At 65.8% G+C, this 57671-nt stretch carries 29 protein-coding genes and 2 pseudogenes (2 of these 31 cut by a window edge); 12 read left to right on the plus strand and 19 right to left on the minus strand.

Annotated elements, in window-relative coordinates; all coding sequences use genetic code 11:
• Nucleotides 1–362, minus strand: partial view of a LysR family transcriptional regulator gene (locus tag ACL58G_RS16990; RefSeq protein WP_413385597.1) — the 5' end (the start) only. The gene continues 526 nt to the left of window position 1, outside the view; 362 of the gene's 888 nt are visible here — the first part of the coding sequence; it begins with the start codon at nucleotides 360–362; its stop codon lies off the left edge, out of view.
• Nucleotides 363–590: 228 nt separating this feature from the next.
• Between ACL58G_RS16990 and ACL58G_RS16995 the strand changes: the two genes are divergently transcribed.
• The 6 genes from ACL58G_RS16995 (at nucleotide 591) to ACL58G_RS17020 (ending at nucleotide 5843) form a co-directional block, all read left to right on the plus strand.
• Nucleotides 591–2003 carry a KamA family radical SAM protein gene (locus ACL58G_RS16995; RefSeq protein ID WP_440962537.1) on the plus strand — a complete coding sequence of 471 codons (1413 nt, stop codon included), beginning with the start codon at nucleotides 591–593 and terminating at the stop codon, nucleotides 2001–2003.
• Between the two features lies 1 nt (nucleotide 2004).
• A complete protein-coding gene (locus ACL58G_RS17000; RefSeq protein ID WP_440962538.1) occupies nucleotides 2005–3348 on the plus strand; it encodes an aspartate aminotransferase family protein in 1344 nt (447 codons plus the stop codon).
• 34 nt (nucleotides 3349–3382) lie between these two features.
• The gene (locus ACL58G_RS17005; protein ID WP_440962539.1) at nucleotides 3383–3937 is read left to right on the plus strand and encodes a carboxymuconolactone decarboxylase family protein; all 555 of its coding nucleotides are present in this window, start codon (nucleotides 3383–3385) and stop codon (nucleotides 3935–3937) included.
• An 18-nt stretch (nucleotides 3938–3955) separates the two neighbouring features.
• Nucleotides 3956–4294 (plus strand): ferredoxin FdxA, encoded by a 339-nt coding sequence (fdxA, locus tag ACL58G_RS17010; protein ID WP_413338179.1) that lies wholly within the window; start codon nucleotides 3956–3958, stop codon nucleotides 4292–4294.
• A 131-nt stretch (nucleotides 4295–4425) separates the two neighbouring features.
• Nucleotides 4426–4716: a hypothetical protein gene (locus ACL58G_RS17015; protein ID WP_413385602.1), complete on the plus strand. Its 291-nt coding sequence runs from the start codon at nucleotides 4426–4428 to the stop codon at nucleotides 4714–4716.
• 440 nt (nucleotides 4717–5156) lie between these two features.
• Complete coding sequence (locus tag ACL58G_RS17020) at nucleotides 5157–5843, plus strand: alpha/beta hydrolase family esterase (RefSeq protein ID WP_413385603.1); 687 nt, start codon at nucleotides 5157–5159, stop codon at nucleotides 5841–5843.
• Between the two features lie 78 nt (nucleotides 5844–5921).
• On the opposite strand, the gene ACL58G_RS17025 is transcribed toward ACL58G_RS17020, so the two are convergent.
• Nucleotides 5922–7355, minus strand: a complete 1434-nt coding sequence (locus tag ACL58G_RS17025; protein ID WP_413385604.1) for a sugar porter family MFS transporter — start codon at nucleotides 7353–7355, stop codon at nucleotides 5922–5924.
• Between the two features lie 236 nt (nucleotides 7356–7591).
• Here ACL58G_RS17025 and ACL58G_RS17030 point away from each other — a divergent pair, with 236 nt between their 5' ends.
• The 4 genes and pseudogenes from ACL58G_RS17030 to ACL58G_RS17045 all read left to right on the plus strand — a co-directional run.
• The gene (locus ACL58G_RS17030; RefSeq protein ID WP_413385605.1) at nucleotides 7592–9784 is read left to right on the plus strand and encodes an OsmC domain/YcaO domain-containing protein; all 2193 of its coding nucleotides are present in this window, start codon (nucleotides 7592–7594) and stop codon (nucleotides 9782–9784) included.
• A gap of 313 nt (nucleotides 9785–10097) precedes the next feature.
• Nucleotides 10098–12812 (plus strand): TonB-dependent receptor, encoded by a 2715-nt coding sequence (locus ACL58G_RS17035; protein ID WP_440962540.1) that lies wholly within the window; start codon nucleotides 10098–10100, stop codon nucleotides 12810–12812.
• A 10-nt stretch (nucleotides 12813–12822) separates the two neighbouring features.
• Nucleotides 12823–13059, plus strand: coding sequence for a hypothetical protein (locus tag ACL58G_RS17040; RefSeq protein ID WP_440962541.1), 237 nt, complete (start codon nucleotides 12823–12825; stop codon nucleotides 13057–13059).
• 157 nt (nucleotides 13060–13216) lie between these two features.
• Nucleotides 13217–13552 (plus strand): annotated as a pseudogene (locus ACL58G_RS17045) (cellulase family glycosylhydrolase); the annotation flags it as partial.
• Nucleotides 13553–13618: 66 nt separating this feature from the next.
• Here the strand turns inward: ACL58G_RS17045 and ACL58G_RS17050 are convergent.
• The 11 genes and pseudogenes from ACL58G_RS17050 to ACL58G_RS17100 form a co-directional block, all read right to left on the minus strand.
• The gene (locus ACL58G_RS17050; protein ID WP_440962542.1) at nucleotides 13619–14983 is read right to left on the minus strand and encodes a glycosyltransferase family 4 protein; all 1365 of its coding nucleotides are present in this window, start codon (nucleotides 14981–14983) and stop codon (nucleotides 13619–13621) included.
• A gap of 25 nt (nucleotides 14984–15008) precedes the next feature.
• Nucleotides 15009–16193 carry a hypothetical protein gene (locus ACL58G_RS17055; protein WP_440962543.1) on the minus strand — a complete coding sequence of 395 codons (1185 nt, stop codon included), beginning with the start codon at nucleotides 16191–16193 and terminating at the stop codon, nucleotides 15009–15011.
• An 8-nt stretch (nucleotides 16194–16201) separates the two neighbouring features.
• Entirely contained in the window at nucleotides 16202–16963 is a 762-nt protein-coding gene (locus ACL58G_RS17060) for an outer membrane lipoprotein-sorting protein (protein WP_440962544.1), read from the minus strand.
• A 17-nt stretch (nucleotides 16964–16980) separates the two neighbouring features.
• A complete protein-coding gene (locus ACL58G_RS17065) occupies nucleotides 16981–18231 on the minus strand; it encodes an ABC transporter permease (protein WP_413340222.1) in 1251 nt (416 codons plus the stop codon).
• A 2-nt stretch (nucleotides 18232–18233) separates the two neighbouring features.
• Nucleotides 18234–18962 carry an ABC transporter ATP-binding protein gene (locus ACL58G_RS17070; protein ID WP_413385612.1) on the minus strand — a complete coding sequence of 243 codons (729 nt, stop codon included), beginning with the start codon at nucleotides 18960–18962 and terminating at the stop codon, nucleotides 18234–18236.
• Nucleotides 18959–20743 (minus strand): 4'-phosphopantetheinyl transferase superfamily protein, encoded by a 1785-nt coding sequence (locus tag ACL58G_RS17075; RefSeq protein WP_440962545.1) that lies wholly within the window; start codon nucleotides 20741–20743, stop codon nucleotides 18959–18961. Before ACL58G_RS17075 ends, ACL58G_RS17070 begins: the two co-directional genes overlap by 4 nt.
• Nucleotides 20743–21963 (minus strand): 3-oxoacyl-[acyl-carrier-protein] synthase III C-terminal domain-containing protein, encoded by a 1221-nt coding sequence (locus ACL58G_RS17080; RefSeq protein WP_440962546.1) that lies wholly within the window; start codon nucleotides 21961–21963, stop codon nucleotides 20743–20745. The genes ACL58G_RS17075 and ACL58G_RS17080 overlap by 1 nt, the downstream gene beginning before the upstream one ends.
• A gap of 11 nt (nucleotides 21964–21974) precedes the next feature.
• Nucleotides 21975–29438 (minus strand): SDR family NAD(P)-dependent oxidoreductase, encoded by a 7464-nt coding sequence (locus ACL58G_RS17085; protein WP_440962547.1) that lies wholly within the window; start codon nucleotides 29436–29438, stop codon nucleotides 21975–21977.
• A 324-nt stretch (nucleotides 29439–29762) separates the two neighbouring features.
• Nucleotides 29763–30284, minus strand: a pseudogene (locus ACL58G_RS17090) (AMP-binding protein); the annotation flags it as partial.
• 57 nt (nucleotides 30285–30341) lie between these two features.
• Nucleotides 30342–31130 carry a GAF domain-containing protein gene (locus ACL58G_RS17095; RefSeq protein WP_440962548.1) on the minus strand — a complete coding sequence of 263 codons (789 nt, stop codon included), beginning with the start codon at nucleotides 31128–31130 and terminating at the stop codon, nucleotides 30342–30344.
• A gap of 1010 nt (nucleotides 31131–32140) precedes the next feature.
• Nucleotides 32141–33364 carry a 3-oxoacyl-[acyl-carrier-protein] synthase III C-terminal domain-containing protein gene (locus ACL58G_RS17100; protein WP_413385619.1) on the minus strand — a complete coding sequence of 408 codons (1224 nt, stop codon included), beginning with the start codon at nucleotides 33362–33364 and terminating at the stop codon, nucleotides 32141–32143.
• Between the two features lie 470 nt (nucleotides 33365–33834).
• Between ACL58G_RS17100 and ACL58G_RS17105 the strand changes: the two genes are divergently transcribed.
• On the plus strand, nucleotides 33835–35313 hold the full coding sequence (locus tag ACL58G_RS17105; protein WP_440962549.1) for an SGNH/GDSL hydrolase family protein: 1479 nt from the start codon (nucleotides 33835–33837) through the stop codon (nucleotides 35311–35313).
• 146 nt (nucleotides 35314–35459) lie between these two features.
• Entirely contained in the window at nucleotides 35460–37070 is a 1611-nt protein-coding gene (locus ACL58G_RS17110) for a histidine kinase N-terminal 7TM domain-containing diguanylate cyclase (protein WP_440962550.1), read from the plus strand.
• A 35-nt stretch (nucleotides 37071–37105) separates the two neighbouring features.
• On the opposite strand, the gene ACL58G_RS17115 is transcribed toward ACL58G_RS17110, so the two are convergent.
• From ACL58G_RS17115 to ACL58G_RS17140, 6 genes are all read right to left on the minus strand, one after another.
• Entirely contained in the window at nucleotides 37106–39031 is a 1926-nt protein-coding gene (locus ACL58G_RS17115; protein ID WP_440962551.1) for an outer membrane protein assembly factor BamB family protein, read from the minus strand.
• A gap of 83 nt (nucleotides 39032–39114) precedes the next feature.
• Complete coding sequence (locus ACL58G_RS17120) at nucleotides 39115–42276, minus strand: hypothetical protein (protein ID WP_440962552.1); 3162 nt, start codon at nucleotides 42274–42276, stop codon at nucleotides 39115–39117.
• Between the two features lie 30 nt (nucleotides 42277–42306).
• On the minus strand, nucleotides 42307–46116 hold the full coding sequence (locus ACL58G_RS17125) for a hypothetical protein (RefSeq protein WP_440962553.1): 3810 nt from the start codon (nucleotides 46114–46116) through the stop codon (nucleotides 42307–42309).
• A complete protein-coding gene (locus ACL58G_RS17130; RefSeq protein ID WP_440962554.1) occupies nucleotides 46113–53222 on the minus strand; it encodes a hypothetical protein in 7110 nt (2369 codons plus the stop codon). Before ACL58G_RS17130 ends, ACL58G_RS17125 begins: the two co-directional genes overlap by 4 nt.
• A gap of 339 nt (nucleotides 53223–53561) precedes the next feature.
• Entirely contained in the window at nucleotides 53562–54164 is a 603-nt protein-coding gene (locus ACL58G_RS17135) for an NF038129 family PEP-CTERM protein (protein WP_440962555.1), read from the minus strand.
• A gap of 11 nt (nucleotides 54165–54175) precedes the next feature.
• Nucleotides 54176–57671, minus strand: the 3' portion of a protein-coding gene (locus ACL58G_RS17140) for a discoidin domain-containing protein (RefSeq protein ID WP_413385628.1). 1232 nt of this gene lie beyond the right edge of the window; the window shows 3496 of its 4728 coding nt (coding positions 1233–4728); its start codon lies beyond the right edge, outside the window; it ends in the stop codon at nucleotides 54176–54178.

A 57671-nucleotide genomic window follows, 5' to 3' on the forward strand; every position in this document is an offset into this window, starting at 1 on the left:
AGGTTGAGCGTGATATGCCCGTGTTGCGCGTAAAACTGCGGCAAGCGCGGGATCAGCCAGCGTGTCGCGAACGTTGGAATCACCGCGAGCTCGAGGATGCCCTCGGCGCCGCTCCGGGTCGCGACCGCGAGGGTGTCGCGTTCGATCCTGTCCAGGTTGTCGCGCACCTGTTTCGCATACGTCTCGCCGACCTCGGTCAGGCTGACACGCCGCCTGACGCGGTTGAACAGGGGCAGTCCCACGTAGTCTTCCAGCGTTGCGATCTGGCGCCCGATCGCGCTGGGCGTCAGCGCCAGTTCGTCCGCACTGCGGGTAAAGCTCTGGTGCCGCGCCGCCGACTCGAACGCGATCAGGGCTTCCATGCTCGGGAGTTTTCTTCTCAACGTTGTTTCCTCAAACGCACAATGTCGCGCATTTTTATCGTTTGTGCCACAGGGTCTTTGAACGAATACTAAGCACTGCTGCAAGCCAATCTTACGTACTTCGAATTTTTGCATTGCGAAGCTGCTTTGATGTTTGCGTTCAATCAAAGCATTGCACTGCCAGTACGCAGTGCCATCGCAAATTATCAATGGGACATGGAGGAAGACATGCTAGTCGAAGTTGCCGCACCCCGATTCAAGCCCTACACCCGACTCACGATCCAGCAGGCGCCGCAATGGGCGGCGATGCCCGCGCATTTGCAGGAAGCCGTGCTGGTGGTATCCCGCGTCCTGCCGTTCCGCACGAACCAGTATGTGATGGATGAACTGATCAACTGGGACAACGTGCCGGACGATCCGATTTATCGACTGACGTTCCCGCACGAAGACATGCTGGCGCCCGAGGACTATGCGCTGCTGCGCGACCTGGTGCTGGTCAAGCAGGACGAAGTCGCCATCGAACGCGAGGTGCGCCGTCTGCGGCTTGGCATGAATCCGCACCCGGCGGGCCAGATGACGCACAACGTGCCGTCCATCGACGGCGTGCCGCTGCGCGGCCTGCAGCACAAGTACAAGGAAACGGTGCTGTTCTTCCCCAGCGCCGGCCAGACCTGCCATGCGTATTGCACGTTCTGCTTCCGCTGGCCGCAATTCGTCGGCATGGACGATCTCAAGTTCGATGCGAAGGAATCGAACGAACTGGTCAGCTACCTGAAGCTGCACCCCGAAGTGACGGACGTGCTCATCACCGGCGGCGACCCGTTGATCATGAGTACCCGCGCGCTCGCCGGCTACCTCGAGCCGCTGCTGGCGCCCGAGCTGGCGCACATCCAGAATATCCGTATCGGCACGAAGTCGGTCTCGTACTGGCCGCACCGCTTCGTCACGGACAAGGATGCCGATGAACTGCTCCAGCTGTTCCGCAAGGTGGTCGACGCCGGCAAGAACCTGTCCGTCATGGGGCATTACAACCACCCGGCCGAACTACGTCCGGCGATCGCGCAACGCGCCGTCAAGCGGATCGTCGGATCGGGCGCAACGCTGCGCATGCAGGCGCCGCTGATCCGCCATATCAACGAGGATCCGGCCGGCTGGGCGGAATTGTGGACCACGGGCGTGCGGCTGGGCGCCATCCCGTACTACATGTTCGTGGAGCGCGATACGGGTCCGAGCCACTACTTCCGCCTGCCGCTGGCCAAGGCGTACGAGACCTTCCAGGCCGCTTACCAGCGGGTGTCGGGGCTGGCGCGCACGGTGCGCGGGCCGTCGATGAGCGCCTTCCCCGGCAAGGTGGCGATCGACGGCATCGTCACGATCGGCGGCGAAAAGGTCTTCGCCCTTCAATTCCTCCAGGCGCGCAATCCGGACTGGGCGCGGCGACCGTTCTACGCGAAGTTCGATCCCGAAGCCACCTGGCTGGACGACCTGGTGCCGGCCTTCGGCGAGGAGCGGTTCTTCTTCCAGACCGAGGAAGACGAGCCCCACCGCGTGATCCCGATTGCCGCGCCGCGGGCGCAGGCCCACGCCGCGACCGCCGGCGATGGCGCAGGGGATATCGGCACCTTGAGCACGGGAACCTGACATGACGCGCTTACTGCATCGGCAAATTCATCACGCGTATCCGCGCGCCGTCGGCGGCGAGGGCATCCATCTGATCGACGCGGCGGGCAGGCGCTATATCGACGCCAGCGGCGGGGCGGCCGTGTCCTGCCTCGGCCACCAGCATCCGGCGGTGCTGGCCGCGCTGCACGCGCAGCTGGACCAGGTGGCCTACGCCCACACGAGCTTCTTCACGACCGACGTCGCCGAGGCGCTGGGCGAGGAATTGCTGGCCCAGGCGCCGTCCGGGATGTCGCATGTGTATCTGGTGTCGGGCGGCTCCGAGGCCGTCGAGGCGGCGCTGAAGATGGCGCGCCAGTATTTCGTGGAGCGCGGCGAGCACCAGCGCCGCTACTTCATCTCGCGGCGCCAGAGCTACCACGGCAATACGCTCGGGGCGCTCGGGGTCGGGGGCAATGCCTGGCGGCGTGCCCAGTTCGCGCCCATCCTCGTCGAGAATCACTACATCGATCCCTGCTACGAATACCGCTACCGGCACCCGCATGAGACCGGCGAGGCATATGGCGTGCGCGCCGCCGCCGAGCTGGAGGCGAAGATCCACGAACTGGGTGCCGCCAACGTCATCGCATTCGTCGCCGAAACCGTCGTCGGCGCCACCCTCGGCGCCGTCCCGCCGGCGCCAGGCTACCTGGCGCGGGTCCGCGACATCTGCACCGAGCACGGCATCCTGCTGATCCTCGACGAAGTCATGTGCGGAATGGGACGTACCGGCACGCTGCATGCTTGCGCGCAGGACGGCGTGGCTCCCGACCTGATGACGGTGGCGAAGGGCCTGGGCGGGGGATATGCGCCGATCGGCGCGACGTTCGTGGCCAGGCATGTCTACGACGCGTTCGCCAAGGGTTCGGGGATGTTCCAGCACGGTCACACGTATGTAGGCCATCCGCTGGCTTGTGCCGCCGCGCTGGCCGTGCAGCGCACGGTCCGCGAGGAGCGCCTGCTCGACAACGTGCAGGCCCGCGGGACGCAGCTGGAGCAGGCCTTGCACGCGCGTTTCCGCGATCATCCCCATGTCGGCGACATCCGTGGCCGCGGCTTGTTCTGGGGCGTCGAACTGGTGGCGGACCGCGGCTCGAAGCTGCCCTTCGATCCGGGACGGCGCCTCCACGCCGACATCAAGTCGGCGGCCATGCAGCGCGGCCTGATGGTGTACCCGATGGGCGGAACGATCGACGGCCGCGCCGGCGACCATGTACTGCTGGCGCCCCCGTTCATCTGCGACGCCGCGGCCATCGACGCCATCGTCCTGCGGCTGGGCGAGGCTATCGACGCGGCCATCGCCGACCGGCGCGCAGGCGACCATTGACCACCGCATCACTGAAATGCAAAGGAACGACACCATGTCCCGTATTCCCTATGCGGTGCCCGGCCCGGATGCGCCACAGGATCTCGTCGACGCCATCCTCGCCCGCCGCGGCGGACGCCTGCTGAACCTCGACCGCATGCTGCTGCGAAGCCCGGCGTTCGCGAGGGGCTGGAACGCCTTCCTGGGCGAGGTCAGGACCGGCCTCGGCTTGTCGCCCAGGCTGCGCGAACTGGCCATCTGCCTGGTGGCCGTCCTGAACGGCGCCGATTACGAGTTCCACCATCACGCCCCCGAGTTCATGAAGGCCGGCGGCACCGCCCAGCAACTGGCCGCGTTGCAGCGGCTCGAATACGGTATGCCGGACCCGGCCCTGTTCGATGCGAGCGAACGCGCCGTCGTCCGGCTGACGTTCGAGATGACGCGCGACGTGCGCACTGCGGACGCCACGTTCGCGGCGGCGATCGCCGCGCTGGGCAACCACCAGCACGTGGTGGAACTCGTCGGCGTGATCGCCACCTACAACATGGTGTCGCGCTTCCTGCTCGCGCTGCATATCGAGCCCGAAGCGGTGGCGTCCCGACCATCCTGACCTTGAAGAGGCAACGCAATGACGTACGTGGTCACCGAAAGCTGCATCAACTGCAAACATGCCGATTGCGTGGAAGTCTGCCCCGCGGAAGCCTTCCACGAAGGAGCGAACTTCCTCGTCATTCATCCCGAAAAATGCATCGACTGCGAGATGTGCGTGAGCGCCTGTCCGGTCGACGCGATTTTTTTCGAAGCGAACGTGCCGCTGGAACAGAAGGAGTTCGTCGCACTCAACGCCCACTATGCGGCAGTTTGGCCCGTCATCCTGGACAAGAAGCCGGCCATGCCGGACGCGGGATACTGGCACGGCCGGCCGGGCCGGCGCCAGCTGCTCGATCCGGCGCCGGCGCCGGCCTAGTATCACGACCCGGCAAAGTATCGAACATGGCATGACTTCGGCTGTGCGATTGACATTTTTAGTGGGATCAGCACGTTACCCCAGCTGTTGAAAATCGAAGGGGGAGTGAGTTTCCTTTCGAAAGCCTAATTTTGCAGTTCATTAAAATCCCGCTGCGTCTTGGCGGGCTTTTTTCCAGAAGAATGCATGCCAGTGGCGGCGCGGCGCGCGAGCGTCATGCCCAGCCCCACGCCGGCGCCGAGACGCAACGGCGCTTCGGCGACCCGAACATCCATTACCTTGACGGGCGCGTCCTGTACGGCGACGAGGACCATGCCCGCCTGCCGCTGCCCGACGGCCTGCATCCGGATGGTGCGACGCACGCGCTGATGGGTGAGCGGTTTGCCGCCGCAGCCTTCGGCGAGGGGCGGCCATTTGCTTGAGACCGGCTTGCTGGCTAACTTGAAGTCCTCTAACTTGAAGTCCTGTTTTTACAAGGCTTGTTTATTTCCCTTCTTGCTCTCCAAACACCAGCTTTCGCTTTCCAGACAGTTCGAAAACATGTCGGCTATTGGCGAAAAACGTAAAACACCCCCACGATCACGGCCATTAGAATCAGGCGAAAAAACGAGGCGACGAGTGGCTTCGCACTGATCGGGCGTGTGCTCGTTCGCATCTCCGAACCGTACGGGTTTTGCTTAAACAAGGAGAACAGATGAGACATGGTTGGCCCGCGTTACTCTTCACCACGCTTGTTGCTTGCGGAGGCACAGGCGCCACGAGCACGTCAACACCGACACCAGCCTCGCCATCCGCACCTCCCGTCGCCGTGCCGCCTGTGAGCACCGCGGGCTGCGGCAGCGGTTCCAAGTTGACCACCGGCATGCATTCGCTCACCAGCGACGGTACCGAGCGCAGCTACTGGATCGAACTACCGGCCACCTATGACCGCAACAAGGCCTATCCCGTGATCATCGGGCTGCACTGGCGCGATGGCAGCGCTGCCGATGTCTACGGTTGGAGCGGCTTTTTTGGTCTGAAGAATTTGTACGGCGACAATGCGATCTTTATTGCCCCGCAGGGCCTGGACAAGGGGTGGGCCAACACTGGCGACCGCGACATTCGCTTCCTGCGCGCCATGATCGGCGACGTCCAGCAGGGCACGTGCACCGACCCTCGGCGTGTCTTTGCTACCGGCTTCAGCTTTGGCGGCATGATGTCCAACGCCATCGGATGCCAGATGGGCGACGTGGTGCGGGCGATCGTGCCCATGGCCGGTTCGCTCTGGAGCGGCTGTGCCGGTTCTTCCTACAAGGTGGCGGCGCTGTTCATCCACGCCAAGGACGATAACACCGTGCCGTACTCGGCGGGGATGGAGGCGCGCGATGTTTTCCTCAAGCGCAATAGCTGCAGTGCCGCCACAGTGCCCGTCGGGAGTAACGGCTGCGTGGAGTACCAGGGCTGCGACAGCGGCAAGCCCGTGGTCTGGTGCGGCACCGAGACGGGTGGCCACTGGTACCCCGGTTTTTCGGCGCAGGAGTCCAAGGCCTTCTTCGATCGCTTCAAGTAGTCCCGGAAAAAACGAAAGGTCGTTGATGATGCGGATGCGCTCATCAACGACCTTTTGGTTGGGGGCTACCGCGCGCGATCAGCCTTCCATCTGCTCCAGTTCCTTGCCGCGCGTTTCATGCACGTAGCGCAGCACGAAATAGACCGAGATCACTGCGGCCACGGTGTACAGGCCGTAAGCGCCCGCCAGGCCGATGCTCGCGAGCAGCATCGGGAAGGTCACCGTGATCAGGAAGTTGGACGTCCATTGGGCCGCGCCGGCGACCGCCAGGCCCGAGCCGCGGATCTGGTTCGGGAACATCTCGCCCAGCATGACCCACATCACCGGACCCCAGGAAATGTTGAAGAAGATCACGTAGATATTCGCCGCGGCCAGGGCGACCACGCCCATCGTGCCGGACAGGGCCAGCTTGCCGTTCGCGTCGAGCGAGGCGCTGGCAAAGGCGAACGTCACGATGCCGAGCGTCACCGCCATGCCGGCCGAGCCGATCCACAGCAGGGGTTTGCGGCCGATGCGGTCGATCAGGAATACCGTGACGATGCAGGCGCCGATGCTCAGGCCGCCCGACAGGACGTTGATCAGCAGGGCATCGCTTTCGGAAAAGCCCACGGCCTGCCACAGCACCGCGCCGTAATAGAACACCACGTTGATGCCGACCAGCTGCTGGAACGTCGCCAGGCCGATGCCGACCCACACGATCGGGCGCAGCTTGCCGGTCGTCTTGTTGACCAGGTCCGACAGGCGCGGACGGTGGTGGTCTTCGGCCAGCGACACGTCGATTGCGGCGAACTTCGCGCGGGCCGAGGCTGCGCCGTACAGGCGTTGCAGCACGGCCAGTGCTTCGTCCTTGCGCTTCTTGGCGACGAGGAAGCGCGGGCTTTCCGGGATCGTCAGCAGCAGCAGCAGGAACAGCACGGACGGAATCGCCATCATCCAGAACATCCAGCGCCATGCCTCCTGGCCCAGCCACAGCACGCCGGTCGAGGCGCCGGCCGCGTGTGCCAAGAAATAGTTGCTCAGGAAGGCGCAGAACAGGCCGCTGATGATGGCGATCTGCTGGACCGTCGCCAGCCGGCCGCGGTAGCGGGCCGATGCCACTTCGGCGATGTACGCCGGCGACATCACGCTGGCCGCGCCGACCGCGAAGCCGCCCAGCACGCGCGCGGCGACGAAGATGACCGAGCTCGTTGCAAAGCCCGCGCCCAGTGCCGACAACAGGAACATCACGGACGAGATCAGCAGCACGGTCCGGCGGCCCCAGAGGTCGCCCAGGCGGCCGGCGGTGAAGGCGCCGAGCGCGCAGCCCAGCAGCATCGACGCGACTTCGAAGCCGAGTTCGGCGTCGGTCGAATGGAAAGCCTGCTTCAGGCCGTCGACGGTGCCGTTGATGACGCCGCTGTCAAATCCGAACAGGAAGCCGCCGATCGTGGCGACGCAGCTGATCAGGACGATGAGGCGGGTGTTTTCCGCCTCCTGGATGGTACTCGTGCTCTCGACGGCACTGGTGTTCATACAAGTCTCCTTGGATAGTCTTGGTGTGTCATCGCCGTCGGTGCAGGTCTATAACATTCTGTACCATCAAACCAATAGCGCTAACATCTTGTCGAGTCTGTACGATTTCCGTGCTCGTGTCAATGCATTCCGAGGCCCTGCATTCGCCCGCGGGCAATGGATCGGGTAAGATGCGTGCCTTACCCTGCAAAGCCCTGTATTCACGGGGCTTTGTGTTGAAATACTAGGAATCTCCGATGGAAATCAAGGTCAACTTTCTCGACAAGCTGCGTCTGGAAGCCAAGTTCGATGACTTCACGGTCATCGCGGATCAGCCGATCCGTTACAAGGGCGATGGCTCGGCGCCGGGCCCGTTCGATTATTTTCTGGCCTCGTCGGCCCTGTGCGCGGCGTACTTCGTGAAGTTGTACTGCAACACCCGCGCTATCCCCACCGACAATATTCGCCTGTCGCAGAATAACATCGTCGACCCGGAGAACCGTTACAAGCAGATCTTCAAGATCCAGGTCGAGCTGCCGCCGGACATGTCGGAGAAGGACCGCCAGGGGATCCTGCGTTCGATCGATCGCTGTACCGTGAAAAAAGTGGTGCAGACCGGGCCCGAGTTCGTGATCGAAGAAGTCGAGAACCTGGATGCCGACGCGCAGGCGTTGCTGACGTTGCAGCCTGCCGCCGACGCGGCCACCTATATTCCCGGCAAGGACCTGCCGCTGGAACAGACCATCGCCAATATGTCCGGGCTGCTGGCCGGCCTCGGCATCAAGATCGAAATCGCATCCTGGCGCAACATCGTGCCGAACGTGTGGTCGCTGCATATCCGCGACGCGCACTCGCCGATGTGTTTTACCAACGGGAAGGGCGCGACCAAGGAAAGCGCACTGGCGTCCGCGCTGGGCGAGTATATCGAGCGCATCAGCAATAACCATTTCTATGCCGGCAGCTACTGGGGCGAGGAAATCGCCAACGCGGCCTTCGTCCATTATCCGGACGAGCGCTGGTTCCAGCCCGGCCCCGACGATGCGGTGCCCGACGAGATCCTCGATGCGTACTGCCGCGCCATCTACGACCCGGAAGGCGAACTGCGCGGCTCGCATCTGGTCGACACCAATTCGGGCAACGTCGCGCGCGGGATCGTGTCGCTGCCTTACGTGCGGCAATCCGACGGCGAGACGGTCTATTTCCCGTCCAACCTGATCGAGAACCTCTACGCCAGCAATGGCATGAGCGCCGGGAATACCCTCGCCGAAGCGCAGGTGCAATGCCTGTCGGAGATTTTCGAGCGTGCGGTGAAACGCGAGATCCTGGAAGGCGAGATCGCGCTGCCGGACGTGCCGCAGGAAGTGCTGGCGAAATACCCGGGCATCGTGGCCGGGATCCAGGAACTGGAAGCGCAGGGCTTTCCCGTGCTGGTCAAGGATGCGTCGCTGGGCGGCGCCTATCCCGTCATGTGCGTGACCCTGATGAACCCGCGGACGGGCGGCGTATTTGCCTCGTTCGGCGCGCACCCGAGCTTCGAGGTGGCGCTGGAGCGGAGCCTGACCGAACTGCTGCAGGGCCGCAGTTTCGAGGGCCTGAACGATCTGCCGCAGCCGACCTTCGCCAGCGAAGCCGTGACCGAGCCGTACAATTTCGTCGAGCACTTCATCGATTCCAGCGGCGTGGTGTCGTGGCGCTTTTTCAGTGCCAAAGCGGACCACGATTTCGTCGAATGGGATTTCACCGCGCAGGGCGACAACGCCAATGCCGAGGAAGCCGCGACGCTGCTCGGGATTCTCGAGGAGATGGGCAAGGAAGTGTACATGGCGGTGTACGACGAGCTGGGCGCCACGGCGTGCCGGATCCTCGTGCCCGGCTTTTCGGAAATCTATCCCGTCGAGGATCTCGTCTGGGACAACACCAACAAGGCGCTGCTGTTCCGCGCAGATATCCTGAACCTGCACCGCCTGGACGACGACGCCCTGGCCGCGCTGCTGGATCGCCTGGAAAACAATGAGCTGGACGAGTATTCGGACATCGCCACGCTGATCGGCATCGAGTTCGACGAGAACACGGAGTGGGGCCAGTTGACGGTCCTCGAGCTGAAGCTGCTGATCCATCTCGCGCTGCAGCAGTTCGAGGAGGCGCACGAACTGGTGGGCGCCTTCCTGCAATATAACGACAACACCGTCGAGCGGCGTCTGTTCTACCAAGCGCTGAACGTGGTGCTGGAGGTGGTGCTGGACGACGAGCTGGAGCTGGACGACTACGTGACCAATTTCCGCCGGATGTACGGCAATCCGCGCATGGACGCGGTGCTGGGTTCGGTCGACGGCAGCGTGCGCTTTCACGGCTTGACCCCGACGAGCATGAAGCTGGAAGGGCTCGACCGGCATCATCGCCTGATGGACAGTTACCGCAAGCTGCATGCGGCGCGGGCCAGGTCGAGGTAAATGCGTGGAGAAGAGCCCCTGATTGCAGGGGCTTTTTCTTTGCTCGCTTGCTGTTGTTATCCGATCACACACAAGTATTGACATTGGATTCATTCTCAGCAGACAATGCCCCTGAATTTGGCAACGTTTCCAAATTTTTTTCATCGCATTTGGCAACGTTTCCAATTTGGCAGTCGCACACGGCTGATCGTACGCGTCGCAAGAGGAAGACGACCGAATCGCGTCCAGCGTGCGTCATGAAGTGGCAACGTTTCCATTCGCGCGGATGGAGGCGCTTCCAGGATCACATTAGTTCAAACAACGAGGAGACACCATGCACCGACCCGGCAAAGTCCGCCCCCAGCAACGCATCCTGACCATCACCCCGATCGCCGCCGCCTGCGCCGCGCTGCTGTGGGGTGGCGCAGCCGCCGCGCAAACCATGGAAGACGCCACCGCGAACACCGTGGTCGTCACCGGCATCCGCGGCAGCATCGAGAGTTCGATGGCCATCAAGCGCGAATCCGATTCCATCGTCGAAGCGATCACGGCCGAGGACATCGGCAAGCTGCCGGACGTGTCGATCGCCGAATCGATCGCGCGCCTGCCGGGTCTCACGGCCCAGCGCGTGGCGGGCCGCGCCCAGGTGATCTCGTTGCGCGGCCTGTCGCCGGACTTCGCCGGCACCTTGATGAACGGGCGCGAACTGGTCAGCACGAGCAATAACCGCGGCGCCGAATACGACCAGTATCCGTCCGAGCTGATCAACGGCGTCACCGTGTACAAGACGCCGGATGCGTCGCTCGTGGGGCAGGGGCTGTCGGGCACGGTGGACCTGCAGACCGTGCGTCCGCTCGACCGCCGCGAGCGCGCCCTGGCGTTCAACGTGCGCGGCGAACGCAACGGCAACGGCAAGCTGAACGACGAATCGTCGGCCTGGGGCCAGCGCGTCAGCTTCGCCTACATCGACCAGTTCATGAACAACACGCTGGGTGTCGCCGTCGGCTTCGCGCACCTGAATTCGCCGGGCCAGCAGAAGGAATACAAGGCCTGGTGGTGGGGCGACCAGAACAACCTGCCGCCCGGGAATGCCGACGTAGTGGCCCTGAAAGGCGCGGAAGTCACGGCGACCTCGCGCAAGCAGGTGCGCGACGGCCTGATGGCCGTGCTGGACTACAAGCCTTCGCGTGCATTCCGCAGCACGCTCGACCTGTACTATTCGCAATTCGACCAGACGGAAATCATGCGCGGCATGATGTGGAACTCGCACCAGTGGAGCGCGGTGACCTACCGCGATACGCAGATCGAGACGATCGGCAACGTGAAGCTCCTCACGGGCGGGACGCTGGTGAACCTGGAACCGATCGCCCGCAACGACTACAACACCCGCAAGGACACGTTGAGCGCGCTCGGCTGGAACAACAAGTACCGGACGGGTGAATGGGAATTCATCGGCGACCTGTCGTACTCGCAGGCCAGGCGCCACGAGCAGGTGCTGGAAACCTACGCCGGCCTCGGCCCGGCCGGGTCGGGCATCACGGACAACAATTTCCAGTTCAGGATCCCGGTCGAAGACGGCATCCCCAGATTCACGCCGAGCGTGGATTTCACGAACCCGGCCCTCGTCAAGCTGACCGACGTCGGCGGCTGGGGCAAGGATGCGGACATGCACCGTCCGAAGGTCGACGACACGCTGGGCTCCCTGAAAGTCTCGGCGAAGCGCAGCCTGGCCGGCATGTTCAGCTATGTCGAGGGCGGCCTGAATTACTCGAAGCGCGACAAGAAGCACTCGGACATCAACAACTACTACTTCCTGAAGAATAACCACGCGCCGGTGTCGGTGTCGCCGGACCTGGTCAAGCCTTCCACGTCGCTGTCGTTCGCGGGCATCCCGGCCGTGCTCACGTACGACACGCTGGGCGTGCTGGCCAGGTACTACGACCAGCAGGCCGCGCGCAGCGCCGACCTCGCGATCCAGAACTGGAGCGTGGAAGAGAAGGTCACCACCGGCTACGCCAAGCTGGGCATCGACACCGACCTCGGTCCCGTCCCCGTGCGCGGCAACCTGGGTGTGCAGGTGATCGGCGTGAAGCAGGGATCGGACGGCCTCGCGGTGGACGGCGACAAGATCACGCGGCTGCACGGCGGCAGCGACTACCGGGACGTGCTGCCCAGCCTGAACCTGAACTTCGACCTGAGCCACTTCGTCGACCGCACCGCGCTGCGCTTCGGCGCCGCGAAGACGGTGGCGCGTCCGCAAATGCAGGACATGCGCGCCGGCGCGTCGGGCGGCATCAGCGACACCACGCGCGACTGGAGCGGCAGCGGCGGCAATCCGACGCTGGAACCGTGGCGCGCCCGCGCGTTCGACCTGTCGCTCGAAAACTACTTCGCCAGGAGCAGCTACGTCGCCGTCGCCGCGTTCTATAAAAACCTGACCAACTACATCTACAACCAGCAGACGGCGTACGATTTCACGGGCTTCCCGACGCAATCGAAGACGGTCCCGATCAGCAATATCGGCACGATGAACCGTCCCGCCAACGGCCAGGGTGGCATGGTCAAGGGCCTCGAACTGTCCGGCTCCCTCGAAGGCGGGCTGCTGTGGCGTGCGCTGGACGGCTTCGGCATCCTCGGCAGCTATTCGCTCACGGCGTCGTCGATCCACCCGAACGGTCCGGGCACGAGCGAGAAGCTGCCGGGCCTGTCGGGCAGCGTGTCGAACGTGACGCTGTTCTATGAAAAGAACGGCTTCTCGGCGCGCGTCAGCCAGCGCTACCGCTCCGCGTTCCGCGGCGAAGTCACGGGCCTGTTCGCGCTGCGCTCCTTCAGCGAGATCCTGGCGGAGAAGCAGATCGACTTCCAGGCCGGCTACGCGTTCGAGCAGGGCAGCCTGAAAGGCCTGTCGATCCTGCTGCAGGTGAATAACCTGAACAACTCGCCGTACCAGACGAAGCAGGGCAGCCCGTTCGCGAGCGGCGCCTATGCGCCCGAGCGCTACACGACCTATGGCCGCCAGGTGCTGCTGGGCCTGAACTACCGCCTGTGAGGACATGACCATGCGACTCACGACAGCGGCACTCGGCGCACTCGTCCTGTTCTCCGGTTGCGGAAGCGCCGGCGGGGGCGCGGCCGTGCCGCCGGCCGCGGCCCCGGTCCCACCGGCCGCCACGACGCCGCCGCCCACGGCGCACCCGGTCGAGCCGGGACCCGCGGTGCCGATCACGCAAGCGGCGCAGATGATCCGCGCGCAGGCGCGAAATGGGTCACGGCCGGCGGCACCGAGATCCACCTGAAGGGCGCCAACATCGGCAACTGGCTGATCAACGAATTCTGGATGATGGGGCAGGGGTCGAACGGCGTCGACACGCAATGCAGGCTGGAGGGGTGCTGGACAAGCGCTTCGGCTACGCGGAGCGCGACCGCCTGTTCAAGCTGTTTCGCGACAACTGGATGCAGCCGGCCGACTGGGACCAGCTCGCGCAGTTCGGCGTAAACGTGGTGCGCCTGCCGTTCATCCACACGCTCGTGGAAGACGAGCGGCATCCGGGGAGTCTGCGCGCCGATGCGTGGCACTACCTGGACGAAGCGATTGCCCAGGCGGAGCGGCGCGGCATCTACGTGATCCTCGACCTGCACGGCGCGGCCGGCGGCCAGGCCGGGGAGAAGGAGCAGCACGACGGCTGCACCGGTCCGGCCGAACTGTGGACGACGCCGGCCTACCAGGACCGCACCGTGTGGGTGTGGCCGAACACGGGCGGCTGGCAGACCTGGACAACCGTCAGCGCGACCGTGAACCTGACCGCAGGGCAGCAGGACCTGACGATCTTTTCCAAGGTCGGCGGGTCGCCCACCTCAGGGTTCGGTCACCGCATCACGTGCGGCCGCGGAGGCGCCCGTTTTCCTGGTCGCGGTCTCGAGCAAATTCAGCACGGCGTCGACCATATTGTCGACCGTGAAGCGCTTGGCGATGGCCCTGGTATTGCCTGCAAGGCGGCGGTGCAACGGGCGGTCCAGCAGCAGGCGTTCGAGCTGGGTGGCGAGATCGCCGCTGTCCCACGCCTTGAACAGGAGGCCGCCCATTTTCTCGCCGTCGCGGATGACTTCGCCGATGCCGCCATAGTCGGGCACCAGTACGGGGGCACCATGGCTCATTGCTTCGGCAACGACGAGGCCGAACGGCTCGCGATTGACGGATGGACAGACCACGCAATGGCTGTGCGCGTACAACGCGTCGCGTGTTTCGATTGAAATCGAACCCGCGTGAAAGACCTTCAGATCGAGATGGGTGGACAGATCGTCCAACACCTTGCGGTAGGTGCCGCCTTTCGCCGTCGAGCCGCAGATGACGAGTTGCATCGCCGTGTTCCGCCTGGCCAGCAGCCGGGCTGCGTAGAGCAGCAGATCGATGCCTTTCTCGGCGTCCTGGCGTCCGACATAGGCGACGATCGGATAATGCGGCGACAAGCCTGGAAAGGCCGACTTCAGGCTCGCGAACGAATGTTTGACCTTGCGCTCGGTTTGCACGATGCCGTTGTACACGACCGCGAGCGAGTCTCGCGGCACGTCCATCTCCGCGACGATCCGGTCCGCGTAGTCGGCACTGACGACGACGGATGGCCAGGCGGAAGCACGGATGGCCTCGTTGAGCAGGCGGTGGAACTCGTCGAGCAGCCCCAACTGTTTAGCATGCGCGGCGAACTGCTCGTCCCCCTGGAATGTCAGCAGGTAGTCGAACTCGTGCGTGCTCATCCGTTGCGCCGCAAGGGCCAGGGGGCCGAGCGCCGCGAAACTCATCAACACATGGCTGGCCCCATCGCGTGCGAGAAGGCGTTGCAGACGCCGTGCAAGGCCCCGGTCTCCTCCGGGGCGGCCGTAGAGCGCATGGATCAGGTTGCGCAGCAGTCGGTCAACATAACCGCTGCGCGCCTGAATCGTGCGTACGCGCAGGCGTCGCGGCAACAGGAACAACAGACGGCCCACGCACTGGTCGAGGAATCCGGACGGCGTCGCGAAATGGTAGCGCGTGCCATGACACAGCATGCGGTGCGCGATGCCGGGGTCGGCGAGTTCGGCGTTCACTTCCATCATCCAGTAGATCACGACCTTGTGGCCGCGCCGCCATAGCGCATTGGCCAGTGCCAGGTCCCGTACGGTCGAGCCGAGGTAATCTCCGCTGCCCATCGTGACGATGGCAAACGTGCGTGTCGATTCCATCATGGTCTCCCTATGGTTCTGCAAGACGCTAATACGTGTAGGACGCGCCCACGAATACCGATCTGTGCAGCAGGCTGCCGAATTCGCTGTTCGCCGCCCCGCGGTAATGCGCCGGCACGACCAATAACTGCAAATGGTCGCCCAGTTCGTATTCCGCGTTGACGATGAACTGGGATGAAACGTCATCGAGATTGCGGATATAGCGCGCAGTCAGATTGAGTTTGCCGGCGATTTTCGTGTCGAGGAATTGCAGCATCGCGTAGCGGCGCCGCGCCAGCGGAAGGACGGGATCGAGCAATGCGCCCCGGCGCTGCAGGCACGTCTGGATCGGCGCGTCGGGGCAGCCATCCTTGTTGAAGAAATACTCGGCTGTCAGTGTCGGGCCGCTTTCCAGGGTGTACGAAGCGCCGGTAAGCAACTGCCGGTTGCGCGGCGCGACCCCTGGGCCGTTCGACTTGCGCCCGGCACTGGCTTCCGCATGCAGCAACAGCGCGTCCGACACGTTCCATCCGGCGAAACCGCCAATGCGACTCCCTTCGCCGCTCGCTTTCGATCCGATCAACGAAAAGTAGGTCTTGTCGCCAGTGAAGTCCAGCTTGACGGCGCGTGCCTTGCGATAGCGATTGATCGGATCGAGACGGCCCTTGCCGGTGTTGTCGATGAGCGAAACGGTAACGGCGGAACTCGCGACGTAGACGGCGCGGGCATAGTCCAGCCCCGGCTGTTCGAGGTTCGGGTTGTTCTTGCCGTTGTTGGCATTGAACGGATTCGATGGCGACACGAGCGAGGAGGGCCCCCACTGCAGGTTTTCCCGGCCATAGCTCAGCGTCAATCGGTCGTGCGGACGGAAGCGGATCGATCCCTCGTTCAGGAACACCTTGTGCTCGATCTTCCGGTCAGGGGACATGCCGGGATAGTCGATACGCGAGCGCGTCCAGTAAAAGCGCGGCCGCAGGTCGAATTCGAATGCGCGCAGCTTCAGGTTGAAATCGGGGCGGAACTGGAACGCGGCCTGGTTGCTTGCAATGCCCAGGCTGTTGTTCGGGTTTAGCGGCGAGGAGAGCGTATCCTGATAGAGCCCGTAAGCAAGGCCGTTGATGCGCGAATAAAATCCATCACTGATTTCCTGGGCCAGAGTCGAAGACTCCGGCGCGGCATATGCCGACCAGGACAAACCCAGGCCCACTACACATAGGGAAAGCCGTTTTCGCATCGTTAGCCTCATCGCATGAAGAGATTCAGGTTGAAGACGTAGTCAGGTATTGCTTCGATGTGTGGATTGGCGAGTTTCAGGTAAGTCACCTCCGTGTTCATCAATTCCCCCCGCAAGGTGATCCGGGACAGGAACGGACGGGTGTTGCCGTTGACCTTGACGGTATTGGCGTAATCCATCCAGGCGGATTTGAATTTCTTGCCCGATACGGTGAAGTATTCGGCCTTGATCCCGAGCAGGCGTTTTTTCGAAACCCAATAGGTGATGCGGTCGTACGTCACCTTGTCGATATTGGCTTTCAGGTCGAAGACGTAGCACTCCTCGCCGTTGACAAGTTCGTCGGGGAGCCGCGTGGCCGAGTAGTTGTCGGCATAGTTGGTGGCCGCGATATCGCCATACGCCGCGTCGCCCATCAGCTTCTGGCGCTGCGAGATCGGTACGGGCCTGCTGAGGCCCGGCTTGTAGAACCACATGTTCGTGTTGAGCATGAGGATCTTGTTGCCCCTGTACTTGGGCGGCTCCAGGCTGACACCGGCGAAATCGAAGGCACGGACCTTGATGTCGTAGACCAGCCGGTCCTTGACCCTGTCGTTCTCGGACGATTCGATGGCGACCCGCCAGGCGAGGCCATCCACATTGCCGCGCGCTTCGTCCGCCGCCCTCAGGATGTCGGTGGAAGAGGGCTCGGCGCGACCGGGATACGGCAGCGACAGGAAGATCGCCAGTGCCATGGCCGGCCGAGTCCATCGGGTCAGGTACGGTGCAGTCATCGCAATCTCCTCGTTCTTCAGGCATAGCCCAGCGCATTCGGGATGGGCATGCGCGCGGCCTTGCGGGCCGGCAGGATCGCAGCAACGGTGGACAACAGCATCAGCATGAGCGTGCTGAATACCCAGTACGTGGGGACCAGGTAGATTTGCAGCGGCACGCGGCGCGCCATCTGGGGCGGTATCCACGTCGGCTCCAGCCAGCTCACCGACGTGACGACGAGCAGCGTCAGCGCGATGCCCAGCAGCGATCCGAAGCCGCCCAGCACGACGCTTTCCATCGAGAACAGCCCGACGATCCGGCGGCGCTTGACGCCCAGTGCGCGCAGCGTGCCGATCTCGCGGGTGCGCTCCATGACCGCCATGGTGAACGTGTTCACCACGCTCATCACGACGATCATGAAGACGATGACGAAGCTGACGACGAAGATCACGTCGAACATCTTTTTCGTCTTGGTGTAGAAGGGCGACAGCTCGGCCCACGTCCGGATGTCGACGTCGAGGCCGGATCGCCGCAACTCCTGCGCCAGGATCGTCCGGAACGCTTCGACATCGGTGTCCCGGTCGAGCAGCAGCGTGACCCGATCGACGCTGTGCGTGTCGTACAGGCTCTGGGCGAACCCGAGCGGTACGATGGTGAGCTTGTCATCGAGCACCTCGACAGGCGAATCGATGAGTTGCACGAGCCTGGCGTCGAGGGCATTGATCTGGCCGCTCACAGTCGGCGACATCGCCACCGCGGTGGCGCCGAGCGGCAGATTCAGGGCCTTGGCAAGGCCATGGCTGACGCCGATGCCATTGACGTCATCGTCCGCCAGCGGTTGGCCGTCGTACTGCCGGATGCGCTTTTGGGTCGCGTTGGCGTATTTCCTGATTTTCTCGACATCGGACGGTACGCGGCCCGTGCCGATGAAGATCGTCGAGACTTCGCCGTTGCTCAACAGGCCGGACACGCCCAGCTGCGCCGTGTTGACGAGGACTTCGGGGTGGCGTGCAGTCACGCCCTCGACGGTCCTCAACTGGTCCGCGGTGAGCAGGTAGCGCGTCGGGTCCAGCTTCCCCTTGTCGAGGAATCCGGTCTTGAAGATGGTGAGGTGTCCGTTTGCCTCGCCGTAGATGTAATTTTCCTGCAGGTTGTTGAAGATGTAGACCATGAATCCGCCCAGCACGTTCACGGCCACGAAGCCAAGTGCAATCGCCAGGATCGTGAAGAGGGAGCGGCGCGCGTTGCGGAAGAGATTCCGGACAGCCAGTTTGATCCAGGTGAGCATGATTAACCTCGGTTGGCAAAGGAGGTAATGTGGTTCCTGCGGTCGTCCTGCACCATGCCGTCATGCAGGACGATCTGCCGGTCGACCCGCTCCAGCAGGCGCTGGTCGTGGGTCGAGAACACGAACGCCGTTCCCTCGGTATGGCTGATCGAGCGCATCAATGCGATGACCTTGAGCGCATTGTCGGAGTCGAGGTTGGCGGTCGGCTCGTCGGCAACCACGAGCATCGGCGCGCCGACCAGTGCCCGGGCGATGGCGACCCGTTGCTGCTGGCCGCCTGAGAGCTTGGCCGGGCGATGGGCCAGATGGTGCTCCAGGCCCATGTCGGTGAGCCGTTTCAGCGCGATATTCCGCGCTTCGCGTGCTGTCGCCTGTCCGACCTGAAGCGGCAGCATGACGTTCTCCAGGGCCGAGAGTACCGGGATCAGATTGAAGCTCTGGAACACGAAGCCGATGGCGCGGTTGCGCAACGCGCTGCAATGATCGTCCGACAATGCTGCCGCGTCCTGGCCCTGGAACAGCACGCTCCCCGAACTGGGCGTATCCAGCAGGCCGCACAGATTGCAGAACGTGGATTTTCCCGATCCGGAGGGACCCCAGACGGCCACGAATTCCCCGGGGACGATCGAGACGTTGATCGCCTTGAGTGCGTCGATGCGGTTCTCTCCAAGCTCGTACTGCTTGTGTACATTCCGCATCTCGATGAGTGCCGGAACAGCGCTGACGGTCATGATTGCTCCTTGTTGTCGTGCGTGTGCACGGGACTGTCGATCGCCACGATGAAGTCGCCGTCACGCAGCGTCCTGACATCGGCGCACGCGCCGTCTGGTACGTGGCGCATGCGCAGGCCGTGGTCGTCCGCCCATGCGCACGCTTCGACATCCCGGGCCGGACGATGGAGGCCGAGGCCAAGGCGCTTGCCGAACGCCTCCTTGGCACACCACAGGCGGGTGATCCAGGCGGCTCGCTCCGGGGCGCCGTATGCCGCCAGTTGCCGCCGCTCGCCTTCGGTCGTGAAACTCGCCAGCCAGTGCGCATCGTGCTCGGCGACGCGCTCGATATCGATGCCGACCGGTGCGCCGGCGGCGATGGCAACCGCGACCCCATGGCTGTGCGCGATACTGATGCGCGGGACGGGCGTCGGGGCCGGCCAGGAGGCGACGACGGGCTGGCCATGCGGATCGTTGCGGATGGCGAACGCCGCGGGATGCAGGTCCAGGTCCGCGTTGGCCGTGCGTGCGCGCCAGGCGCGCGCCGCGTCCTTGGCCGCGACGCGCCCAAGGAGCCATTCGAGCTGACGCTGCGGGTAGTGGGCCTTCGCGTCGAACTCGATCATTTCCTCGGCCCGCAGGTAGTGACGTGCCAGCAGGGCGAGGTCGAAACCGGCGATGGTCTGCGCCGCCAGCCATTGGTAACCGATGTCGCGATCGGGGCCGGCCAGCGACCGGGTCTCGCTGAGCAGGCACCGGCTCGGGTGGCGTTGCAGGGCCACGAGTTCCGGCGCCCATTTGAATTGCCAGGACCGCCAGCCGGCGACGCGGAGCCAGGCGCCGCCCGCGCCGTCGCCGATCTCGACGTCCGCGCTGATCATCTTCAGCTGGCGTCCCGTGATCCTGATCGTGACGGGCAGGATGCTGCCTGCGGCCGGCGTCGGGCCATGGAAGTCGAGCCGCCCCAGACCGACAGGGAAGGCGGAGCTGCCGTCCTGCATGCTCCAGACGGCAATGAGCTGGCCGATGGTGTCCAGCAGTCCCGGGTCGCACAGCAGTTGCGGTTGGTCCGAGAAGGTGAACCAGTCCTGCGTGGGCCTGACCCGCAATTGCCCATGCAACCCGTCGGGGCCGATGTGCAGCGGTCCGTGCAGGCACTGGAACCGCGGTCCATGGAACAGGTGGCGGTCCGCATACAGTTGACCGGCGTCGACCGTGGTGCCGGTCGGCGGGAGGATCGATTGCGCCGGCGGCGGGGCCGAATAACGCGTGCCGAGCAATACCGTGGAAGCGATCATGCTCTCGTGCGCGGGCCCGGCCAGCACTTCCACCGCAATGCGTTTGTAATCGGCGTGCTCGTGCCCATGCTCGACCTGGCCCTTGACCGTCAACTCGAGTTCGCCGTTGTCCGACACCGCGATCCAGCGCCGGGCCGTGACGTTTTCGAAGCCGAGCAGGCCATAGCCGGGGGTAAGGCATGCGGCCGCCTCGGCCATCAGTTCCAGGCTGCCCGTCATGGGCACTACGGGATAGCATTCGCGGAGTGGCTTGACCCCCGGGGCATGGACGAAGTTATGGTCCGCCAGGAACAGGTCCGTGTCGAGCGCCAGCCGGCGCGCTACCGTGATGCTGGCGCCGGCCTGGTAGTCGAGGATCCGGTCGACGAACGGCAGCACCGGCGCCGGTTGCCGGGGCGCCGCAGTCCCGGTATCGTCGGCGCGCGCCTGGTGTGCCGCTGCCTCGAACGCCCGGCCCACGAGCGGCGCGCTGCCCGAGACCAGGTAATGATTGGTGGGTGCCATCAGATCTTCTCCAGTACCAGTCCGCCGAGGGTGAGTCCCGGGCCGTAACCGAGGCAGACGACGCGCGTGCCGGGCGCAATGCCGGGTTCGTCAACGATGCCTTTCAGGATGTGGGGAATCGTGGCCGACGACATGTTTCCGTTCTCGCGCAGGACCGCCTTGCCGACGGCGACCTGGTCGTCCAGTAGCCCGAGTTCATCCTGGATGCGTTCGATGATCGTCGGTCCGCCCGGGTGGATCGCGAATACCAGGGCTGGCTTGGCCTGCTCGAAATCGATGCCGATCCGGCCCAGCAGGTCGTCGACGAACGCGTACACGTGGCGCCTGATGACGACCTCCACCATGTCCGACGTCGTTGTCCGGAACCGGTACGGGCCCGGGACCAGGGTCATGGCGTCCGCGGAATCGGGCAGCAGGCGTTCGTTGAACGCTATGACGCGCAGCCCCGGCAATGCGTAGTCGCGTGCATGCGATGGGGTGCACAGCGAATAGTTGATGAAACCGTCGGCGTACAGCGACATCGCGGCAATGTTCGCGGCGCTGAACTCCTCGATGTCGTGGTGGCCGGACAGCAGTTCGGTATGCACGATATCCACGCGCTGCCTGGGCGACGCCGTGCCATTCTGCCCCGATGCGAGGAAGCCATGCGCCATCTTTATCGCGGAGAAAGCGCCATGGCTGTCCACGTGATAGCAATGCGATACGCACGTGGAAAACCATTTTTTTTCCACGACCAGGCGCTCCAGCGGGCTCGGCGCAAGATAGCCCGTGGAGGTCACGTGAATCAGGTCATCCGGCGCAACCGCGGCGTCGCCATACATCTCGCCGAGGCAGTCGCCGACGATCTTCCCGTAATACTGGTGCCGGGTTTTCAGGTCCGCGCCTTTGGTATCCTCCGGGCCGGCGAAGAGTCGCAGGTGCGCGTGCTCGGGATCGGCCAGGAACATGTCGCCATCCATGATGCGGATGTCGGCCAGTTTCGGGAAAAAGACGAGTTGCCGCTGCCTGATCACGGCAGGCGGCACCGCATACTGTTCGAACTTGCCCTGCATGTCGGCCACGGCCTGTTGCTTGCCCTGCCGGGTGGTGATGCCATGCAGCTTGCAATAGCTGCGTGCCATGGCATATGCGGACACCTCCAGGGCAAGCCGTTGAGGCACCGGCGTGGCGACCCTGACCGGGGTGAAATTAACCAGAACTGGATAGTCGTAGTTGTCCATTGCATGCTCCGCTAGTTCGTCAGCCGCAGGGTCGCGATCTGGCCGATGCTGGACGTAATCACGATTTCGGGCTGGCGACGGGGGCCGTGCTCGAGCTCATCCAGGAAATGGCGCTGCCCGGTTGCAGGGGCGATCGGCTGGATCGAACGCGATGCATACAGCCGGCGCAGATCGTCGTTGACCATGCCCGCATCCCACGGCCCCCAGTTGATGGAAAGCGCGTGCAGGTGGGGCCAGGCATGGCTGAGCTGGTCCGCCAGCTTGTTCAATACCTCGTTCGCGGCACTGTAGTCGGCCTGGCCGATGTTCCCGAACCGACCGGCGACCGAGGACAGGAAGACGATGAAGCGCAGGGCGGCAAGGTCCAGCCGTGCCGCAAGCGTCAGCGCGGGCACGACTTTCGTATCGAACACCGAGTCGAAGGTGTCCACGGACTTGTTGAGTATCAGTTTGTCGCTGATCACACCCGCACCGTGGATGACGCCGTCGATCCTGCCCAGGCGCCGGTAGATCTCGTCGAGCAACGCGTTGAACGCCTCGTTGTCCCGCACATCCAGGCAGTGGTATTCCACCGTGCAGCCGCTGTTGCGGAAGGCCGCGAGGTTGGCCGCCATCTCGCGTTCCTTCAGGAGCTGCTTGAGTTCGGCTTCGACCGCCGCCGGCCTGACCTTTTGATGCCGTGACTGGAACCGTTCCGTCAGCAGGTGCCGCAACGCCTGCAGATCCGTCACGTCGCGTGTCAGCTCGTCCTCGTCGCCCGGCAACGGACTGCGGCCGACAAGGACGAGGTGCGGGTGATATTTATCCGCCAGCATGCGCGCAAGGTTCGCGGTAATCCCGTAGGCGCCGCCGGTCACGAGGACCACGGAACCGGGTTCGAGGGCGAATTCCCCGAGATTGTCATGCTCGCGTGCGCGCGGAACGAGATCGATGCGGTAGCGCCCGTCCTCGTCGAACCCCACCTCGATGTCGGGATTCGAACTGAACATCTCGCGCGTGATCCGGGCGGCGAGCTCCGCCGGATCGAGCGCCGGTGCGGCATCGATGCATTTCACCCGGACGTTGGCCCATTCCCGGGCGGCCGACTTCACGACGCCCAGCGTCCCGGCGCTGCCGACCGCGGTATGCGCGCCGCCAGCGAGGCCGAAGCGGCCGTCGAACGATGTCACGTTGATCAATCGGCCGGCGCCGGCGTCGGCACTGCGCCGCAGGGCGGGGCCCAGCACTTTCAGGAGCATGAACAGTGCCAGCGCATCGTTCCTGTGGTCCCACGTCGAGCCACCCTCGTCGGCGCCCATCAGGTTGATCAGGGCCCCGGGCGGCGTCTCGTCCACCCGCAGCAGTTCGGCAAGCGGCGTCACGGCGTCGAGCGAGGAAAGGTCGACCTCGAGGCGCGACGCGTCGACGGCCCGCGTGAATGCGCCGGGCACGACGTGACGAACCTGGCAGCCTTGTTCCTCGAGCCGCTCGCGCAACGCGATCGCGAGGGGCGAGACCTTGCTGACCAGGACAATGGGGACGCCGCCCGGCCAGGCGATCGTCGCGTCCGCGTCCAGCGGTGCGTCGCATGCCTGGACGACATAGCTGAGCACGGGGTCGGACTCTGCCGGTGCATCACGCGACTCCACTTCCTCATCCGGCGACGAAAGTGGAGCCGGCGCTTTTTTTGCCGGGCTCTCCGCTACTGTGGATTCCGCTTCGGGCGCAAGCAGGCGCTCGTACCACGCCACGACTTCACGCAAGGTCTTGAAACCCGACAGCTCCTCGATCAGCTTTTCTTCGTCGCGATCGCCGACGAGGCTGTGGCGTTGCGACAGATTGCTGAAGATCTCGATGCGCTTGATCGAATCGATGCCGAGGTCCGCCTCCATGTGCGCGTCCATGTCGAGCATGTCGACGGGGTAGCCGGTCCGTTCCGACACCGCTTTCAACAGCTCCGCCGAGAATTCGGCGGTCGATGCCGGCCTGGCTTCCCGAGGACTGCCGTGGGGCGCCGCCGACCGCGCTGTCATGGGAGCGGAAGAAGCGGCCAGCGGGACCGCGGCTGGCAGTTCGGGCAGGATGGGCGCCTGCGCGGGCTTGCCGATATGAATGGGGGACGGCGCGGCGCTCGCTGGCGCTGTCGCAAGGCTGGCCACGGTGGCCTGGGGGCGCGGTTCAGGCACGGGATTGACTGGCCGCGTCGACCCGACCGGCAGCACCAGCGGCGGCGCCACGAGGCGCGGACCGATGCCGGCCAGCTGTGCCTGCAGGTCGAGGAACTGGCGGAGGACGTGCTGCTGCTCGGTCTGGAATGCGAGCAGAGATTTCAACGTGTCGTGAAAGTCACCCATGTGCGATGAGGACCCGGGAAATGCTGGCACTGGCATGGCTGCGTCGCCCGATAAATCGGTGGGCAGGGGTTCTCTGCTGGTCATTGTCGTTCTCCGATGAGTAGTTGTGGCGGTGTCTTGCGATACCTGCACCGGGCGCGTGCCCGCCTGCATGTGGGCGGCGGGTACGGACGCAGGCGGTGCCGGGGGCGACGGCTGCGGAGGGGGCGTGCCGGGGCGCGGCGGCGCGGACCAGGGGACGGCCCGGCCGCCGTTCACGCGCCAGACCAACGGGCCGTGCTCGTGGCGCCGGCGCGCTTGCGCCAATGTCTCGTCGAGACCCTGCTCGGCCAGTCCTCGTCCTGAGAACCATTGCCCGAGGTTGATGGGCAATCCCCTGGCTTCCGCCTGCGCCAGCAGCTGTGCGAGTTGTTCCCAACCGTTCCTTCCCGGGGCGTCGAGCGCAAGCACGCAGTGCGGACGCGTGCCAAGGATGCGACCGACCAGGCCGGTCAGCGTCAGGCCCGGCCCGCACTCGACGAACACATGTGCGCCTGCCGCGTACACTGCCTCGATCTGATCCGTGAAGCGGACCGGTTCGGAGATATGTCGCGCCAGCAGCGAGCGCATCTGATCGGGTTCGGGCGGATAGGGGGCCGCGGTCAGGTTGGCATAGACTGGCACGCGGGGCGGCGCGAAGGCGACCGAGTTCAATTCATCGGCCAGGGCAGCTCCGGCCACCGCCATCTGTGGGCAATGGAATGCCGTGCTCACGGCGATCCGCCTGGTGCGCATGCCCTGCTGGACCAGGACCGGCAGCGCCGCCTCGATCGACTCCGGCGTACCGGCGATGATGGTCTGGTCGGGCGCATTCAGGTTGGCCACCGTGACTTGCAGACCGTAGCGGGCGATGGCCTCGTTCGCCCGGTCGCCATCCACGTCGAGGGCCGCCATGGCGCCGGCCGGGGCGCTCGTCGCGAGGCGACCGCGGGCGAGCGACAGGTGCAGCAAGGCCTCACGCGTGATCACGCCGGCCGCGCAGAGCGCGACATATTCGCCGTAGCTGTGCCCGGCAACGAAATCGGGACGCAAGCCATAACTGGTAAGAACGTCGTACGCGGCCATGTTGACCATCCCGAGTGCCGGCTGCGCGACGTCGGTGGCGTTCAGGGCTTGTTGCTGGGCATTGCGGTCGGCGTCGTTGAACGCCGGTCGCGGATAGATATAGTCGGCGATGGCGGGCTGGCCGGGATCGTTCGTTGCCGGCTGGGCGAAACAGGCGTGCAGCGCGGGCAAGTCCGTGACGAGATCGCGCAACATGTTGATGCGCTGCGCCCCCTGGCCTGGAAACAGGAAGCAAACGCCGCCGGGTGCCTCGGTGCTCTCGCGGTAATGCAGGCCGCTCGCCGGATGGATGGGTGTCCGCGAATCGAACTGCGCCAGCGCGTGCGCCAGCCTGCGGCGCAGATCGTCGACGGAGCTGGCCACGACGACCAGGCGGCACGGCTGGCCGCCGTTCGCGCGGCGCAGCACGTGCTGCTCGCGGTACAGCGAGAAGGCCAGTTGCGCCAGGTCGACTTGAGGCGCGCGCTGCAGTTGCTCCAGCAGGTCCTTGATCGCTTGTTCGATGTCGGCGCGGCTGGCGCCGGTAAACGCGAACAGCTCGACGTTGCGGGGCTGCAGGCTGGTCCTGTCGGCCGGCCGGTACGCATTGGCGTACTCGGATAACACCGCGTGGAAATTCGTGCCGCCAAACCCGAAGGCGCTGACGCCGCAGTAGCGCGGGTGGGCGCGGCCGGCATGAAGCCAGGGGCGCGGTTCGCTGTTGACATAAAGGAAGGAGCCCGGTGCAGCGAGCGCCGCCACTGGCCGCTCTACGCCAAGCGTGGGCGGCAGGACGCGGTGATGGAGCGCGAGGGAGGCCTTGATCAGGCCCGCGATGCCGGCCGTGACCTTGGTGTGTCCGATCATGGACTTGACGGAGCCGATCGCACACGCGGGCGCCGGCGCCGAACCCATCACGGTCGTGAGCGCGGCGACTTCCGACTTGTCGCCGAGCGCGGTACCCGTGCCGTGCGCTTCGATCAGCGTAACGAGGTGCGGGTCGACGCCGGCGTCCCGGTAGGCGCGCTCGAGTGCTGCAACCTGGCCTGGCGGATGCGGGGCGGTCAGGCTGCGGTGGCGGCCGTCGCTCGCGCTGCCGACGCCGTTGATGAGCGCATAGATGCGGTCGCCGTCACGCTCGGCATCGCTGAGGCGCTTGAGCACGATCGCCCCCACGCCTTCGCTGATTGCGATCCCGTCGGCGCTTTCGTCGAATGGGCGCGAACGTCCGCGCGGCGACAATGCGTGCGTCTGGGCGAAGCACATGAACCCCAGTGCGCTATTCGTGCAATCGACGCCGGCCACGAGCGCCACGTCGGCCTGGCCGTCGCGCAGCTGCCTGAAACCGACTTCGAGCGCGGCGAGCGAGGATGCGCAGGCCGCGTCGACCGTGAAGTTGCTGCCGCCGAGATCGAGCCGGTTGGCCACCCGTCCTGCGATGACGTTGCCGAGAATGCCGGGAAAACTGTCCTCGGTCCACTTCGGCAACTCCTTGTCGAACAGCGTATCGATGATGTGATCGCGGGTTTCCTGGGACAGCGACTCCACCCGCGCGAGATACAGCGGCAGTACGGTGCGCAGGTTGTAGAGCGTGCCCAGGTCGTTCATGCCGCCGACGGCCACGATGCATGCCGTGCGGTCGCGTGCGAAGGGCCGCTGGTCCAGGCGTGCATCCTCGAGCGCCTGGCGGGCGACTTCGAGCGTAAGCAGCTGGGCCGGCTCGATCGAACCGAGCGTTGCCGGTGCGATACCGTAGCGCTGGGGGTCGAATGGCATGTCGTCCAGGAATCCCCCCCATTTCGAATACACTTTGTCGGCGACGCCGCGGCGCGCCTCGAACAACTGGGCGGCCGGCCAGCGGTCGTCACTCACTTCCCGCATGGCGTCAAGTGCGCGCATGATGTTGTGCCAATAGGCCTGCAGCCCCTGTGCCTTGGGAAAATGCGCTGCCATGCCGATGATGGCGATCGGTTCGCTGGCTGCCGCGGGCTCGGCGTCTTCGCTGCGCGGCACGTGTTCCTGCAGGAGCCGCATGCTCGCACCGGATACGGCGTCGTGCAGCTCCGCCAGGCTGCAGGTCTCGGCACGCAGCCGCGCGACATCGCCCAGCATGTACAGTCCGTCGCGTCGTTGTGCGTCTTCGTCGAGGGTAATGTAGCGCTGGCTTGCAGGCACATCCGGATCGCCGTTGCGCGCGACGCCTTTCGAGGCGATGCGCAGACGGCCGATGTTCATGAGCTCGAGCGCCATCAGCGTGTCTTCGTCTGACTTGCTTTCCAGGACGAGCTGGCGCCGCAGCGCCTCGAATTCGTCGCAGAATGCGGTCCTGGCGCAGCGGGTGTAGATACCGACGCCCGACTGCAGCAACGCGGTCTCCTTGCACTGCATGGCCTGGCGCTGGAATTCCCCGACGATCGCACCGCTTGCAACGATCTCGTGGGTGAACAGGTACGCGGTACCCATCAGCACACCGACCTTCATGCCCCGCGCGCTCAGTGGTGCGGCAATGAGCGCGACCATTGCCGCCGATAACGCGTCATGGACGCCGCCGGCAAACAGGACGTGCACGGCCTCCGGATCCTTGATGTCCGCGCTGGCCAGGATGCCGACCGCTTGTTCCCACAGCACGAAGCTGCTGCGCGGGCCCGTGTGCCCGCCGCATTCGCTGCCTTCGAACACGAAGCGCCGCATGCCGCTCCCGAGAAAACTGCGCAACAAGCCGGGTGACGGGACGTGCAGATAGGTGACCGTGCCGAGTTCTTCGAGCTCGCGGGCCTGGCCCGGACGGCCGCCGGCGATGATCGCGAACGGCGGCCTGATCTCGCGCAGCACCGCCAGCTGTTCCTCGCGTAGCTCGCGCGGTACGAATCCCAGGATGCCCACGCCCCAGGGCATCGTGCCCATCAGTTCGCGGGTCGTGCGCAGGAGGGCGGCGACCTCGGGACCGCGCAGCACCGCGAGAGCGACGAATGGCAAAGCGCCCGCCGCGGCGACATCCCTCGCGAACGGCGCGACGTCGCTCACGCGCGTCATCGGGCCCTGGGCGATCGGAAAGCGCGTGCCGTGGGATCGTGCGAGCGGGCCGTCGGGCTGCAGTGCCTGCAGGGTGTTCGCCTGCCGCAGCCGGTTTTCGATGGCGTCCCGGATCGCGGTGACGATGCGACCGACCGTACCGAAGCGCGTTCCGAGGGGCTCAGCGAGACCGATGTCGGCCCCCGCCGGGATGATCGGGTCCCCGGCGTCGAGCAAGCCGTTCAACAGGGCGTCCTGCCATTCCTCGCCCTGTGCAACCATGCGTTCGATCTCGCGCTGGCGGACACGTCCACTCCGGCTGAAGCAGCGATAAGGCGTGTCTTCGCTGCCGACCAGCGCAGTCTCGCTGCCGTCGATCCCCGACCATGCGATATTCGCGGGCGGGCAGGGTGCTTCGGCCGTCTGCCAGAGCTGTTCGCCGATGACGACACCGCGCGCGCCAGCCAGCATGACGGCCGCCGCCGTGTGCGGACCGATACCGCCCTGGATCCAGTAAGGAATTGCCAGCTTTCCCGCGCACTCCTGCGTCAGCATGAACGCCGAGCGGCGGCACACGTGGCCTCCCGCCTCATTGCCTTTGAGGACCACCCCGTCGAAGCCCGCGTCCTGTGCCGCCTGGGCCTCGGCAAGATCGCATGCTTCCAGCAGGACGGCGCGGGCGATTTTGCGCCCGGTCCTGGCTGCGGCACGAAGGTCCCCGGAACGCACGCCAGCCAACTGCAGCACGGGCGCGCGTGTTTCGAGGCCGCTATCTCCCGCCAGGTGGTTGAGGACGTCATGCCTGGCCTGGAGCAGGTCGAATCGGAGCCCCCAATTCGCCGCCTGACTCGACCAGCGTGCGACTTCGGCGACGGCCGCCGCCATGTCGGCAGGTGGCGTCCTGATGCCGAGGTCGAGGATACCAAGCGCGCCCGCGCGGCTCGCTGCGATGGCAATCTGCGGCGCCAGCCGGAATTGCGGGCTGAGCGCGATAATCGTTGGTAGTTCAGTCTTTACCGCGTTTGACGCATTCATGAGGATCTCCACGGTGTCTCTTCAAATAGGCGGTTGACCGCCCGCTCAGGCATGAGGGATGACCATCAACGCCCCTTTGGAAAATACCTGCCAGAAATTCGTTGGATCATGGCGGACGCGTGAAGACCGGCCGCCCGTGGAACGGCGGGATCTGGCAGGTACGCGGACCGGAAATGCCAACGATTGATGGGTGCGCATTGATATGCAGACGCCGCCGCCGGGCTCGCGATACACCAGCGCGCACGCCGGCGTGCGCGCGTCGACCTTGGCCTCGTCCGGCCAGCCATGGGGCAAATCCATCGGTCCGTCGTCGCAACCCACCACCTGCAGCCTGCCGGCCTCCGGGCGCAGTGCTTGGGTGACGGGCACGAACAGGAACGGCGGCTCGAGGACATCGAACACCGCTGCTTCGAGCTGTGGACCGAGGCCGGGATCGAACTTCACGTAAGCTGCCCCGGCTTTCAGGATCGCCAGGATTGCGCGCACCTCGGCAATCGAAGGTTCGAGTCTGACGATACAGAAGCACCCCGCGTGCAGGCCACGACGCTGCAAATACAGTGCGAGTTCGTCGGCCTGATGGTCGAGCTCACCATAGGTCAGCAGCTGGTTGCCTGCCTTGACTGCAGGCGCACCAGGGAATGTCTGCGCATTCACTTCGAAGCGGCGCTGCAAGGGAAGTGAATGCAGATTATTTATCGTCACGCATCCGTAATCCGATGGATGCAGTGTCCTGCATAATTTTCTGAGGATGTGTAATTCACTTCTATATTGCGGTGCAGTATACAAAGTGTCGTCATCGAGGAATAATGAAATATTACCCCGGGCCGGTATTCTTGCGAGTTCCAGTCCAACGTGCATTTCTCTCTCCCGGTCATTCCATGGGCGCTTGGTTCACGGCTCTACAGGACGGCTCTTTCATTGCTTGACGGTATGTTCTGGCATGAGTTGTTCTGGTGCGACTTGCGCTGGCATGGGGGCGGCGAGCGGCAATTCTCCTGTTTGTTTTTTGTGCTTGACGCTGCGTTTCTTCAGGCTGTTGCTGAGTTCCGAAATCAGTTCCGTGGCCACGAAAATGATCTGATTGACACTGAGGCCGGTATGCAGCATCTCGCGATAGAAAGCGCGGGCCAGCATGCGCGCGAACTGGTTCGGATTTTGCATGATCCCATTCATTAACTGCTTGACTGCCGAGTCATTGGATTGGGCGATCGCCAATTGGGCAAATCTCGAGTTGAGAATATTCTGCAGTTGGATCACCTGAATGGACTTCGTCACCAGCGGTGTGAGCACACTGAAAAGTTGCAGGTCTTCTTCTTTGAATCCGCCCGGCTGCAATGAGAGTGATGCATGGATGACTCCAACGATTTTTCCTTGTAAAACAATCGCGGATACCATGCTTTCGGTCGTGCCGTGGACATCATAGGCGCGCTCCGGAGCGGCGGAGGTCTCGCTGACGGTCGCTGCATAGATCACGGGTTTCTGATTCGCCAGCAGCTCGGGCAGCGGACCGAATTGAGGCCCGCTATCGAGTGGCGTCTGCGAAAGATCGCACTCGGCCAGGATCAGGATGCTGCAGCCTTTCGCGGAGAGTATTCGGGCAATGACCTCCGACAGGGCATCGAGACACTCCTTCATGCTCCCTTCGGGAGAGAATCGGGAGAATTCTTCCCTTAACCGGGAAGCGGTCTTATCACTCAGCATCATGGCATCCTCATAAGATTATTCAGCATCCGACTTATACATCCTGATGATTATTATGTTTTCGATGGTGAATGACGTGGGGCGTGATTACTGTCGTTAATTGAATTCGTGCCGACTGGCAATAGTTATTCTGGTGCTTCTTGCTAACCACAGTCACATGTCGTGCGTATGATTGTTGAATCCAGTGCGTGCGCTTGTAATCATTGCCATAAACCTTAATTAGACATTATCACCTGTTGAATGTGGCTGTTTGATTGCAGTCAAACCGGCGGATAAGCTCGGCCGCGCATAAAGAGACGGCGGCGCGATATTCCAGGACATGTCGTGAAAGCACAACTTTGGTGCGTCGTGTTGGTGATAAAACGGAAGAATATATCTATTTTTGCTGCGGCGCACCATGAATTCAGAGATGACTTGATGGGGGCCGGTCGATGACTGGTTTCAGGTAATGCAGAGCTTGCCAAAAAGCGAAAATCCGGATATGCCATTCCATCCAGGCCGTTTAATGATTCAAGGAATCTAAGTTTAAAGAATTGAAATTATCCGAATGAACCGGCCGACCTTGTGAATTGCGCTTTGCCGGATGAAGCATGGGATCGTTGAATTCGGCCTTGCGGGCAGTGTTTCGGGAAATTGCTCATTCGTGGACGCGAAGGTGGAAGCGGGTTGTGGCTTGATGAACGATCGCTTTCGCTCGTCAATGCCGGGCCGCCGCGGCAAGGACATCGGCGGGGCAGGGATCGGGCACGTTCATCGTTACGGGAAGCTGCGCACCTGGACAAGCGAACGGGAGGATGGTCCGTGCGACCCGCCACAGATGCGCGCTGGTGGCGCCCGGTCGGCACGGCACCATGGTGTGAAGCAGCTGGCGGCGTAGTGTGGTTCTCGCGGCCTTCGACCGCCGCGCGTAGCGGTTGAAGTGGCGCGGTGATCGCCGATACCGTGGAGGTGCGCTTGGCTTTTTTACCGGAATAAGAAGACAGGATAGGTGACGTCTCCTTATTCCTCCGGAATCAGACTTTCTCCAGTATCAGGCCGGACACCGTCAACCCAGGTCCAAAACCCAGGCACAGCACGCGCGTTCCTGGCCGGATGGCTTTTTCGTCCAGAATCGCTTTCATTATGTGCGGAATGGTCGCAGAGGACATGTTGCCGTTTTCATGAAAGACCGACTTGCTGAACGAGACCTGATCTTCGCGCAGGCGCAGTTCGTTCTGGACATGCTCGACGATTTTCGGCCCACCCGGGTGGATCGCGAACATCATCGAGTCCTTGTCGCGCTCGAAGTCCATGCCGATCCTGCGCATCAGGTCGGTGGCAAAAGCGTAGACATGCCGCTTGATCACCACCGGCACCATGACAGACAGGGTCACCTGGAACTGGTGGTCGGTCGGCATCATTGTGATCGCATCGGCGGCGTCGGGCAGGAGTTGCTCGTTCAAGGCGAGGATGCGCAAGCCCCGCAGGCCGTGCTCGCGCGCGTAACTCTCGGAGCACGCCGAATACTTGATGAAGCCGTCAGCAAACAATGTCATGGCGATGATGTTTTCGATACCGCTGTCCTCGATGTTGTGATGACCGGACAGGAGCTCGGTATGGACGATATCGATCCGCCGTTTGGGGGGAGCGGCACCGGTAAGCGACGAGGACAGGAAGCCGTGCGCCATTTTGATCGCGGGAAACGCTCCATAGCAGTGTTTATGGTAGCAATGCGTTACAGCGGTATCGAACCATTCCTTGTGTGCGACCACCCGTTCCACCGGGCTGGGTGCCAGGTAGCCGGAACTGGTCACATGGATCAGGTCGTCCGGACCGGTCATCGTATCGGAGTACATGTCCGTGACGCAGTCGTTCACGATTCTTTCATAGCTGAGGTGGCGGGTTTTCAGGTCGGCCCCCTTCGTATCGTCGGGGCCGGCGAACAGCCGCAGATGCTCCTGCGTGGGTTCTGCCAGCACCACGTCGCCATCGGAAATGCGGATATCGGTCACTTTTGGAAAGAAGACCAGCTGCCGCTGCCTGATCTGGTCGGACGAGACCGCGTATTTCGCGAATCGACTTCTCATGTCGGCCAACGCCTGGCGCTTGCCGTCCTTGCTCTCGATACCGTGCACCTTGCAATAGCCACGGGCAAGGCCGAATGCCGATAGCTCCAGCGCGAAACGTTGCGACACCGGTTTGGAGACCTGTATGGGTTTGAAATCGACCAACACCGGATTGACATCTGTATTCATCATGGCCTCCTTCTGCTCTCGGGGGATAACGCATTGATCAGGTCCAGGCCTCAGCTTATCGCCAAGTCCGCTGCATAAGGACGCGTATGCGATTTCGTTGATCCGACTCAAAGCTCAGCCATGGGATGTTTTGAAAAGAAATAACCCAGGATCAAAAAATGTTGCTTGCAAAAGTAACGGGTCAGCCGACGCCAGGACGGTTTTGTGTTGTGCGACGCAAAATGTGGGGCTTGAACAACGGTTTTCCGGACTCGGCGGAGGCGCCGCGCTTCGGTTCATGCGCGTGCCGTTCAGAGGGGAAAACGTGGGGGCCGGGCCGGGCGACGACGCGGTAGGCGTTGTGGTGCGATCGCAGCAATCTCAGCCAATCATTGATCAAACCAAAACCTTGGCAAGATTGAACGTGCAAGAGTGAGCGTTGTAAATTTTTCTTTTGAAAATTCTTATTATCAACTTCTGTTGGGGAAAAAATAATGCGACAAATCAATCTTTCACTTGCACTGTTCGTCATGGCAGTCGTTTCCGGCTGCGGCGGCGGCGATTCCAGCAATACGACCACGGATGCCGGCTCGGTGGGCTCCACCCCGGGCGGAAGCGGCACCGCGAAACCGACATTCGCTGCCCAGGTGACGTTCGGCGACAGCCTGGTCGACGTCGGCAGCTATGCGGTCGGGGGCATTCAGGCATTGGGCGGCGGTAAATACACGATCAATGGAAACAATACGACGGTGAGCCCGGCCCTGGACGGGAAGAACTGGACCGAAGTCCTGGCGAGCCAGTTGAAACTGCCGGCACCGTGCGCGGCCCAGACCGGGCTGGAAGGCGACGCCGCCAAGGGTTTCTCCATACCGGTTACCAACCACGGCGGTTGTTTCGCCTATGCCCAGGGCGGCGCCCGCGTGAGCAACCCGGTGGGGCCCGGCAACAAGCAGACCGGATCCGCGCTGGGACTGCTGACGCTCCCCGTCGCGGCCCAGGTCGCGAACCATCTCGCCGCCAACGGTGGGAAGTTCAAGGGCGACGAAATCGTCGTCGTCATGGCCGGCAGCGCGGATGCGCTTGCTGAACTGGACAAGTTGAAGGCGGATGCGACTGCAGCCGGCGAAGCTGCCGGCAAGGAGGCCGGCGACAGGGTGGCAAGGAGCGTGTTTGCGCTCTCGCTCACTGGCCAGTTGCTCAAGGCCGGCCTGAATTCCGTGAATGCATTGCGAGCGTCCGATGCATTGATTGCCGAGCTCGCGAACCCGAACCACACGCCCGACAGCCTGGCGCTGGTCCTGGTGGCAGCCTCGCTGCCGCATCCGGGCGATCCCCAGCCCCAACCGGGCGGCACGACGCCCGACTGGCCGTTCCTCATACCCCAGATGATCGCCACGGCGACGGCTGACGCCAAGGCCGCCGCGGCCCCGATTGCTGCCAGTGCCGCGGCGAAGGCCGGCGCCGACTATGCCGATGCAAATGGCCCGCGCGTCGTGGCCGCCATGACAAGCGCCGCGGCCGACCTCGCTGCACTGGTCAAGACCAGCATCGTCGGGAAGGGCGCGAAATATGTCGTGGTCAATAACCTTCCGGACCTGACAATCAGCCCATTCGCGCTAGCGCAGCCTGCGTCGTCCCAGGCACTGATCAAGACGATGGTCACCGCTTTCAACGACAGGCTCAAGGCTGACCTGGCCGGTCAGGCCGGCATCCTGTTGATCGACGTGGCGAGCGTCAGCCGTGCCCACGCGGCCGACTCGAAATCCTTCGGCCTGACCAGCGTCACCACGCCGGCTTGCGGCGCCAACGCGCTTGGCGCCGTCCTGAATTCGCTTGCGTGCAATGCCAGCAATACGATCGGTGGCGACGTCAGTCATTTCATGTTTGCCGATGGCATTTATCCGACGCCATTCGAGCATTCGTTGATCGCCAAGTATGTAGCCGACCAGATGACCCTCAAAGGTTGGCTGTAGATCCTGCGGGAGCGACGCTGGCCGCTACCGCGGCCGCGTCGCTGCATGACCGCTTGTGATGTTGTTCACGCGTGACAAAGTCTAGTTCCTGCAGGAAACAACCGGTGAGCCGATGCTAATATATGCACCTGCTCATCCGCGCGATCATGCAAATCTTTAACTTCCTCCTGCTGGCCGGTGCCGTGACGGCGCTGTTCCTGGCCTCCGTCGCCTGGACCCGCCGTCACGCCCCCGGGGCGCCAGCGCTGCTGGCCATGCAGCTGAGCGCGGCCTGGTGGCTGACCTGCTACGCGCTGCCGTTCGCGCGCCTGTGGCCGGACGACGGGATGTTCCTGCGGATGCGCGTCATCTTCCCGGCCGTCGTCGCGATCGCGCCGCTCACGCTGATCTTCGTGCTGAGCTACACGCGCGGCACGAACAAATGGCCCCGGTCGCGGCTCCTGGCGCTGGCCATCGTGCCTGCCGTCGTGGTCGCGGCCGCGCTGTCGCCCCTGCACGACCTGTGCTTCGGCACCTGGCGCGGCGAGTCCACGGACAGCATTTTCCGGATGGGCCCCCTGTTCTGGGTCCATTCGTTGTACAGCTACGTAGTGGTCGCGAAGTCGGTGCTTGCCCTCGTGGCCGCGTACGACCGGGGATCGCGGCACGTGCGGCGGCAGACGCGCATCCTGCTGGGCGCACTGCTCGTCCCGATCATCTGCAACGTGACCTTCATCGCCGGCGTGTCCCCGCCGGATCTCGATCCCACCCCGATCGGCCTGGTCGCGAGCGGCATCCTGGTATCGCTGGCGATCTTCCGCCGCGGCCTGTTCGATCTCGTCGCCGTGGCGCGTGAAAAGATCGGCTCGGCCATCACCGACGGCTTCATCGTGATCGACGCCCAGCGGCGTGTCGTCGAAAGCAATGCGGCGCTTCGGCGCATGTTCGACATCGGCCAGCCGGTCAAGCCGGGCCGCCTGCTCGGCGACCAGCTGGCCGAGCTGGATGAACACGTGGCCCGCCTCGGCAATGCCCCGACGACGACGGAATTCGTGCATGGCGGTGCGCGGCATCTCGAACTGCGCACGTTCGCCATCGGCGACGACGACGGCAACGCGATCGGCGCCGTCCTGATCGTCCGCGACGTCACCGAAGCGCGGACGACGTCGCTCGCCCTCGAGCAGGCGAACGCGCAGCTCAAGGCCCAGCTGGACACCATCCAGTCGATGCAGGCGCAGTTGCAGGAGCAGGTCATCCGCGATCCTCTGACGGGGCTGTACAACCGCCTCTATCTGACGGACGCGCTGGCGCGCGAATTGACGTGCAGCGCGCGGACCCGGGGCTCGTTCGCGGTCGTCATGATCGATGTCGATCACTTCAAGACGGTCAACGACGTGCACGGCCATGCGCTCGGCGACGCGATGCTGCGCGCGCTTGGGAGCCTGCTCCGGCAACAGGTCAGGCCGACCGATTCCCCATGCCGGTACGGCGGCGAAGAGTTCGTCGTCATCATGCGCGACGTGACGCTCGACCTGGCCATCGAACGCATCAACGAATTGCGGGTCGCGTTTTCCGCCCTGCGTTTCGCGTCCAACGGTGCCGATGTCGGCAGGTCGTTCTCGGCGGGCGTCGCGCTGTTTCCGCTGCATGGCCGCGACGAGGCGACCCTGCTGGCCGCAGCCGACGCGGCGTTGTATGCGGCCAAGGCCGCGGGCAGGAACCAGGTCTGCGCGGCGGCTGGGCGCGTTTCGAATCCTCGGCCCTTGTCGCTCGGCTGACGTTGCCCGCGGCTGCGCGGCTGCGCGTCAGCGCGTCAGCGCAGGTTGACCGCCGCCAGCTTGCCGGCGCTCGTCAGGATATACAAGACCCCGCGCTGCGAGATCGCCAGGTTGCCGCCCTGCGGATACGTCCACACCACCTTGCGCGTGTTCAGGTCGACCGCCTGCGTCGCGGTGGACGAACTCACGAAGGCAAGGTTGCGCGTCACGATGACGTTCGAGAAGTCATTGTTGCCCAGGTCGACAGTCCACAACAGGTTTCCGTTCGCCGGTGCGTGTGCCTCGAGTGTGCGGCCGTTCGCGCCGAATGCGTACACGGTGCCGTTACCGTAGGCGGCCATGCCGAATGTGTAGCCGTCCAGCACCCACGCGCGCGCGTGGGTGGCCAGGTCGAACGCCATCAACTGTCCGGACGCGACGATCGCCTGTCCCGTACCGGTCAGGACCACCGGGGCGGCCGTGAAATAGGTGCTGTACGGGTAGGGCGCGCCGATGGCATAGGCGCTGCCGCCGTCGGCGGCGTCGAACACCTTCAGGATGTTGTCGGGCGTACTGTACGTGTAGACGAATCGGCCATCGGTGGCTGGGCTCCAGCCTTCCTCGACCGTCGAGGGGACCGTCCAGGCGAACTTGCCGTCCTGGTCGGCATATTTGGCGAGGCCGCCGTAGTAACCGTCGATCGAGTACACGTCGGTGCCGACTACGGTAGGGGCCGAGTAATTACTCCATTGCGAGCTCATCGCGGTTTGCTTGAGCAGCGCGCCCGTCGCCTGGGAATAGACCCACAGATAGGTGTCCTCGTGCCCGGTGGACGTGACGTAGACACGGCCGTTCGCCGCTGCCGGCGGATTTACGTGGTTCAGGTTGGTGAGCTCGACTTTCCATGCGATCGTGCCCGAATCCTCGGAGATCGCCAGCAGTTCCCATTGCGTGTTCGCGCCCTGGCGGACGATGAATACCCGTCCGTTGTCGATGGCCGTCGATGCGTATCTGTTCTCGGAATTGACCGCACTGGACAGCTGCCAGCGGCGCGTGAACGTGGCGGGATCGAAGCTGGCGTCGACAAATCCCGTATGGGCCGCGTTGCCCTGGTACGTCGTCCAGCTGCCCAGCCCGTTCACCGGGGCGAGCGCGGACAGATTGGTTGGCGACTTCACGTTCACGGTGAGCGGCAGCGTCCACGGCGAGCCGGCCACGGGACGTTGGCAGGTGCGTACGTCGTCATCGCACATGCGCAACTGCAGGTTACTGTTGTACGTGCCCACCGCGAGGGCGTTGCTGGTGGCGGTCGAGAGCGTGAACACGTAATGGCCGTCCGGCGCGAGCGTCATCTGGTCGGGCGGGGTCACGGTGAGGCTGGCGGGATCGAATACGCCGATACTGGCGACGCGCCTCGCGAGTTCCTTGTCCAGTTGTGCTTCGAACGTGACGGTGGTCGCCGCGCCGGGATAGGTCGTCACGCTTAGGCTAGGCACCGACAGGGTCAGGCGCGCCGCCGCATCGGTCCTGGATTTGACCTGCACCGTCAGGGGCACGTGCCAGGGCGACCCGGGGAACGGTTTGGCGCAGGTGAGCGGTGCATCCTCGCACACGCGCACCTCCAGCGAGGTGGTATGGGTGCCGGCGCTGAGGTTCGGGGAGGTACGGAGCGTGGCGACATAGGACATCGCCGAGGCGCCCGACACCGATACGTCGGTCGTGACCACGCCTTTCGTGTCGATGATGCCGATGTTGAAGGACTGGGCAAAGGTGCGGCTCGACGTCGCCGTCACCGATACGGGCATGCTTTCTCCTTCGTACTGGCTAACGGTCGGTGCCGCCGGATCGAACGTAAGCCAGGCCCCGTCCGGATTGCTGGCCCCGGAACCGGACCCGCCGCCACCTCCCGAGCCGCCGCCGCCGCATGCGGCCAGCGTGAACGCGAGCGCGCACGCGAGCAAACCTCGCACATTTACCTTCATCACATTTCCTTGACTAAAATGATTGCAAAAACGACATTTTAATCGGGAAACGTTTTCGGGTGTAAATATATGTAACTACGCCATCACGCCTTGGCCAAAAAACTTCCCAGCGTCGCCAATAGCGTCGCCCCATCTACACCGTCCGGGTCGGCTTCGTCCACGGTAGCTGGAATCACATCCGGGTTATAGCCCTCCCACAGCGGCTTGATCAACCCCGCGCCTTCACCCAGCAGATTGCGCACGACGCCGAACGCGGTGCGCGGCAGCTCCAGCGTGGCCCATTCCGCGGTCGCATTGGCCGGCCCCGTCCCGACGGGCACGCCCAGCCGCGTGGCCATCAGCGCCCGCCGGAACTGGCGCAGCCTCTTCGAATAGCCGTCCTCGATCACGCGGTCGAACGAGCCCAGGTCGGCGGCGCCGTCGAACGTCATGCCGCGCCGCCGGAAGTGGCTCGTGCCGACGAGGGAATACACGTCGTCGACGATCACCACCGCACTGCGGATGGCGGTCGCGCGGCCGGGAAAGCCGAGCGGGTGGAACACGGCCAGCCGGTCGCTGATGATGCCCGGGAATGTCGAGACGAGCGCCTTGCGCGCCCCGATCGCCTGCTGCACGAAGGTGTCGAAGTTCATCGGCGGGCCGCTGTGCGCGAAATCGGTGTCCCACGGCAGCGCCACCACCACGCGCAGGTCGCGGTGATCCGTCATGCGGTCGATGATCACCTGGGCCAGGTCGAGCATGTGGGGCGGCATGCCGCCGTTGTCGGCGGCCGTGGGGGCGAACTGGGCGCTTTCGATGTAGACGAGCTCACGCGCTTCGCCCAGCGCGCGCCGCAGCGACCACAGGGCGTCGCGCCGGCCGTGCTTCGCCACCCAGTATTCGCGTCGGATCTCGCGCAGCAGCCGGTCGCCGTTGGGCGAGTTCACGGTCGGCGGCGGGCCGGCCGGATTGACGGCGTTCGAGACCGCGTCGACGATGTCCTGCACCGTCGTCGCATCCTCGAAAGCCGATTCCGGCGCCAGCGACAGCTCGGGCGTGTCGCACACGGCCGCGATGGACTGCAGCGCCGCGCCCATGCGCGTGCCGGCGTTCGGCGCCGCATCGTTCGGCGGCGTGGCCGGTTCGTTCATGTTGTTGCCGGCGCCGTACAGGATCCAGCCGTCCAGCAACGTGGGCGCGCCGGGGAAGGGCAGCGGCGGCTTGGCGCGGCGCAGCGCGTGCCACGCGAAGTCGTAGGCCAGCGCACCCGTCACGCGCGCGCCCGCCGCGTGGATGTCCGGACCGGCCGGGTTGCCGGGGTTGCCCTGCGTGTGCTGGGCGGAGCGCGACTCCGGCATCCAGCGCGCGCCCGTCACCACGGCCTGCCACGACAGCGCGCCGTTGCTCGCGGCAGCATCCGGGATGCCCGCCGCGACGATCGTCTCGAAGCGCGCCATCAGCGGCAGGCGCGGACCCACGCGCGGGATGCTTTCGGAGGCGAGGCTGCGCGACAGCGCGGCCAGGGTGCCGCCGTTTGCGGCCGGCGTCGTGCGGGGGAGGCCGAACAGCGGGACCGGGCACCAGCCCCGCATCTCGGGCGGCACCAGCGGCAGGCGGTCGGTGCCGCCGAACGTGTTCACGGGCGGCGCGACGGGCGGGTCGACGGGCACGCGGATCCCGCTCCACAGCTTGCGCTGGCCGCCGCGCACCGTCACGACGATGTCCACGTCGATCCGGATGCCGGGGCTGTGCGGATCGCCCGGGCCCAGGCCGAACGGGTTGGCCAGCAGGATCCTCACGTCGTTCGTGCCGTCCGCCAGGGCCGCGCCGCCGTCGCCGCGCACGAACGAGGGCTGCTTGCCGATGCTCGCGATCTCGGCGAAGCGGCGCGCGTACACGCGGATATGCGCATCCTTCGGTGCGGCCGCAGCCTTCACGGTGAAGAGGACGTCGGGTGACGCGGGACCGGCCCACGCGGCGCTCGCGCCCTGGCCCGGCGACACGTTCGTGGCCGCACCCGGTCCGGGCGACGGTGGCGGCGGGAAGGCGGGCCACGCGACCGTCGTGCCGGGCGCCGGCGCGGGCGGCAGGCCGAACGCGGCGAACGCGGGCGAGCAGGCGTAGACGAGGCCCGTGCCTGCCGCCTGGAAGCGCGCCAGCACGCCGTCGGCGAGCGCCCACGTGTTGACGCCGTCGACCGCGTAGTCGATCGCGACGCGGTCGCGCACCTTCGGCACCAGGTCGGCCGGCGTCGTGCCGTCGTCGCCGGGAATGGTGTTGCGCGGTGCGGCGTCGCGGTTGCCCAGCAGATGCCACTCGGGGTCGACCACGACCACGCGCAGGAACTGGCGTGCCAGCGTCGGCCCGGTCGTGGCGGGGAACGGCGGCGAGGGCAACGTCGCGGGCAGCGCCGGCATGGACAGCGGCGTGCGGTCCAGCGTGCCGCGCGTGGCGAAGCCGAAGCGCAGCACGCCATTGTCGCCGCTGCCCGCGGCGATGGTCTGGTTGGCCGCCAGCGTGGCATAGCCCGTCGCATGGTTGACGGGCGTGGTCGACGGGCCGGGCGAGACGACGTTCATCGCGTTGCCGGGCCGCGTGGGCCGGTACAGGTTGCCGTGCAGGTCGGCGAACTGCACGAGGATCGCGCCGCTCGTGGGCAGCGCGGCGATGGCAGTGAGGCCGCCGGCATCGCCGACCGTGCCCGGCGCCTTCGGATAGCGCAGTCCCGGCAGGCCCTGGACCAGGTCCGCGAACATGGCCGCCACGGCCACGGGGCAGATGATCAGGCCGCGCGCATCGTGGAACGAGACCACGAGCGACGCCGGCAGGCTGCCGTCCTTCGGCGGCGGCACGGGATCGCCGGCTTCGATGCGGCGCGGGGTCTCGTCCGGCGGGGACGTCAGCCGGAACAGCATGGCGACGGGCAGCGGGTGCGCGAGCGTGCCGCCGTTGGCATAGCGCGCGGCGGCGAGGCGGAACAGGCGTTGCTGCGCATGCGGATGCAGCCGGATCACGCCGCAGTACGCATCGATCGGCTGGCCCTGCGCATCGGTGAACTCGTTGCCATGGACATGCCACGTGATCATGCCGCCGAACGGACATTCCGCATTCGTCAGCGCCAGCGTCAGCGCGACCGGATCGAACGTGGGCGCCGACGTCGTGGACCAGCGCGGCGCCAGCTGCAGGCCGGTCAGGCCGAGCGTTTCGAGGCCGTCGGCCTGCAGGCGGTTCTGCGCCTGCGCAGTGGTGAACTGGGTGATGTCCATGGTAGCCCGTCCTCTGTATTTCGCGACCTGTTATTTCGCGACCTGTTCGGCAAACCGTCCGTCCGGCGCGGTGATCCGCACCGTGACGCTCGCCACCGCGCCGTTGAACGTCAGGCCGTAGCTGGTCGCGCCGTGCGCGCTGTTCAGGCGGACCAGTTGCCACGGCTGGCCGGGCAGCGGCGACTTGCCGGCCACCGGCACGTCCGCCAGCGCCATTTCGATCACCGTCACCTGGCCGGGCAACTTGATGATCGGGCCGCGCAGCACGTCGAGCGCCTCCAGCGCCACTTCCTTCCTGGCGAGGATGGCCGCCACGCCGTGCGGCTGCACGATCGGATGCGGCACCGGCGCCGGCGTCAGGATCGGCTTTTTCGGCGCGGCGACGGTGACCCTGATCGTGTACTTGCCGCCCGCGCGCGGCGGGATCGGGGCGCTGGAGCGCCACGTGGCGTTGACGACGTTCGGCTTCACGACGTGCATCTCCAGGTCCAGCACGTCCGGCGCGGGATCGACGGGGCCGGACGCCACGGTCAGCACGCGCTCCGTGCCGCGCCCGAGCGGATCCGTCAGGCGCACCACGACGGCCACGCGGTCGTCGACCGAGCCGCGCCTGAGCCGCAGCGCGTACTGCGTGGCGCTGGTGCGCCACGTGCCGCTGATCGGCGGCGCGGGCGGCGCGGCGGGGACGGCCTGCAGCTCGAACGCTTCCAGCAGCAGCGGGTCCGGGGCCGATTTCGACGGGTCGCTCAGGACCTGCGCGTCGACCGTCAGCTTGTGCGGTCCCAGCGCCGTCTTCGGGACGGGCGCGGTGCTCGTGAAATGCACCAGCACGTCCTGCACAGGACCGCCCGGCCACTCGGCCGTCAGCGGCGACAGGTTCGGCGGCCCATCGGGCGGGATCACCACCGACATCGCGTTCGATGCGGGCGAGCGGCCCGGCAGCAGGGCGCGGTCCGGGTCCGGATGTGCCCACGCGATGGCGCGGTACCACACTTTTTTCCAGGAGCCGTCCGGCTGGTCGGCGCCGGTCGCATCGGCCAGCGCGGCGGCATCGTCTTCCAGGCCGTGCACGGTCCAGCCCCCGCCGCCCGCTTCGATGGTGGCGACGGGCGGGCCCATGGTGTCCAGTTCCATCGCGGCCGCTTCGACCCGCGTGCGGAACAGCTGGTAGCGCGCGACGCGGGCGCCGGGCTGGCTCGCGAGGTCCACGTGCACCGCGAACTTCGGCGTCGCGGCCGGCTGGTCGACGCGGCGGATCTCCAGCCGCGGCGGGGCCGGCGTGGCGATGTCCGCCGCCGCGATGGCGACGACGCGCTGCTCGTTGTCGGCCGGCGCGGGCCAGTTGGATTCGACGTTGCCCGCGTTGACCGCGACCATCGTGAACAAATGGATCTCCTTCGTCCCGCGCGGCAGCACGAGGTCGGCCGACGTCTCTGGCTGCGCCCGGGAGTGTACCCGCGTAAACAGCGCGCGGAAGTTGTCGGTGGAGGCGGCGAGGCAGTCGCGCAGGAAGGCCAACCGTTCCGTGTACGTCAGGGTCGGATCGGGCGCCGGGTGGTCCGGATCGCCGACCTTCGCGAGGATCGCGCTCTCGGCCGCCGTGTAGATGAAGTATCCCGTCGCGCCGGCGGCCGGCGCCCACGACACGCGCGCATGATGCTCGCCGCGCGCGTCCGCGAGGCTGGCGCGTTTGACGATTTCCGGCGGCTCGGGCGCGGGCGGGATCGGGTCGGACGCGTAGGCGATGTTCGGTCCCGGTTCCATCGCGGAGCCGGAGACGAGCGGCGCGAGCCAGGCGCTGTCGCGCAGGGGCTGGGCGCGTTCGCGCACGCGCGTCCACACGGCCACGCCGATGTGGCCGACGGCGTTGTAGTCGAGCTGGAAGCCAGAGACGGTGATGCGGTAGCGGCGCACGTCGTCCGCCCCGACGGGGCCGGGCGCGACGAGATTGCCGTCGATGTCGAAGTAGTCGACGGTGACGTTCGGCGGCAGCGGCGACAACTGGTCGCCGCCGAACGGCAGCACGAGCGGCGCGGCAGGCGGCACGGCGAGCGACGTCTGCAGCCCGGCCGGCAAGGTCGTGTCGGGCGGTGGCGTGTGGGCGCGCTGGGGCGCCGCGAACAGGCGGCTGCGCAGTTCGATCTGCTGCGGCTTGCGGACTTCCCAATCCCAGGCCAGCTCCACCGTCAGGGTGCCGGCGCACACGCGGCCCGACGCGGGCACCGCGGCATCCAGCGCGCAGCGCAGCACGCGCGGGCGGTCCAGCGGCGGCTGCTGGTCGGCATGATCGACCGTGCCCCACACCGACCACTGGCCCCAGATGTCCTGCAGCGCGATGCCGTAGCGCAGGGCGAGGCCGGCCGCCGTCAGCGGCAGCACGAGCGAGGAATCCACGGCCGAGTGGCGCGTCATTTCCTTGTCCTTGGCGTTGTTCGCGAGCGTGATCGGCGCGAGGCCGCCGCTGGGGCGCGGGCGCATGATGGCGTCGGCGCCGACGGCGGGCGTGACGGGGTTGGCGCGGGCGAACGCGAAGCTGGACGTCGTCAGCAGCTTGAAGCGCGGCAGGCGGTCCCACGACACGCGCGCGGCCGCGGTCCACGGCTGGTCGGCCGCGTGCGGGCGGCTGTGCGATTGCGCTTGCGCCTGCAGGGCGTTCGGCGCCGGCGGGCGCACGGGCGGCGGCGCGCCGATCGCCAGCGCGGCCATCTCCAGCGGTCCGGACGTGCCGTCCATACCCTTGTCCCACGTGGCCGTGACCATGAAGTCCACCATGCGGCTGGGGATGGCGACGGCGCCGGGCGTCACCGAGCCGCCGGACGTGACTTGCGCGGCCGGGTAGGCGGTGCCGAAGCCCAGCGCCAGCGCGAGCAGCGGATCGCTGCCGGCCGCGATGAAGGTCAGGCCCAGCGGCGGCAGGCTCGCCGTGGACGGATCGCCCAGCGTGCCGCCCGCGCCGCTCGGCCCGGGGATGTCGACGAGGTCGCGCTGGCGCGCCTGCAGCACGGGCGGCATCTTGAGCACGGGGTGCAGGCGGGGCAGCAGGTCTTGCCGCACTTCCTTGACCAGCCCGTCGAAGTCGGGGAGGGCCCACGCCGGCGCCGGATTCGGCCCGAGCGTGCCGGGCCAGCCGAAGGGCGCCGCGCCGCGGCGCAAGCGGTCGCGCGCCGCATCGCCCGGCGCCGTCAGTGCGCCGACCATGCCCTGCTTGTCGGCGTGCCGCCCCACGTCCGACCACTCGGACGGCTCCACCGGCAGGCCGACGATTTCCAGCGGCCGCCACGCGTCCGAGTTCGCGTAGTCGTGCGCCGTGATGCCGCGCACCGAGCGCACGCCGACGGGGCCGGGCGACGCGATCGCCACCGCGACGATGGACGTGCCCCACAGCAGGACCTGGCGCTGGCCGGTGCCCACGGTCTGGATGATTTCCAGCGCGTCGATCGCCACCGGGCCGTTGAGCGCGGCGAGATTCGCATTGGCGGCGGTGACGTCGATGCCGAGCGTGACGTACACGAGCGGGTCGCCCATCCACCACACGATCGTGGCGCCGTCCTGGTTCTGGTACGTGTGGAAGGGGATGTCGCCCATCTCCTTCTCGGACGGCAGCCGTGCCCACACCGTGAACGGCCCGCCCGGCATGCCGTAGTCCTCGTCCGGCAGCTCGGGCGCGAGCTGCGGGTTGATCGACCAGCGCAGCTGGGCCATCGCATAGCCCTCGATGCCGCGCCGGCGCCATTCCTCCGCCCAGCGCTGGTCTTGCGGATCGCGGGCCCGGTTGATGTGCGCCCAGTTCGTCAGCGCGGCGCGGGCGTGGAAGCGATAGGGGTCGACGACGCGGCTCATGCTTGTTCCTCCCAGGGTGCGTTCAGCAACGAGACGTAGGTGATCTTGACCGGGTCGGCCGGCCACGTGGCATCGAACAGATAAGGCTTGTCGGCGAAGCGTTCGCGCTTGAGGCCCAGCGCCAGGCCGTTGGCCCCGCGGCTGCCCGGCTTGAGGACGACGATGGCGCGCTGCCCGCCCGGCGCCGGGATCACGCGCTGGATCACGTCCGGCGCGCCCGGCATCTGGGCCAGCTGCAGCCACGTCCCGGGCAGCATCTCGTAGCGTTCGGGCGCGCTGGGCACCGGATCGGTCACCTTGGTCGGCACGAGGCGCGTGCGGTGCAGCGGTTCGGGCGAGTCGACGATCACGGCCACCGGCTGCGGCGGCTGGGCGGGGTCGGGCTGCTCCCACAGTGCGACGACGCGCGGCGCGGTCGGCGTGCCCATCGGCCCCAGGCCGGCCGTGATCATCGCTTCATCGAGCTCGCTGCCCTGCGGCGCGTGGCTCGCGAAGGTGGACGACAACGTCGCGATGCGGCCCGCCTCCACGTAGCGGTGTTCGGGGCGCGTGCCGAGGAAAGTGTTGGCGAATTCGCCCAGGGTGCCGTAGGCCGAGGTCGAGAACGAGCGGCGCAGCACGCGCTCGCCCACCGTGTTCTCGGGCGCGTCCTCGTCGACCGACTCGATGTCGACGACGTAGTCCGTGTACGGATCGAGCGGGATCGGCACCGTGACCTTGCTGTGGCGGACCACCTCGGCCTCGAAGTCCACGCACGGCTTCCCGCCGCTCAGTGCGTCCTCCTGCAAGACTTCGCGCACGCTTTCTTCCCACGGCGACAGCAGGCCGCCCTTCACGTCGTCCAGGGTGTCCGAGTTGATCGGGAACGGATGCGGCACCGCCGGCGTGGAGGCCGGGCGGCGGAACGACGCCGCCTTGATCCGGACCTGCAGCTTCTTGCCGTAGGCCGCGTACAGGTGGCTCACGTCGTTGGTCGCGAACACGAACGACAGCGGCTCCTGCCCGAATACGTGGCTCTCGCCTTCTTCCGGCAGCGTCGTCAGCACCCACGGATCGAGCTTGGCCGGCGCCGTGTCGTCGGTGCGGAAGTGGTAGACGCGGCTTTCCGTCGTCGCGTCGATGTCGGCTGTTTCGGCCGCGGTTGGCCGGGTGTCCTGGTCGGAGGTCTGCACGGTCCACTCGACCTTGACCTGGTAGGCGGTGTCCGGCGCCAGCAGCGCGTGGCCGCAGGCGTCGTCCGACAGCGCCGCTTCCACGGCATCGTGATTGCGCGTCGTCGTCGTCTCGTCCCAGTCGTGGCGCGCGATTTCTTCGGCGTGCATGAATTCCGCCACGGCCAGATAATAGGGACGCATCAGCAGGCGCTGTTCTTCCGGGCGGATCGGATCGCGCATGCTCTGGCCGATCTCGATCGTGTGGACCTTGTCCGCGCCCTTGATCTCGACGATCACCGGCAGATATGCCTTGTTGCCCTGCGTGGACGTGGTGCCGCCCAGCGCGGACAGGTAGCCGGCCGCGAGCTGCACGTCGTCGCGCCACGGGCCCGCGGCGCTCATCCACTCGGGCGGCACGGGGCGGGTCGGCACGACGTCGGCCAGCGTGACGGCCTGCCCGGCGAGCAGCGTGCCGTCCTTCGCGCGCTGGCGCACCAGCACGTTCTCCTTGCGCACGAGGGTGGACAGCACGAACAGCAGCAGCCGTCCGGCAGCGATTTCTCCGCTGTGGAGGACGATGCCGTTGAAGAGTTCCGGCGGGCGGAAGTCGAGCGCCTTCCATGCCTGTTTTACCGCCTTGTCGCCGGCCGGGTTGCCGAGCGCGATCACGCGGCCGTCGTCGTTCAGCGGGCTGGCCAGCACCTTCGCTTCGCAGCGCTGCGGTTCGGTCGGCGACGTGGCCGCGGCGGCGACGTGCACGGCGGACGTGGCCAGTTCGGCGCGCGACAGCGGCTGCCCGGCCTGCAGCCTGGCGGCCGTCGCGGCCCACGTCAGGCGCGTCGCCGGCAGCGCATCGATGCGGCGGATGCCGGCGACCTGCGCCACCTGGTCGCGGACCGCATTGCGCTGGAGCGCGACCGGGCGTAGCGGCGGACGCGTGGTGGAACTCGGCGTCGGCGTCGGCGTCGTGTCGCGCGGGCAGGGCGCGGGCGTGCCGGTCACGAACGCGGGATCGATGCCGCGCTTGCGGTCGATGAGGTCGATGCCGCAACGCCAGCACTCCGTCACTGCGAGCGTCGTGACGGGCGCGCGCGACCGCACCGTGTCCGGCGGATCGGGCCACGCTTCGCCGTCGACGATCCAGCCATCCTTCGATGGCCCGAGCTGCTCGTAGCGGAACGTCCACAGCACCGAGGTGGCCGGGGCGGCCTTGTGGCAGACGGTGCCCCAGCGCTCGCGGACCGTCTCTTCCTGGTACGCGCTGCGCGTAAACGCTTTCGGTGTGGCGTTCGGCGTCCAGGCCAGCAGCGCGAGCTGCACTTCGAGCTGGGCGCTGGCCGGGTCGATCGGGTTCTTGAGCGTCCACCACACCGACGGCTTGTCGCCGTCGCCGATCGGGCCCACCAGCTCGACCTTCGTGATTTCGTAGCGCACCCAGTTCTTGCCCTGCTGCTGCCAGCCGTTCTCCGCCGCGCCGGGATGGTTCAGCGGCGCGCTGCCGAACACCGTGAGACCATCGTCGACCGGCGGCACCGACAGCATCAGCACGGGGATCGCGTCGATCGGCACGACCGGCGTCTGGTCGGTGGCAGCGCCTTCGGTCGCCGTGCCGATGGCGCCGTCGACGGGGCGGTCCGTGCCCGTGCCCAGCACCAGCGCGGGCGAGCGCGAGACGAGCTTCAGGTCGCGCACGAGCGGCGGGGCAGGTAGCTTCGGCACGTTCGTGGCGCCCAGGTGGAAGTCGACGCAACCCTTGATCGTGAAGAAGAACAGGTCCACTTCGCCGCAGATCTCGCCGTCGATCCTGGAGATGCGTTCGCGCCGGCCGTCCGGCAGCACGTTCTCGCCGACGTCGACGTCCAGTTCCGCATACGCGCTGATGCTGAGGATGAACAGCACCAGTTCGCCGCGCACGTACAACCGGCCGGCGAGGCGGAACGGGTCGAAGCCGAGCACCGCGTCGAAGCCGGCGCCGATGCGCAGGTACAGCCGCGCCGGCACGCTGCCCCAGGTGAAGGCGGCGCGCAGGCCGGTGCCGATGGCGAAGCCGTAGACTTGCGGCAGGCCGGCGTCGGGGTAGGCGGGCAGGCCGTTCCCGGACAACATCAGGTAGCCGGACGCGTCGATCACCGACAGGATCGTGCATTGCACCGGATCGCTGCGCTGGCCCAGGTACAGATGCCAGTCTTCGCCCTTCTTGAGGTTGAAGAAGGCTTCGATCGGCACGCGGATCTTGATCAGCGGGTCGATCGTGTAGTCGGCGACGATGCCGATCGTGAGCGTGCCGCGGCCGGCGTCCAGGTCGATCACGGCCAGCAGGTTGCCCTCGGCGTTCTTGTCCTTCAGCGCGGGCATCGGCTGCAGCAGGCGCGCCTTCATCATCAGCAGGATGCGCGGGCCGGGCAGTTCGAGCATGAACACGCCCTTCAGGTTGAACACGACGCTGCTGCCCATCGTGCCGATCGTCGCGCCCACGCCGAACGCCCAGTGGTCCGGATTGCCCTTCCACGCGTCGGGATTGGTCGGATTGCCGCCGGCCCGGTTCTTCAGCCAGTCGAGCGCGATCGAGGGGCCGGCCAGCCCGTCCTCGTCGCGCGCGTAGTGCATCGCGAACATGCCGAGGAAGCCGTAGATGCCGAGACCCGAGCCACCGAGCGGGATCGCGACCGGCAGCTCCAGCTCCAGCGCGACGAACACGCCCGTGCGGCCTTCCACGTGCGTCACCTTGAGCACGGCGCGCACGCGGGTGTCGATCGGGACCAGCTGCAGGTCGATGGCGCCGCCGACTTCCTCGCCCAGTTCGAAGCTGCCCTTGCCGACCAGGACACCGGGGATGTTCACGCCGGCGCCGAACGCGGTCAGCTCCACGCCCGCCACGCCGCCTTCCTCGGCGAATTTCAGGCGCACGCGCGCACGGTCGAACGTGACGACGCCCAGGTCAGCGTTCAGGCCCAGGTCGAATTCGAACGACAGCGGATTGGTACGTGCGACGCGCGCGCCCAGGATCTTGATGAACTGGCCGAGCGGATCGGGCACCGTGATGCCGCCGCCGCTCGTGAGATCGATCGAATAGCCGCGCGACGAATCGAACACGGGGCGGAACTGGAAATCGCGCTCGCCCGGCGTATTCCCGAAGCGCATGCCGATCGCCTTGTAGCGCACGGACAGCGGCGACTCGCGCGGGATGGTCAGCAAGGTGATCCCGCCGATCTCCACGTTCGCCGACACGGCGGTCTCGATGTCGCCCAGGATCGCCACCTCGGTGCCGGTGGCGCGCTTGCGCACGGCGATTTCTCCGCCCCACAGCACGACGCGTTCGACGTTGAAGTAGCCGGCCTGCGCGAGGCCCGTCGCCAGCGCGACGCCGCCGACCGCGAGCACCGCCGGCACCATGTCGCCGGACGCCGGGTTGGCGGGGGCGGCGGCGTCGAGGAGGGGCGCGAACAGGGCCGTCATGCCGAGCAGGTTGCGGCCGAAGTGGCCTTCCGCGAGCAACGGCTGGCCGGGCAGCTGGCCCGTCATCACGAGGCCGTCCTTGTCGGCCGGGTCCGCGCCCAGGTACGCGAGCGCGCTCCAGTCGCCCGTCGCGTTATCGATCTGGAAGACGATGCGCGCCTTGATCACGCCATCCATCGGATTGCTGCCCATCCCGCGCAGGACGGGCTCCATGCCCGGGTCGCCGCCGTTCTGCTGGATGAACTGTTCGGACGGCGTGTTGATGTCGAATTCGCCGTAGACGTCGACCGCCACGAACTCGTCGCGCACGATGCGCACCTTGGCGCCCAGCGCGCGGAACCAGCTGGGCGGCGTCGGCTGCGTCGGTGCCGGGTCGGGCGTGGTCACGGGGATCTGCGGGACCTCGGTTGCGCCGCGCGACACCGTGCCTTTCGTGACGGTGCCGGGCAGCGGCGCGGCCGGCAGCCTGGCGTCGGCGCGCCAGTTCGTACGGCGCGTGTCGAGGTCGGAACTGCCCACCGGACCGCGGCCGAGGAGGGTGAAGTGGAAGTTCTTGCCCGGTGCCGCGGCGCGGACGATGTGCGCGAAGGCCTCCGCACGTCGGCGCGACAGCAGGAAGTTGTAGTCGACGTCGTTCGGGTCGTCCTCGTTGCTGGCGCAGCCCGTGATTTCGATGGTGGACCCGGCCGGAACGCGGTCCAGGCGCGCGGCGTAGCTGCTGCCCACGGGGCTGCCCGTGAACGGGCTTTCGGGCGCGTCCGTCGCGGCCGGGCCGGTGCTGGAATTGGCGGGCCTGGTGACATCGGCGGTGGGCGTCGGGCCCACGGTGCCGGGCAGGCCCGGCACGTAGTCGATGCCGGTGGTCGGGTCGTGCTCGGGCAGCTGGTTGTTGGTCGGGCGGTCGAAGCGGAAATACGCGCTCACCGTCTCGGGCCCCGCGCCCACGGCCGGCGTGGTCGCCTCCACGTCGGCCGACTCGTTCTCGGCCAATTCGATGGTGCGCTCCTCGCCGGCCGGATAGTCCTGCGCCGGCGCCGCGGGCGGCTTGCGCACCTTCCACGTGGTGGCGGGGTCAGGCGGATCGAGCGTGATCGTGATGCTCGAATGGTTGCGCCCCTTGAGGCGGAACGGAGGCGCGCCGACCGGCGTGCCGTCGCGCGTGATGCTGCCGGTGTCGAACTGCGCCTCCGCGACGATGGGCGTGCCCGGCTTGCTGCTGCCGGTCTTCGGGCCGGCCGCGATGGTCAACTGGGCCGGCGTGCCGCCGCCGCTGGCCGCACCGACGACGATGCTGCCCGCGCCGTCGCCGCCCAGGTCGACGTCGAACACGTTCGGCATCGATGGCGCGGTTGGTGCGAGCGGGCTGCCGTCCAGCGCGGCCGTGAAGGTGTACGGCGGACGCTGGCCGGACGCGTCGACCACCATGCGCGTGCGTTGCGGCAGCATGGCGGTGGCCGTGTCTCCCGTGCGCGTGATGCCGATCGGCTGGTTGCCGGGACCGTAGAAGCGCGCCGACACGCCGATCGGCGCGCCCTGGTTGATGACGGCGACGTCGAAGTCGCCCGTGATGCCGGGCGTGTTCCCAAGCCCGATCAGCAGATTGCTGGCGCCGGCCGACACGGCGATGTCGTTCATCCCGTGCGGCGCGACGAACAGGCGCACGACGGGGAGGTACAAGCCGGTCCAGTTCTCGTCGTAGCCGAACTGCGCCAGCACCTCCGGTGGCGTGTAGCCGTTCGACAGGTCGAGGACAGCGCTGCGGAAGCCGAAGCCCACGACGTTCGAATCGCCGATGAATGCGTACGGCGGCGTCATCGTGATCAGTTCGGCGGTACCGAGGTCGCTGCCGTCGTCCAGGCTGGTCGCGCCGAGGCTCAGGAGGTTGAAGGCGAGGACCCCGGCAGCATCCTGCGACAACTGCATGCGCAGCCTGGGCAGGGTGAACGACACGACGGTGTTGGCGGGGTCGCGTTCCAGCAGGCCATCCGACTCGCGCAGCTTCGCGCCTTTCAGCATGGGCGGGCGCAGCACGACCGTCGTGAGCAGCATGTCGAGTGTGAACTGGGCGCCGGGATAGTCGGATACCGGCATGTCGATCGGCAGCGTGTCGAGCACGTTGAACACGTCGGTCGTGGTGGCCGCCACGCCCGTCGCGGCCGCGATGATCGGGGAACCGGCGCGCGGGACGAACAGTTCGAAGGCGATCTGCGTATCCTGGATGTCGATCCACGGATCGCGCCGGGTCGGATCGTCCTGCGGATGCAGGCCGCCGGCGGTGGCGGTGACGGTCAGGCGCGCGTTCGGCAGGTCGAGCACGGGCCGCGCGGAGACGGCGAACTTCGCGACGCCGCGGATCGTCGTGCCTTCGGCCGCGCCGGTTGCCTCGTAGCGGTCGACATAGATGGCACCCAGCGCCGCTTGCCAATCGCCCAGTGTCGTGCCGAGCAGTTGGTAGGGCGAGACCAGGTCGAGCAGCGAAAGAGGGAAGGCGGGCATGGCGGACTCTTTCAGACGTCGATGACCCCGTACGGGCGGCACGCGGCCTCTCGCACGATGAGATTCGAAAACGGCGGCGGTTGTTCTGGAGGTACGGCGCACTGGCCCCGGCCGCGCGAAAGTGGACCGGGAAGAATGTGTTCTTGTTATCGAGGCGGAGTCGACTGGAGATAATTTAAACGCAATTTTGTTAAATCACAAGCGGTCGGTTGCAAAATATTCGTAAATATGTTTGTTGCGTATTCAGGATGGATAACAGGGCCGGGTCCGACGGCCAAATGTAAAAAACCCGGAAGCCGCACATCGGCTTCCGGGCTGCGTTCAGGTCTTCAGGACCGCTCAGAACCTGCGCGCTTCACGCCCCCGCCACGCCATCATCGCCAGCATGGCAACCAGCATCAGCGCCGCCGTCGACGGTTCCGGAACCTTCGTCACGCTGCTGACCCGGGTCGAGGGCGCCGCCACGAGGACCTGTTCGCCGACCGGTGCAAACGGCTGCAGGAACAGGTTGCCCAGGTCGCCGTCGGCGCCCAGGTAGTGCGTCGCATCGAACAGCGCCCAGCCGAACGCGGTGCCGATGTCGCCCGGCAGCATGGTGAAGCTGACGTCGAAGGCGAACCTGCCGCCCAGCTGGATGGCCTGGACCAGGTCACCGCCGCCGCCGGCATTGCCGAACACGAAGGAACCGGGCGCGGTGCCCGTGACCGTGCCCGTCAGGTCCGCCGCGCCGTCCAGCGCGCCCGCCAGGTTGCTGACGATGGCGGTTGCCGCCGGCGCGCCGTCCAGTCCCAGGAAGTACAGCTCCAGGAAAGCCGGCCCCGAACCCAGCGACGCCGTGTCGATGTCGACGTGATAGAGCGGGGTGGCCGCCGCCTGGCCGCAGGTGCCGGTCAGCGCGGCCGCGAGTGCCAGCCAGGATAAGAAGTGCTTGAAGCGAAACATGGTCAGGTCCTTTACTGGATGCTGAAGAGGGCCGGCGTGTACGCAATGCCGACCTTGTTCGGGTTGGAGAAGGTGGTCGTCAAGGTGACGCTCTGGCCCGGAGCCAGGCTGGCGGCCGGCAGCGCCATGTACGGCACGCCGTCCTTCACGCCGGTTTGCGTGTCCAGCGTGACGCCGGCCGTCAGTACCTGCAGGCGGAAATGCAGCGGACCCGTCAGCGTCTGGCCACCGGTGTTCGTGATCGTCACCGTGCCCGTGTACTTGTTGGTGAAGCGGTTCACCGTCAGGCCCGAGCGCGCGATCGATGCGAAGGAGGTCACGTCCGCCGATTTGTCGATCGACACCGTCACCGCGTGCGCCTGTTCGGTATTGCCCGCCCAGTCCTTGCTCCAGTAGCTCACCGTGTGCGTGCCGCTCGTGGTCAGCGTGACGGAGTTGCCCGTCTGCTGCGCACCGCCGTCGACCGTGTAATACGTCGCTGCGACACCCGAGCCGCCCTGGTTGTCCGTGGCCGCGAAGGTGACCGTCGCGTCCGTGGTCGCCGTGCCTTGCGGCGCGGTGGCCGTGGTCACCGGTGCGATCACGTCCGCGCCATGCAGCGAGCCGTGCAGGCGAACTTCCCTGATGGTGCCGAACCACGCGTTCGGATTGTACACACGGATGTAGCGGTAAGGCACCAGGCTCGTGACCGGCAGCGTCTGCCATTCCGCCGTCGACTGCGCCGCCGGGGTCAGCGTGGTCCACGCGGTGTTGTCGTTCGAGCCCTGGAACACGAGGCCGTTGACGCGCGTGTAGTACTTGTCCTGGCTGCCGATGACTTCGGTGCTGGTCAGGCTGACCTGGTTGCCTTCCTTGAAGTCGAAGACCACCCAGGCACCCGTGCCCGAGCCGCCCGAGCCGTTACGGAAGTCCGAACCGGTGCCCAGGTTCGCGTCGAACAGGGTCTTCACGATCGTCAGCGTCGTGGCGGCGTTGCGGTTCGTGGTCGAATCGATCAGCGTTGCGATGGTCGGAACGTTCGGGATGAGGTCGCTCTCGTCGACCAGGGTCAGCGAGGTCTTGTCAGTCGTTTCCGTGACCTCGTAGCCCGTCTTGCCGGCTTGCGTGAGGTAATTGATGGCGAACTTCACCGTACCGGGCTGCGTCCCCTGGGGCAGGTTCGCGGTGGCCGTGTAGTTGATGTTGTCCGTCGTCGCGACTGTAGCGGGCAGGCCGGCGATGGTGACCGCCACATTACTGATCGCTTCCTTGGCCGTGAAGTTCAGTTTCGCGGTACTTCCGGGCACAACCCTGTTGCGCAGCGCCTGGACCGAGGTGAGCGACGCGGATGCGATGCGGTTGGTGGACTCCACGGCGCCATACAGGCGCAGCTCGGCCACGTTCCCATACCCATTGTTGGGGTTGGTCATGCGAATGTAGCGGTACGGCGTCGGATCGGTGATCTTCAGGCTCTGCCAATCCGACGTGTTCGCCGCAGCCGTCGAGATCGTCGTCCAGGTCGCATTGTCGTTCGAACCCTGGAAGATGGTGCCGGTCGTACGGCCGGTGAACTTGCTGTCCTGAAGAGCGATGACATCGGCTCTGGACAGCGCCACGGTTCCGCCGCCCCGGAAGTCGAACTCGAGCCAGCCATTGCTCCCGCTGCCGTTCAGGCGCAGGTCCGTCGCCGAGGCCAGGTTGCTGTCGAACAGGCGGTTGGCGTTCGAGATCACATCGGTCGCATTGCGGCCGTTGGAATCCGTCAGGGTTGCGATATCGATCACGTTACCGATGTAATCTTTCTGGTCCGCGATGAACAGGTTCGTGGAATCGGTCGAGAACATCACGGGTTCCGCGTCCACACCGGCGCCAGTCTTGTAGTTGGCCAAAAACTTCACCGGTCCGGTCGCCGTGGTGGGCTTGACGACCAGTGTCGCGGTCCAGTTCAGGTTGTCCGTGGTCGTGATGGTTGCCGGCTCGCCCTGGATCGTTGCGGTCACATTGTTGACCGGTTCGGAGGACTGGAAGGAAAGCTTGATCGTGTTGCCGGACACAACGCGGTTCTTTACAGCCTGGTCCGACGTCAACGAAACGCTGTTCAGCTTGTTAACCGTTTCATAGCGGGTACCGAAGAGCCTGAACTCGCCGAGCTCGATGATGTTGTACCACGTGTTCAGGTTGACGGTGGAAAGCTTGAAGAAGCGATAGCGCTGGCCGCGCAGGTCCTCCTGCACGTCCAGGGTCTGGCGCGCCTCGCTCTGAATCGTTGCGTCGGGTGTGAGTCGCGTCCAGTGCTCGTTGTCGTTGGAGCCAAAGGCCGCGACGCCACTGGCGCGTTCCGGGAAGCTGGTGCGCGGCTCGAACTGGAACGCGCTCGCCGCCACCTTGAAGCTGGGACCGAAGTCCAGCGTGAACGTGAGGTTGTTCTCCCTGGCGATGAAGTACGGGATGAAGGTGATGGGATCGTCGTCGACCCCGGTGGCGGCCCAGTCACCGAAGTTCGTCACCAGGTTCGAATTGAAGAACAGATTGGTGTAGTTCATGCTGCCGTCCTTCAGCAGCGGGGTCAGTTCCTGGAGTCCGGCGACCGCGTTACGCAAAGTCGCCAGTTTCTGGAAGTAGGTGGTGTCGTTGCCGGACCCGACCGCGGCCTGCATGTCCGCATAGGCAGCCTGGTAGGCATCCCTGGTCGACGTCACGTACAGCGTGTCCGGTTTGAATTGCGCGGCCACGACCCCGACGGTCGCCTGCCGGTCCGCACCCACGACGACCGTCAGCCGCTTGGTGGTCACTGTCGTCCCGTCCGAAGCCTCGACCACTAACGCGTACGTACCGGCCTGCGTCGGCAACCAGGAGAATGCGCCCGTGCTGGTGTCGAACGACGCGCCTGGCGGCAGGTTGTCGATGTTGTAGGTCACGACGTCGCCCGCAGCCGGATCGGTGGCCGAAAGGTCGATCGTCGTCGGGACGGTTGCGCCGGCATACGTGTACAAGGTCGTGTCGGCATTGCCGGACTTGAACACCGGCGGGCTCAGCATAGTGCTCGACTGGGCATTGATGTGATCGATGTCGACCGTGGTGCCGTTGCCGGTCAAGGTAACCTGGAGGAAATCGCCGAGGTTGATGGGTACCACCAGGTAGCGCCACTCGCCCCGGGTGTTCGGCAACGCGATCGGGTTGGCATAGGTGTCCAGGGTCATGGTGGCCGGGCCATTGGTCCGGAAGCGGAAGCCGATCGACGTGACGGTGCCGCCGTAATAACTGTACACGGCATAGCGCGTGCCTTCCGGCGTGGCCGTGCTGCGCACGAAGCTGGTCGAGCCTTCGGTCTGCGTCACCGAAGAACCGGTGAGCGGGGAGTAGCGGTCTTCCACTTCGCGATACGGATCGATGACTGAAATGCCCAGGTATTTGCTGCCCTCCGCCTCGGCTGCCTTGGGGATGCCAATCCAGAAGTCGCCGCCGCCATCGGCGCCATCCCAGTTGTAGGCCCTGCGCTTGGCGTAGGCCGTCGTGTAACTAGGGGAG

Source organism: Massilia sp. GER05, from assembly GCF_052056005.1.
Classification (GTDB): Bacteria; Pseudomonadota; Gammaproteobacteria; order Burkholderiales; family Burkholderiaceae_D; genus Telluria; species Telluria orientalis.

What these genes read in the sequence shown, in the direction of transcription:
- ACL58G_RS16995 (WP_440962537.1), top strand. Translation starts at nt 591, where the DNA reads ATGCTAGTCGAAGTTGCCGCACCCCGATTCAAGCCCTACACCCGACTC.
- ACL58G_RS17000 (WP_440962538.1), top strand. Translation starts at nt 2,005, where the DNA reads ATGACGCGCTTACTGCATCGGCAAATTCATCACGCGTATCCGCGCGCC.
- ACL58G_RS17005 (WP_440962539.1), top strand. Translation starts at nt 3,383, where the DNA reads ATGTCCCGTATTCCCTATGCGGTGCCCGGCCCGGATGCGCCACAGGAT.
- fdxA (WP_413338179.1), top strand. Translation starts at nt 3,956, where the DNA reads ATGACGTACGTGGTCACCGAAAGCTGCATCAACTGCAAACATGCCGAT.
- ACL58G_RS17020 (WP_413385603.1), top strand. Translation starts at nt 5,157, where the DNA reads ATGCATTCGCTCACCAGCGACGGTACCGAGCGCAGCTACTGGATCGAA.
- ACL58G_RS17025 (WP_413385604.1), bottom strand. Translation starts at nt 7,355, where the DNA reads ATGAACACCAGTGCCGTCGAGAGCACGAGTACCATCCAGGAGGCGGAA.
- ACL58G_RS17030 (WP_413385605.1), top strand. Translation starts at nt 7,592, where the DNA reads ATGGAAATCAAGGTCAACTTTCTCGACAAGCTGCGTCTGGAAGCCAAG.
- ACL58G_RS17035 (WP_440962540.1), top strand. Translation starts at nt 10,098, where the DNA reads ATGCACCGACCCGGCAAAGTCCGCCCCCAGCAACGCATCCTGACCATC.
- ACL58G_RS17040 (WP_440962541.1), top strand. Translation starts at nt 12,823, where the DNA reads ATGCGACTCACGACAGCGGCACTCGGCGCACTCGTCCTGTTCTCCGGT.
- ACL58G_RS17050 (WP_440962542.1), bottom strand. Translation starts at nt 14,983, where the DNA reads ATGATGGAATCGACACGCACGTTTGCCATCGTCACGATGGGCAGCGGA.
- ACL58G_RS17055 (WP_440962543.1), bottom strand. Translation starts at nt 16,193, where the DNA reads ATGCGAAAACGGCTTTCCCTATGTGTAGTGGGCCTGGGTTTGTCCTGG.
- ACL58G_RS17060 (WP_440962544.1), bottom strand. Translation starts at nt 16,963, where the DNA reads ATGACTGCACCGTACCTGACCCGATGGACTCGGCCGGCCATGGCACTG.
- ACL58G_RS17065 (WP_413340222.1), bottom strand. Translation starts at nt 18,231, where the DNA reads ATGCTCACCTGGATCAAACTGGCTGTCCGGAATCTCTTCCGCAACGCG.
- ACL58G_RS17070 (WP_413385612.1), bottom strand. Translation starts at nt 18,962, where the DNA reads ATGACCGTCAGCGCTGTTCCGGCACTCATCGAGATGCGGAATGTACAC.
- ACL58G_RS17075 (WP_440962545.1), bottom strand. Translation starts at nt 20,743, where the DNA reads ATGGCACCCACCAATCATTACCTGGTCTCGGGCAGCGCGCCGCTCGTG.
- ACL58G_RS17080 (WP_440962546.1), bottom strand. Translation starts at nt 21,963, where the DNA reads ATGGACAACTACGACTATCCAGTTCTGGTTAATTTCACCCCGGTCAGG.
- ACL58G_RS17095 (WP_440962548.1), bottom strand. Translation starts at nt 31,130, where the DNA reads ATGATGCTGAGTGATAAGACCGCTTCCCGGTTAAGGGAAGAATTCTCC.
- ACL58G_RS17100 (WP_413385619.1), bottom strand. Translation starts at nt 33,364, where the DNA reads ATGATGAATACAGATGTCAATCCGGTGTTGGTCGATTTCAAACCCATA.
- ACL58G_RS17105 (WP_440962549.1), top strand. Translation starts at nt 33,835, where the DNA reads ATGCGACAAATCAATCTTTCACTTGCACTGTTCGTCATGGCAGTCGTT.
- ACL58G_RS17110 (WP_440962550.1), top strand. Translation starts at nt 35,460, where the DNA reads ATGCAAATCTTTAACTTCCTCCTGCTGGCCGGTGCCGTGACGGCGCTG.
- ACL58G_RS17115 (WP_440962551.1), bottom strand. Translation starts at nt 39,031, where the DNA reads ATGAAGGTAAATGTGCGAGGTTTGCTCGCGTGCGCGCTCGCGTTCACG.
- ACL58G_RS17120 (WP_440962552.1), bottom strand. Translation starts at nt 42,276, where the DNA reads ATGGACATCACCCAGTTCACCACTGCGCAGGCGCAGAACCGCCTGCAG.
- ACL58G_RS17125 (WP_440962553.1), bottom strand. Translation starts at nt 46,116, where the DNA reads ATGAGCCGCGTCGTCGACCCCTATCGCTTCCACGCCCGCGCCGCGCTG.
- ACL58G_RS17130 (WP_440962554.1), bottom strand. Translation starts at nt 53,222, where the DNA reads ATGCCCGCCTTCCCTCTTTCGCTGCTCGACCTGGTCTCGCCCTACCAA.
- ACL58G_RS17135 (WP_440962555.1), bottom strand. Translation starts at nt 54,164, where the DNA reads ATGTTTCGCTTCAAGCACTTCTTATCCTGGCTGGCACTCGCGGCCGCG.